We start from the raw sequence: 56,696 nt of genomic DNA, 5'->3' as shown, positions 1-56,696 counted from the left end.
GAGCGCGCCGGGATAGCGCGCGCCATGCGCCGGCGTCAGCTCGACCGCGCGCAGCAATTCGCGAACGCGCTCCTCGCGCTCCACGAGCGTGCCGATGCCGTGAATGTCGAGCGGCTCGCGGATCTGCGTTGCAACCGGCAGCCGCCGGTCGAGTGCGCCGAGCGGATCCTGGAAGATCATCTGCATCCGCGCGCGCTGCGCACGCCAGACCGTCGTCCCGGGCGCTGCCATCGCCTTGCCGCCAAACCGCACCTCGCCGCTATCAGGCGGCTCGAGGCCAAGCACGATGCGGCCTGTGGTGGATTTGCCCGAACCGGATTCGCCGACGAGACCCAGCGTCTGGCCCCTGGGAATCGTCAGCGACACGCCGTCGACGGCATGCACGGCCGCAGCTCGCCCGAACATTCCAGAGCGCATCGCATAGGTGCGCGAGATCGCGGAGACCTCGACGAGCGGCGGACTCATTCGGCGGCAATCCCGAGCAGCGCGCGGCGCGAGGTCTCGGCACGTACGCAGGCGACGCTGCGATCATCGGCGATCGGCGCGAGGGTCGGCGCCGCAAGGCCGCATGCTTCCGCGACCAGCGCGCAGCGCGGCGCGAAGGCGCAGCCCCCGGGCATGTGCGCGGGATCGGGCACCGTGCCGGGAATGGCGGTGAGGCGCCGCCGCGGACCGTCGAGCGGCGGCAGCGCGCCGATTAACCCTTGCGCGTAGGGATGTACGGGATCGGCGAACAGCTGATTGCTCGGCGCCTGCTCGACGATGCGGCCGGCATACATCACCGCGACGCGGTCGCAATTCTCCGCGACGACGCCGAGGTCGTGGCTGATCAGCACCATGGCCATGCCGAGCTCGCGGCGGACCGTGGAGAGCAGCTCCAGGATCTGTGCCTGAATGGTGGCATCGAGCGCAGTGGTCGGCTCGTCCGCGATCAAGAGATCGGGATTCCCGGCCAGCGCCATCGCGATCATGATGCGCTGGACCTGGCCGCCGGAGAATTCGTGCGGATAGGCCTCGAGCCGGCGGCCAGCGTCGGGAATGCCGACGAGATCGAGCAGCCGCCGCGCCTCCGCCTTCACGGCGTTGCCTTGGAGATCGCGATGCAGCGCCAGCGCTTCGCACAGCTGCTTGCGGATAGTCAGCACCGGGTTGAGCGCGCTCGCCGGATCCTGGAAGATCATGGCGATGCGCCCGCCCCTGACCTGGTAGAGCTCGGTGGCGGGCGCGCCGAGAATCTGGCGCCCGTCGAGCCGCACCGAGCCAGAGACTTGCGCATGGCGCGGCAACAGGCCGAGCGCGGCGAGCCACGTCACCGATTTGCCGGAGCCGGACTCGCCGACGAGGCCGATGGCCTCGCCCTTCTGCAAGGCAATGTCGACGCCGCGCAGGACCGGCACGCCATTGAAGGCGACACGCAAGTCCTCGATGCTGACCAGCGGCTTCACCTTCAGACCTCGAAATTGCCGGCGCGGAAATCCATCGCGAAGGCGGGCGCTGCCTTCCACTTGATCGATTTCGGCTTGGCCGTGAAGGTCGCGTTCTGGTGCAGCACCGTGTAGGCGGGATCTTCGCGCTCGGCGATCTCCAGCATGCGGTGGAACGCCTTCCTGCGCGCGGCGCGGTCGGTCGACGTTTCCAGGAACTCCGAGAGCTTGTTCAGCTCGGCATTGGTCCATTCGCCGATCTGCTGCTGCTGGCCGTTGGGACCGTGCTGGGCCACCAGCGAGGACACCGGATCGTTGAAGGCGGCCGAGTTCGACCAGTCGCGCACCGCGCGGGTCGGGCTACGCTCCATGATCTGCGACCAGTTCTCCTTGGTCTCGATCTGCACGTTGAGGCCGACCGACTTCCACATCTCGACCAGGATCTGCGCGGTCGCGACCTGGTTGGTGTAGTAGTTGTTGAGCAGGCGATACGGGATCGGTTCGCCCTTGTAATTGGCCTGCTTGAGCAGATCCTGCGCAAGCTTGGGATCGTAGGCCGGCACGTTCCAATCGGCGTTGAACATGTCGCCGTAGAACTCCCATTGCAGACCCTTCGGCACGCGGGTGCGGCCGGACCACAGGCTGTCGACGATCGCCTGGCGATCGATCGCGTGGGTGAAGGCGCGCCGCACCAGCGGATTGGCGAGCACGGCATGGTTCTTGTCGAACACGGTGAGGCGGTGATTCTGAATCGTGCCGCCCTGCACTTCAAAGGCGGAATTCTTCTCGATGCCGGCGATCTGGTCCGGCGGGATGTCGCAGGCGAACTGGTATTCGCCCGAGAGCAGTCCGTTGATGCGGCTCGCGACCTCAGGCACTTCGAGGAAGCGGATGCGCTTGAGCGGCGGCCGGCCGCCCCAATATTCGTCGTGGGCTTCCAGCGTCAGCGAGACGTCGGGCTTGAGCTCGACGACCTTGTAGGGGCCGGTCGTCACCGGCTTGCGGGCCCAGTCGAGATAGCTCGCCGCCTCTTCCCAGGCGCGGCGGTTCATGATGTCGGAGCCGTAGCGCGACAGCCGGCCCTCGATCGTGACGTCGGGTGTCGCGTTGTAGAAGCGCACCGTGTACTTGTCGACGGCATCGACGCGCACCAGGTCCGGCCAGATGCGGCGGGCGACCGCGGGGACATCAGGCGGCAGCTCCTTGCCCGGGCGCGGCGTCGGGATCTTCTCGAACGCCTTGATGGTGGAGCGGTTCTTGGCCTCGGTCTCGCCGAACATGCGCTCGCGGCTGAAGGTGAAGACGACGTCTTCCGCCGTGAGCTCGTCGCCGTTGTGGAACTTGACGCCCTGGCGCAGCTTCACCTCGACGATCTGGTCGTCGATGCGGCGCCATTCGGTGGCAAGGCCCGGCACGGCCTCGAGCTTGCCGCGCCAGTTCTTCGAGATCAGGCCTTCCCAGATCGAGGAGAAGAACACGCGCTCGCCGACATTGGACTGCTCGCGCAGCACGTCGAGCACGTTCGAATTGGTGACCTTCTGCACGGCGACCGTCACCGACGGTCGATTGTCGCCTTGCGCGATGGCAAAGCGCGGCAGCAGCAAGGTGCTTGCGGCAGCGCCGCCGGATTTCAGGATGGTGCGACGGGTGAGCTTGCTCATGATGTGACCCTGCCCTTTGTGATTGCGGTTATTCGGCGAGACCGAGCGCGGCGAGATGCGCCGCGCCCTTGCGGACATCGTCGTGGTTGCGGAGTTCGAGGATCAGCCGCGGATTCGACGTCAGCCGTCCCAGCGCGCGGAATACGGCGACCCAGGGAATATTGCCCTCGCCCGGCGCCCAGTGCCGGTCGGCAAAGCCGTCGGTGTCCTGCAGGTGCACATGCGTCAGCATGTCGCCGGCGGTCTCGACGTAGTAGTCGACCGGCGGCGCGCCGGTGGAGATGTGCGCGTAATTGGCGTGCCCGGTGTCGAGCGAGACGCGGACCTTGCTGCTTTCCAGCGCCTTGGCGAGGCGCACGCGGTCGCGTGGATCCTTGTCCTCGATGTTCTCGATGACGATCTCGCAGCCGATCGTCTCGGCACGCGCAATCACCTCGGCGAGCGTCGCCTTGACTCGCTCAACGATATTGGCCCGGTTGTCGGGATAGAGATCGAGATTGTTGTGGTCCCAGGTCGTGAACGGCGAGTGGATCACCATCTGCGTCGCGCCGAGGAACTCGGCTGCCTCGAGGCCCTGCAGCAGGCGCTTAGTTACGGCCTGGCGGATCATCGGATCGTGGCTGTCGACCTTGAAGCCCCAGAACGGACCATGGATGCCGAGCCGGCCGGTGTGACCGGTGAGCATCTGCTTGATCTCGCCTGCCGTTGCGCGCCAGTCGCTATCGAGCAGATCGGCGCGGAAGAAGTCCTGGATTTCCAGATCGCGCTGCTTTTCGAGAAGCCAGTCACGATGCGCGGGGATCGATTTGATGGACAATGCGGCGCCCAGCACCGGCTTCGACATGGCATGCTCCTTCGTCGTCAGCGATGACGGGAGCAGCGCTAGACCAGTTCAATGACAGGCCGGTGAAATGCGCCTTTCGCAGCGTGGACGAGATGTGGACATCCCGCCCGCGCGTGCTGCGATCGCTGGCACCGATGCAGAACGGGCACATCGCAAGCGCTATCGTGTCCGTAGTGATCCGGAATGGAATCCTAGCGGTCCTTCGCGTACATCGCGGGACATCGATCGGCGGCCACTTCCACGGGCATCACCCTCTGATCGCGCTACATGGGGTTGGGGGACCACATGGGGCGGGGGATTGAAGGCTGGGGCAAGGTGACGAGGTCCGGACTCCTAGGCACTCCGGACCTCGAAACTTTTTAGATTGAACGCAGCAACGCGCCGTCCGGTGGGCATCCGGGCGGCGCGTTGTCGTTTCAGAGCCTCTTTGTTTCGGCGCTTAGCGCGTCTGCGTCTGCGGCTCCAGCGTCACCGTGCAATCGCCCTGCCCTTGCGTCGCGACCACGATGTTGCCCGCGGGAGCGCCGAGAGCGATCGGCGCGGACGAGCCGCCGCCAGGCATCTGGACGACCACGCTGAGGGAATCGGTGCGCGCAGTCGAGCCCACGGTGGTCGGCTCCGCCTGGGCGACGTTGCCGGAGGCATCACGTCGCATGATCTGGCAGTTCACCATGTTGTTTCCGCCGGCCGCCGCCATGCTTGACGACGAGGAGGCGCTGCCACCCATTTGGGCCCGGGCCCGCGACGGATCGCGGGGTACCTGGCTGACGATGCGATGCGAGCGCGGCTCCACGATAATGACCTCGTCTTCCGTCGTGAAATATTCGTAGCCCCGATATGCAGGCTCGATCGAGACGATCTGCGGGCGGAAGCCGATGCAGACGCACGCGCGAGGGAATCGTTTCGCCAACCCGGATCGAGATGTTCAGATTGCGCTCCGGCTGCGCCAGGCGTGCGCGGCTCACAGTTTCGGAGATCCGCACCTGCCTCTCGGTCGTCACCTGGGCCTGCTGGTTGACCTGCGTGTTGGTCTGCGTGGTCTGATTGGCCTGGTTGGTCTGCGTGCCCGTGGAGCCGGGCGCGGTCTGTGCGTTGTTAGTCGGAGCCGCGCGGCTGGTATCCGTCGCAGTGGCCGGCTGGTTGCTCTGTTGCGCCGGCGGCTGCTGCTCGGCGGCACTGCGCGGCGGCTGGGCCTGGTTGCGCTCGTTCTGGTTGGCTGTAGCTCCCGTGCGCTCGTTCTGCTGGCCAGCCGGGCCAGTCGTCGGGCCAGTCTTGGATCTCTCGGATTCGGCGGTTGATTTCTGCGGCGCAGCCTTGTCCTGCTTGGTTTCCGCACCGCTCTTGCCCGCATCGCGTCCGGGCTTGGCGCTCTCGGCCTCCCGGTTGCGATCGCGCGAAGGCTCGCGAGAGTCTTGTGCCTGGTCCCTTGCCTTCGGTTGATTGCGCTCCGAGGCCGTCGCCGGCTGGCGCTTGTCGTCACTTGCCTCGCTCTTGGCAGCGCCGCCTCGATCCTCGCGGCCTGCGCCCTGAAGCCGCTCCTGGGCGCCTTGCGCGCGCTCTTGAACGCGTTCTTGAGCCGCACCACCGCGCTGCGGAGAAGCGCCCTTGGCCGGCTCCTCGGTCCGTTTCGGCTCGTCCCTGCGCTCACCGGGCGCCTGGGCATAGGCAAGGCCGGATGCGAGCATGAGCCCGACGGCCGCAGTCGATAACATCAAACGTTGACGCATGGTCCCTCTCCTCGACAATTCGCAACAATAAACGCGAACGTTCTGTTCGTACGAAGGTTCCTGAACAGGAACGCAGTCGTGGAGGTGAGCCAATCAAATCGCCATCACATCGCGTCCTTCAGCGTCAGCCGCGCCGTGAACGTCACGCTGGTCTTGCCGACCAGCGCCATGCCTTCGACTTCCGCACCGCCGGGGAAATAGTCGCCGGAAAAGCCACAGGTGACCTCCCTGCCGCCGAATGCGAGCGTCCTGCCGACCGCCTCGGTGTGCTGATTGACGATCATGTCGCCCCGCCACTTGCCGTTCCGGAAGGTGTAGCTGCCGGTGTAGTAGAAGTAGCTGTCGCCGCCCATGATGCGGCCGTCGCTGAGCACGACCACGCCCCTGGCCTGCCCACGCTTGCCGTCCCGCATCTCGATGTCGAAGATGTAGAGGCCGTTGACGACCCTGGCCTCCTCACCCGCTTCCGCTTCATCGCCAGCTGACATCCGATCATCCCCACCGATCCGCTGCCCCGATCAGTTCGGCACGTTCCGCTCGAGATCCTCGAGCCATGCCGCTGCACTGGAATCCGAGGGCGCGCGCCAATCGCCACGCGGCGACAATGAACCGCCGGCCGAGACCTTCGGCCCGTTCGGCATGGCCGAGCGCTTGAACTGGCTGAAGGCGAAGAAGCGGCGCAGGAACACTTCGAGCCAGCGGCGGATCTCCGGCAGATCATAGGCCCGGCGCCGGTCGCTCGGGAAGGCCGGTGGCCATTCGCCCTTGGCAACGTCCTTCCATGCCTGAAGCGCCATGAAGGCGATCTTGGACGGCCGCATGCCGAAGCGCAGCGTATAGAACAGGTTGAAGTCCTGCAGCTCGTAAGGTCCGACGGACGCTTCCGTGCTCTGCGGCTTCTGGCCGGCCTCGACCGGCACGAGCTCAGGCGAGATCTCGGCCACAAGGATCGAGCCGAGCGTCCGGTTGACGTCGTCGCTGAACTGCTTGGAGGAGATCACCCAGCGGATCAGATGCTGGATCAGCGTCTTCGGCACGCCGGCGTTGACGTTGTAGTGCGCCATCTGGTCGCCGACACCATAGGTGCACCAGCCGAGCGCGAGCTCGGAGAGATCGCCGGTTCCGATCACGATGCCGCCGTGATGGTTGGCGAGCCGAAACAGATAATCCGTGCGCAGGCCGGCCTGCACGTTCTCGAAGGTAACGTCGTAGACCTTCTCGCCCTTGCCGAAGGGATGGCCGATATCCTTCAGCATCTGCGTCGCCGTGGTGCGGATGTCGAGCTCCTGCCAGCTCGTCTGCAACGCCTTCATCAGCGCGAGCGCGTTGGTCTTGCTCTCGCTGCCGGTGGCAAAGCCCGGCATGGTGTAGGCCAGGATGTTCTCGCGCGGCAGGCCGAGCAGGTCGACCGCCTTGGCGGCGACGATCAGGGCGTGGGTGGAATCGAGGCCGCCCGACACGCCGATCACCACGCGCTTGGTGCCGGTGGCGCGCATGCGCTGCACCAGCCCCGCGACCTGGATGTTGTAGGCCTCGTAGCAGTCCTGCTCGAGCAGGCTCTCGTCGCTCGGCACGAATGGAAAGCGCTCGACCTTGCGCAGGAAGCCGATATCGGCGGCCGGCGGCTTCAGGGCAAATGTCACCTTGCGGAAAAACGCCTCGCGCTGCCGCCGGTTGTCTTCGAACGTTCCCATCAGCGCGCGCTCCTGCCTAAGCAGGTCGAGGTCGACGTCAGCCAGCGTGATCTGGCCGGCCTGGCGGAACCGCTCGCCCTCGGCCAGCAGCACCCCGTTCTCGTAGATCGAGGTCTGGCCATCCCAGGCAAGATCGGTGGTGGATTCCCCGGCCCCGGCCGCGGAATAGACGTAAGCCGCGAGGCAGCGCGCCGAGGTCGATTGGCACAGCAACGCGCGCGAGCGCGCCCGGCCGATCGTGATCGGACTGCCCGAGAGGTTGATCAGCACGCTCGCGCCCGCAAGCGCGAGCTCCGAGGCCGGCGTCACCGGGATCCACATGTCCTCGCAGATCTCGACGCCGATGGTGAGGCCCGGAACGTCCTCGGCCGCGAACAGGAGGTCCACCCCGAACGGCGCGTGCAGGCCGCCAAAGGCGATGGTCTCGCCGGCCATGCCGGCGCCGGAGGCGAAATGCCGTCCCTCGTAGAACTCGCGATAGGTCGGCAAGTAAGATTTCGGCACGACGCCGAGGACGTTGCCGCGATGAATGACGACGGCGCAGTTGTAGATGCGATTGCCAAAGCGCAGCGGCGCCCCGACGATCAGGACCGTCATTAGCCCCGCGGAAGCTTCAACGACGCTTGCGAGCCCGCGCTCGACCGCATCGAGCAGCGGATCCTGCTTCACCAGGTCCTCGATCGCATAACCGGACAGGCACAGCTCGGGAAACACCGCGACCGCGACCGATTGCTCATGACAGGCATTGGCCGCCGCCAGCACGGCCTTCACGTTGGCGCTGGGATCGGCGACGTGGGAGGTGGTCACGCAGGCTGCCACGCGCGCAAATCCGTGGGCGTAAATCGAGTGGAAAGTCATCGAGCGCCGTACCCTCAAATCTCTCGCCGGCGGCCAAAGCCGTCAGCTCCGGTCATATTTAGCCCATCGGTCTGGCCCCGTGCAGGCCATCCGCCATCATGCATAACGGATTTGCGCCCCATCCGGTCCAGTGCCGGCGAGCTCAGGCGCTGCGGGCCAGCACGCCGGGCAGATCGCCGCGCAGCCACCCGGCGATCCGGGGCCAGGCATGCGCATGGGTGCGCGCGCCCATGAACAGGCCGAGATGGTTGCTGGGCTCGGATGCCGCTGCAACGAAGGCAGGTGGCGTACCGACGAGCCCCGCGGTGGCCAGCGCTTGCGTCGCCGGCACGACATCGTCGTCGAGGCCGGCGAGCAGGAAGATCGGCGCCTTGACGTCCTTCAGATCGATCGGGCGGCCGAGCGCGACGAAACGGCCCTCGGCGATGCGGTTCTCCCGGAAGATCGCGTTGACGATCTCGAGATAATAAGTGCCCGGCAGGTTGAGCGTCTCGGCGTTCCAGCGGTCGAACCGCGCCAGCAGCTCGGCGCCCTGCTCGTCCGAGAGATCCCGCTGCAATGCCGTCCTGATATCGTCGTTGTCAGGCGTTTTGGACCAGAGGCGCAGCATCTCCTCGCCGCTGACATTGCCGCCACCGCGCGCGACCAGCTGATCATAGACCAGCTCGGGCGCGTTGCGGGCAAGCCGGGACAGCGAGGACTCGATTGACAGGTCCACGGGAGCACCGACCAGAACCAGCCGCCGCACCTTGGCTGGAAAGCGCGCGGCATAGAGCAGCGACAGCCATCCGCCCTGGCACAGCCCGACGAGATCGACCGGCGCGCCGATCTCGTCGATGGCGACGTTGAGATCGCCGAGATAGCTGTCGATCGAGAGATAGCGCATGTCCGGCGTCGCCGACCGCCAGTCGGTGAGATAGACCCGGTCGATGCCGCCATTCTGCAGCGACTGCACCACGCTGTGTCCCGGGGCGAAATCGGCGATCAGGGCCCGGTGCAGCGCATAGGGCGCGCAGACCAGCGCCGGCTGGCCCGACCGGGCTTGCGAGCAATCGCGCAAGCCCATCGTCGCGAGCTCCAGCGCAACGCGGCTCGGCGTCGTCCATGGCAGGCTGCTGTCACCCTGTTGCTCGGGTGCCCGCTCCAGCCACCAGAAGCAGGCATCCATGGCGAGCTGCGCTGCCGCAAACGGCCAGAGCCGTGGATCATCATGAGCCTGGACTGGCCCGCGTGGCGGTTTGGCGGTCTTGTCCACCATGGCTACCTCGACATCCTCACAGAAACGCCTCGAGGCTCACGACGGCAATGCCGAGGTCCCGAAAACTGCGATGGGTCGCCGCGACCGAGCCGTCCAGATCGATGCCGCGACAGGCATCCTCGATGACGGCCACCTCCAACCCTGCCTTGCGCGCATCTTCCGCCGAGAAGCGGACGCAGAAGTCCAGCGCCAGACCAGCGACAAAGACGGTCTTCAGCTCGCGTTCGCGCAAATAACCAAGCAATCCAGTCGGTGTCCGATGGTCGTTCTCGAACAATGCCGAGTAGGAATCGATGCCGCGGCGAAAGCCCTTGCGCACCACGAGGCTCGCTCGTGTCACGTGGAGATCGCGATGAAATTCCGCGCCGGCCGTGCCTTGCACGCAATGCGTCGGCCACAGCACCTGCCGGCCATAGTCGAGCTCGATGGTCTCGAACGGCTGCTTGCCGGCATGGTTTGGCGCGAACGAGACGTGGTCGCTCGGATGCCAGTCCTGGGTCAGCACCAGATTGGCGAATTTTTGGGCGATCCTGTTGATGGCGGGCACGACCTTCTCGCCCCCTGGTACCGCCAGCGCCCCGCCGGTGCAGAAGTCGTTCTGCACGTCGATCACCAGCAACACGTCGCGGTCGGAAATCTTCATCGCCGTCCCATTTCGATCTGCCGGGCGCGACGGCGCCGGGCGACCACCTCAGTGTCGGCCTTCCCGCGCGGCTTCGCAACCACTGGCACGCGCGGCAGCTGCGCGAATTGGTCACCGTAGCCGCCACGATGCAACGGTTTGACCTTGTCCGTGTTGACTAGGCGCACCCAAGGGCAGATTCTCGCACCGCCCGCGCCAGGCGGATCGGGTCGAAGCAGCGGAGGACAGGGCTGCCAGGGCCTGAAGGTCGTGGCGGCGATGAGGCCATGAATATCGGCAAGACCGGAAAAATTCTTCTCGCCGATATCGGCGGCACCAATGCGCGCTTCGCGCTGAGCCCGAGCGGTCAGACCGGACCGATCGACTATGTCAAGGTCGCCGACTTCCCGACCGTGCGCGAAGCCATCGCGGACGTTTTGGCGCGCCGGTCCAACGGCGAGCAGCCCCATCGCGCGGTGCTGGCTGTGGCCGGTCCCGTCACCAACAATCGCTGCGTCATGACCAACAGTCCCTGGGTCATCGACGGCAACGAGCTGCAGTCCGCGCTCGGCTTCGACAGCGTCCATGTGCTGAACGATTTCGAGGTCGTGGCCTGGTCCCTGCCTGCCTTGGAGCCTTCAGACCTGGTCCCACTCGGCGGCGGCGACGGCCTGGCCGGCGAGCCGTTGCTTGTCGTGGGGCCTGGAACCGGATTTGGTGTGTCCTGCCTGGTCGACCGGCATGGTTCGCGCCTGGCCGTCGTTACTGAGGCTGGACATGCGACCCTGCCGGCGGAGAACGAGCGCGAGGAGCGCGTGATCGCCTGCTTGCGCCGGCGCCTCGGCCATGTCTCGATCGAGCGCGGCGCCCTCTCGGGCTCCGGGCTGCAAAACTTGTATGAAGCGTTGGCTGAGATCGACGGCGTCCAGGTGCCGCATCGCGATGCCGCAGGGATCACCAAGGCCGCGCTGGAGAACAGCTGTCCCGTCAGCCGCGCGACGCTCGATATGTTTTGCGCCATCCTCGGCTCGGTCGCCGGCAATCTCGCGGTGACCTTCGGCGCCCGCGGCGGCGTCTATGTCGCCGGTGGAATCGTGCCGCGCTTCCGCGAGTTCCTCGCGGCCTCTGCGTTCCGGGCACGCTTCGAAGCCAAGGGACGGTTCCAGGATTACCTGCGCAACATCCCGACCAGGCTCGTGATCAAGCCAGATGCGAGCTTCCTCGGCCTGACGACGTTTGCCGAGCACAATTCCGGCTGAGTAGCGGTTTCAGGCGGCGAGTTCCCGTCATGCACAGCTGATTGCGGCGCACCTGCGGTTCCACGCAGGTTCTGCTTGCCTGCGTGTTCCCGATGAGAAACAATCTAGCCGTGTGTGGCGTAGTTGCGGGGGCGTGACATGCGTAAGCAGGATTCGGGTTTCGACTATCACCGCTATCATCGCCTGTTGCGCGAAGCGGACAGCGAAGACAAGCGGCTGGCGCTCATCGAGCTCCTGATCGAGGAAAAGGCCCGCGACCAGCTGGCGGCCCAGCGCGCTTCGGACCGCGCGGCCATGACGGCGCATACCATTGCCAGGGTGCTGAGGAACGGCCGCAGCCCTGGCGGTTGAGTTCTTCCCGCCAGGCGGCAAAAGCGCGATCGGTCAGCTCGGGATGGTGGCTGACGGCTCGGGAAACATCGAATCGATCATCGCCTTGAGCTGATCCATCGCGATCGGCTTGCGCAGGATCGGCCTGCGCCGGAGCAAGGACGGCAGCAGCTCAGGACCGTAGCCTGTGGCGAAGAGAAACGGTTTTCCGCGACGTTCGATCAAATCGGCGACGGGGTCGACATAGACGCCCATCAGATTGATGTCGAGGATGGCCAGATCGTACTGCGCGGTCATGGCAAAGGCGCTGGCGTCGCGCACATTGTCTGCCTCCGCAACGACGTGGTGGCCGAGTTCCTCCACCATGTCGGCGATCATCATCCGGATCAACGCCTCGTCTTCGACCAGGAAAACGGAGAGTCCGTCCGCCATATCAACCCCGCAATCAGCCGTGCGAAGCTAAGCATAACCGAATTGCGCTGTAGATACACGAATTCGTGGCGGGCGCCGTTAATTCACACGCGCCCGAACCGATTCAACTTGATCAATCCAGTCCGCGCTCGTGGCTGAGGCGCACCATTGCCTGGATGAACACCTGCTTCTGCTTGTCGTCGAGGCTGGAAAAGAGCGGCTCGGCGGCATCGGCGACGTTGCGCTGATCGCCGGCGCGATCGATCAGGAACTGGGCCTCGTTGCGCATCTGCTCGATGATGTCGTCGGGCGGATCGCGCTTGGCGCGCGCAATCCGCAGGTTGAGCCGCTCTGCGCCATTATGCCCGAGGTAGTGCATCGCGCTCGAGAATCCGTACCAGTGCTTCTCCTGATCCGGCGTGAGATTCAGCTCGCTCTTGATCCGCTCGATGTAGGAATCGCTGTTGGCGACGATCTGCTCGGCAGTCAGCTGCGGCGCACCGGGCTGGGTCAGAACCGTGACTTCCTTGTTGTCTTTACCCTTGTTGTCCTGCGGCGCGTTCTTCGCCTCCTTGGTCGCCTTGGCGCTCTTGCCCTTGGCGCTCTTGGCATCCTTGTCCTTGGCCCCGCCCTGCTGCTTGGAATCTTTCGTCGCCTCCTTGCCGGCCTCCTTTGGCGGCGGCGCCTGATTGCCGGTGTTGGTGTTGCCGACACCGAGCACGCCGGTGAAAACGCCAACCACGCCACCGATGGCGCCACCGAGCACACCACCGACCGGACCTGCCGCCTTGTTGCCGGCCGCGGCGCCTTCCTGAACGCCCTTGACCAGACCTTGAGCATTCGCCACCGCGGCGGCCCCGAGCAACAGCGCGAGCACAGACGCCAGCGCAAGACATCGCCGCAGATGAAGCCGCGCGGGTGCCGCCGGTTTGATCATTCTCGTCTCCATCATCGATCGGACCTGTCAGCGGGGATCAGCCGCCAGGCGCAACTCTATCGTTTCCACCGCTCCGAGGTCCAGACGCGGCCGATTGCTGTCCACGCTCGAAAAGTCTTTCACGCGAAGCGCTTATCCAGGCTTATGCGAAACTGCGGCGTAAATGCGCACGCAGCGTTCAGACCGTTTGGCGCGCGAAGTGTGCGTCGCAAAAAAATACCGTGTCCCGCACCTGAGGCGCTTCGACTCGACACGCGTTGTGGCGTTTCCAGGCACACCATTAGTTTTAGACGCAGAGTCCTTCGGCTTTCTCGACAGACGCGATCAATCATGATCTGATCGCGCTACCAATTTGCTGCGACAGGCGTGAATTGCAAACGCAGGCCGACGGCACCAACAAGAAAATCGACCAACAACAACTCAAGAAACAAGAGTTCAAGAAAGAAGTCTCAGAGGAAACTCCAACAACAACACCCAAGCGAGGAAACGAGATGTCACGCAAGAAACTGACGCGACGTCAATTTGTGGCTGCCACTGCAATGTCCTCCGCGGCGCTGATCTCGGCGCCCTATGTCCGGGGCGCTTACGCCGCCGGCAAGCTCTCGATCGGCTTCTGGGACCATTGGGTGCCAGGCGCCAACAAGGCCTCGACCGAGCTCGTCAACGAATGGGCGGCGAAGGAAAAGGTCGAAGTCACGATCGACTACATCCCCAGCCAGGGCAACAAGAACCTGCTCACCATTGCTGCCGAAGCGCAGGCAAAGTCGGGCCATGATATTTTTGCCATGCCGACGTGGTGGGCCCACGCCAATGCCGACCAATTGGAGAACGTCAGCGACATCATGGGGCCGATCATCGCCGAGAATGGCGACGTGAACGGCACGGCCAAGTATCTGGGCACGGCCGGGAGCAAATGGCTTGGAGTTCCGGCCTCCGTCGGCAGCCAGATCAAGGGTCCCTGCTCCCGCATCGACCTGATGAAGAAGCATGCTGGCATCGACGTGCAGGCGATGTATCCGGTCGGTTCTGAACCAAAAGCTGATAACTGGACGCTGGAAACATTCCTGAAGGCTGCCGAAGCCTGTCACAAGGCTGGCGTCCCGTTCGGCATCGGCCTCGGCGAGACCACCGACAACGTCGATACAGCGGGCGCGATCTTCCTGTCGTTCGGCGCCCAGCTCGTTGACGCCAAGGGCAATCTCACCGTCAAGACCGATGCGGTTCGTCAGGCACTCGAATTCTACAAGAAGCTGATCAGCTTCCTGCCGCCCGACGCCGCAGCCTGGGATGACGCGTCCAACAATAAATGGCTGGTCTCCGGAAGGGGGGCGATGATCATGAACCCGCCGAGCGCCTGGGCCGTCGCCAGGCGCGACGCGCCGCAGGTTGCGGAGCAATGCTGGACTCACGGGTTCCCGGCTGGACCCAAGGGACGTTTTGCCCCCTACCTGCCGTACTTCTGGAGCATCTGGAATTTCTCGAAGAACAAGGACGCGGCGAAGAGCCTCCTGGTCCAACTCTCGAAGCCCGCGTCGATCGAAAAGATGGTGGTCGCAAGCGGCGGTTACGATCTACCGGCCTACGAGAAGCTGACGACGTTGAAGGTGTGGCAGGAGGAAGGGCCGCCGAAGGGTACGCTCTATCACTATCCCAACCCCTACAAGCATCAGACGCTGTCGATTGCAGCCTCTCCCGCGCCGCCGAAGATCGCACAGCAAATCTACGCGCAGGCCACGCTGACCAAGATGTGTTTGCGTTATCATCAAGGTGAAGCGATGGAGAAGACTCTCGCCTGGGCCGAAGGCGAGTGTGAAGGCTTCATGCGGAGCTGAGACGGACAGGGTGTCGCCGCAAGCGGCCGCAGGTCGTCTTGCGGCGAAGCCCCTTCCCGCCGCGGCACGAAGCGAGAACGGCTAGGCTCTCGCACGTGCCGACATCGAATTCTCTGAACTGAACCGCGCGAGGAATATGCATCATGGCGGATGTGGCATTGCGGCCGGACGGGATTGGCGCCACGCAACCGGCGCGAAAACGCTCCGGTTTGCAAAAGGCGCTCAAGCGCAGATCGACCGCGGCGTTCCTGATGACGCTACCGCTGATCATCCTCATCGCACTTCTGGTGATTTATCCCGCGTTCTATTCGCTTCACCTGGCGACCCTCAACAAGTCGATGCAGAAATTCGTCGGCCTCGGCAACTTCGAGTTCCTGTTCAGGCGCGACACATTCTGGTTGGTGGTCAAGCAATCCTGCATCTTTGCCATCACCGCCGTGGTCTTCAAGGCGCTGATCGGGTTCATCGTCGCACACTTCGTCCACAACATTCCGGCCAAGGGCCAGCGCAAATGGCGCGGCATGCTGCTGGTCCCATGGGTGATCCCGCCCGCCATGAGCACACTTGCATGGCTCTGGCTGTTCGATCCCTCCTACAGTGCGTTCAACTATACGCTGTCGTTCTTCGGGATAGGCCCGATCCCGTGGACCGGCGACGCAGCTTGGGCGCGCTTCTCCGTCATTCTGGTCAATGTCTGGTACGGCGCGCCGTTCTTCATGATCATGTATCTGGCGGCCCTCAAATCGGTGCCCGACCAGCTCTATGAAGCCGCAGCAATCGATGGCGCCAATTGGTGGCAGCGGATCTGGTACGTGACGCTGCCGATGATGCGCAACATCATCGCGATCACGACGCTGTTTTCGCTGATCGTCACCTTCGCCAATTTCGACATCGTGCGAATCCTGACCGCCGGCGGCCCGCTCGACCACACCCACATCTTCGCCACCTGGGCGTTCAGGATCGGCATCGAGGGAAGCGACATTCCGCTCGGTGCCAGCGTCTCCCTATTCATGGTGCCAATCCTGGCGATCGCAGCGATCTTCATCCTGCGGGACGTCAACAAGCGCGGGAATGAAGCCTGATGAGCTCAGTCACGATCGACAAGGCCGCGCCGACACGCTCGGTCAAATATGGTAGCATGAGCCGCGACCGCAAATGGGCGCTGAGATGGTCGTATTTCTTTCTGACGCTGTTTGCCATCTTCTCGCTGCTGCCGCCCATCTACATGCTGATCACCTCGCTCAAGAGCAGCGCCGAAATCTCGGCGGCGACCAATCCGTGGTGGGTCTTTCATCCGACTCTCGAGAACTATATCGGCCTGCTGACGTCGAACCAATTCCTGCGGTTCTTCTGGAATTCGGCGCTGGTCTCGATTTTCGTGGTCACCATCACGATGCTGATCAGCGTGCCCGCGGCGTTCGCTCTTGCTCGGATGCGGTTCTGGGGTTCGGCCACGCTGGCGACCGGCGTGTTCCTGACCTACCTCATTCCGGACAGCCTGTTGTTCATTCCACTGTTCAAGGTGTTCGCCCTGTTCGGCGACTGGACCGGCATCCAGCTCATCAACCGCTGGTACGTGCTGCTCTTCATCTATCCGACGCTGACGGTCCCGTTCTGCACCTGGATCATGATCGGCTATTTCGCCTCGATCCCAAAAGAACTCGACGAGGCCGCCATCATCGATGGAGCGTCCTGGTTCCAGACTCTGACCCGGATCTTCATTCCGGTCGCGCTGCCCGGGCTGATCGCCGCGACCATCTTCGCTTTCACCGTGTCCTGGGCGCAATTCCTCTATCCACTCGTGTTCACGACGTCCACGGACCAGCTCGTTCTGCCCGTCGGCATCATCACCACGCTGATCAAGGGCGACGTCTTCAATTGGGGACAGATCATGACCGGCGCGCTGCTCGGCGCGGCACCGCCGCTGATCATCTATGCCTTCCTGATGGACTACTACATTGCCGGCCTGACTGCCGGTGCGACAAAGGGTTGAAAGCGGAGGGTTGAACTGAAATGGCCGACGTTTCCTTGCGTAAGGTGGTGAAGCGTTACGACGATGTCGAAGCCGTGCGCGGCATCGACCTCGACATCGCCGACCACGAGTTCATCGTGCTGGTCGGCCCCTCCGGCTGCGGCAAGTCGACCACGCTGCGCATGATCGCAGGCCTCGAGGACATCAGCGATGGCGACATCATGATCGGCGGCGACATCGTCAACGACGTGCCGCCGAAGGACCGCGACATCGCCATGGTGTTCCAGAACTACGCGCTCTACCCGCACATGACGGTCGCGGAGAACATGTCGTTCGGGCTGCGGCTGAAGCACTATCCCAAGGCCGAGATCAAGGCGCGGGTGACCGAAGCCGCCCGCCTCCTCGACATCACCGACCTGATCGACCGCAAGCCGAAGCAGCTCTCCGGCGGCCAGCGCCAGCGCGTCGCCATGGGCCGCGCCATCGTGCGCAATCCCAAGGTCTTCCTGTTCGACGAGCCGCTGTCCAATCTCGACGCCAAGCTCCGCGTGCAGATGCGGATCGAGATCAAGAAGGTGCACCAGAAGGTGCGCACCACGACGGTCTACGTCACCCACGACCAGGTCGAGGCGATGACGCTGGCCGACCGCGTCGTTGTCATGAACAAGGGCAAGATCGAGCAGATCGGCACGCCGAACGAGCTCTACCACAAGCCAGCGACGCGCTTCGTTGCGGGCTTCATCGGCTCGCCCGCGATGAACTTCATCCCGTGCCGGCTCGAGGATGTCGGCGGCACGCTCCAGCTTCGCCTCACAGACCGCATCGCCTTCCCGCTGCCGCCGGCCCGCGCCGCGCGCTACAACGCGCTGCCGCGCACCGACAAGCTGCTGCTCGGCATCCGTCCCGAGCATCTTACCGAGTCGCACGCGCATCTGGCGCCCGGCGTCGAGACCTTCGACACCGTGCTCGACGTCACCGAACCGATGGGGATGGAGACGCTGGTCTATTTCGGGCTCGAGGGCACGCCGATCTGCGGCCGGGTCGATCCCAATGCCGGCGCCAAGGACGGGGCACCCATGCGCCTGGCGATGGACCTCAACAACATGCACCTGCTAAATGAGGAGACCGGCGTCGTGTTGTGACGCCGCCTCAAAAAGCGCAGGCAGGGGAGCGATGGCGACCAACAAGAAGAAGATTTTCGTTACGCAAACTTTGTCGCAAGGGGCACGTGCACTCCTCAACCAGCGGGACGATATCGAGCTCGTCGAGTTTCCGAACCTGATCTCGGCGAAGGATTTCGAGGCCTTGTTGAAGAGCCATGCGCCGGTCCATGGCGTGGCGCTGGGCGCCACCGCTTTCGGCGAGACCGAGCTCGAGGCCGCGCGTGACATGAAGGTGGTAACCCGCATCGGTGTCGGCTACGACGCCGTCGACGTGCCCGCCCTCTCCCGCCGCAAGGTGCCGCTGATGGTCGCCGGCAGCGCCAACTCGCCCTCGGTTGCGGAAGCGGCGCTGTTCATGATGCTGACGCTGGCCAAGCGCGCGCAGGAGCTGCATTCCTGCGTCAAGGAGGGCACCTGGGCCGACCGGCTCGGCATGCTGCCGTTCGATCTCTACGGCAAGACCGTGCTGATCGTCGGCTTCGGCCGCATCGGCAGCCGCACAGCGAAGCGCTGCCTGGCGTTCGAGATGAAGGTGCAGGTCTACGATCCCTACAAGGATGCCGCCAACATCAAGGCGGCCGGATGCGAGCCGGTCACCGACCTCGACGCCGCGCTGCCTCACGCCGACTTCGTCACCATCCACTGCCCGAAGACGCCGGAGACCGTCGGCCTGTTCGATGCCGACAGGATCGGCCGCATGAAGGATAGATCCTACCTCATCAATACCGCGCGCGGCGGCATCGTGAAGGAAGCGGCGCTCTATGACGCACTGACGTCCGGAAAGCTCGCCGGCGCCGGCATCGACGTGTTCGAGGTGGAGCCGCCGCCGGTCAGCAACGCGCTGTTCGCGCTGCCCAACGTCATCATGGCCCCGCATGTCGCCGGCGTCACGGTCGAGGCGGTGAGCCGCATGAGCGAGCAGACCGCGCGCAACATTTTGAGCGTGCTGGACGGGGATCCCATCAGGCAAAACGTCATCAACCAGGACGTGCTGGGCTGAGATCGCGAAGGTCGGCGGCTCCCCCGGCCTTCGGAAGGCCAGAAAGCGTCCCATTTTGGTGCAGATCGGGCCCCAACTCAGCCTTAATCAAACGCGCGTAATGGAGGCGGAAGCGCGGCGGCAGTGGGACAGACTGGCCGGCGTGCCGAGCTGGAGGATGGACCCTTGACCGAGATCGACCCGACCGACCAGACACTGGCCACCATCGCCAGCATCCTGGAGAACCCCGAGCCCGTCCTCGTCATTCGCAAGACCGAGACCGAGATCGTGGTTGCAGGCGAGCGCGAGCACATCGCGTCTGACGAGCCGCCGATCGTGGACGAGCATCCGGCGATCGACGAGCATCAATTGCTCGAAGAGCATCCCGTGGTCGAAGAGCAGCCGCTGGCGCCGGAGCACACCGATGCCGACGGCTACAGCAAGGTCGGTCCGGGACCCATGGTCGCGATCCGTCTGAAATGGACGGTCCACCGCGGCGATGACGGCCAGTACTATGTCCACGAGACCATCGGCGAGCAGTCCGCGCCCGTGGTCAGCGGTCCCATGACGAGCGAAGCCGCGGTGCGTTTCGTCGACACCCAGCAGGATGAGGCGAACAGGCGCTTCGAGCTGCTGCGCAGCGAGATCGCCGGCCGCAGCTCGCTCGCCGATTACGAGCGCAAGGGCGAAGCGTAGGCTCTCGCATTTGAACATCTAGTAGTCGTCGTCATGCCCGGGCTTGTCCCGGGCATCCACGTTTTTTGTGCTGCGAGCACATTCGTGGATACCCGGGACAGCCCGGCCATGACGCTGTGGAGACAAGCGTGCCCCACGGCCCACGCCTCATCTGCGATTAACCGTCGTTGGACAGAGTCGAGCCTGCCGGCCTGCGCTGGGCCGCGTCCTCCTGTCGCTTTGCCTCGCCAAACTTTGGACCGGCTCCGAGCCTATTGAACCCGGAACCGCCGGAAGACGACTCACAGCAACGACAGTGATCTAGATCACTTTTTGCAAGCGAGCCGGCGCGTAAGCGTCGGTGCGGGGACCACCTGTTCAGGAGACGGAAATGAGGAAGCTGTTGGCCACGGCCGCATTCCTTTTGGCGAGCACTGCCGCGCAGGCGCAGTACACGTTTGAATATGGCGGGCGCACCATCCGCATCGATCCGGACCGCGGCACGGTGCAGATCCCCGGCGTCTACGACAACACAGGCCAGAATAAGCCCAAGAAGGCCAAGAAGAACGAGACGGCGCCGCAGCAGGCCACGGTCGATCCGCAAGCGCCGGCTGCTCCGGCCCCACCCCCCGCTCCTGCTGCGCCCGCCCGCAGCCGTGCAGGCGCCCGCGGCCGCCGTCGCGCCGCCTCCTGCGCCAGCTCCGCCGACGGCCGCGACTGCGGCCAATACGCCGGCCCAAACGGCCGTTGCGCCGCCGCCTGCACCACCTCCGGCCCCTGCGCCGGTCGAGCAGCAAGCCGCGCCCGCCGTGGCCCCGCCGCCCGCCCCGGCCGTGGCTGCGGCTCCGCCAGCCCCGCCTCCGCCACCTGCGCCTGCTCCCGCTCGCGTTGAAGCGGCCGCAGTGCCGCCTGCACCTGCAACTGCGCCGACGCGCGATCTCAATTCGCCGGTCGGCGTCTGGCTCACCGAGGAGAAGGAAGGCAAGGTCCGCATCGAGCAATGCGGCACCAATCTCTGCGGCTATTCGGTCGACAGCAAGTCGAACCAGAACGGCGAGCAGGTGCTGATCAACATGAAGGCGGGCAAGGACCAGAAATGGTCGGGCCGCATCCTCGACCCCAACTCGGGCTCCACCTACGATTCCACCATCGCCATGAAGGGCACCGACCGGCTACGTGTGCAGGGCTGCGCCTTCGGCGGAATGTTTTGCGGCGGCCAGACCTGGACGCGGGTGAATTGAGATCCGCCTGATCGTTCTTACGCAGACAAGGGGCCCGCGATGCGGGTCCTTTGCTTTTGCGCCCTGGCGTGCCGGCGTGCGCAGGCTCACACAGCCTCCTGCGCACGTGACAGCCCTCACATCGCCGGTTCCGCGCACGTGTCACGGTCCCCCGCATGGTCAACCACAGGGGCGTGTCATGAACGTGTTTCGCAAGGCTCTATTCGCCACCGCCGTCGTCATTGCTGTCCCGCTCGCGCAAGCCGACGCTGCGACAAGCACGTTCGATGGCGCGTGGAACGTCCGCATTGCTTCATCAAGCCAGGCCTGCGGCAACGGCGCGACTGTCTCTATCGGCATCAATAATGGTCAGATCGCCTCGAGCAGCGCCGCAGTGACGGCGTCGGGGCGCGTCGCCGAGGCCGGCAAGGTCAACGTCACCCTGAGCACCGGCATCAAGCGTGCCGTCGGCTTCGGCCGGCTCAGCGGCGCGTCCGGCTCCGGCACTTGGCGCGGCGCCATGTGCACGGGCACGTGGACGGCGGAGAAGATTTAGGTGCCGTGTCCCGGACAAGCGGCAGCGCGAAGCGTTGCCGCGCAGAGCCGGGACCCAGTGCTCTCAGTGGGTCGAAGGTCTGGGTCCCGGATCGGCGACGCATCGCCTTGGGCGATGCGTCTTGTCCGGGACACGAGAGTCAGCCCACCGCCGCGCCATACTCCGCGTCAGTGACCGGCTCCAGCCAGGTCGAGTAGACGCCGTCGAGCGCTTCCTGCATGGCGATGTGGCACATGCCGTTGGTCGGCGATGCGCCGTGCCAGTGCACTTCACCCGGTGGAATCCAGACGGTGTCGCCGGGACGGATTTCCTGGACCGGGCCGCCCTTGGTCTGAACGCGGCCGACGCCCGAGATCACGTAAAGCGTCTGGCCGAGCGGATGATGATGCCAGTTGGTGCGCGCGCCGGGCTCGAATGCGACGCGCGAGACGTTCAGCCGTGCAGGCTCAGGGGCCATGTTGATGGGGTCCTGCCACACGGTGCCGGTGAAGTGTTCCTTCGGCGCGCGGCGGGTCGGCCGCGTGCCGGCGAGCGTGATATCCATGAGGGTCCTCGTTCCTTGTCCGTTACTTCTTGCTGGCGGCGTAGCGCGCCTTGGTTTCGGCGTTCATGGGATAGAGGCCCGGCAGCACCGCGCCGTTGTTCACCTCGTTGACGATCCAGGCTTCCATCCGCTCCTGCTCGACGCCCTCATTGAGGACGTGATCGAGCATCGCCTGCGGGATCAGCACGCAGCCGTCCTGGTCGGCGACCACGATGTCGTTCGGGAGGACGGCAACGCCGCCGCAGCCGATCGGCTCGCCCCAGCCGACGAAAGTGAGGCCTGCAACCGACGGCGGCGCGGCATAGCCGTCGCACCAAACCGGCAAATTGGTGCCGAGCACGCCCTCGACGTCACGCACCACGCCGTCGGTGACAAGCGCGGTGACGCCGCGCTTGACCATGCGCGCGCAAAGGATGTCGCCGAAGATGCCGGCATCGGTGATGCCCATGGCATCGACCACGGCGATGCAGCCCTCCGGCATCGCCTCGATCGCGGTGCGGGTCGAGATCGGCGACGACCAGGATTCCGGTGTCGCCAGATCCTCGCGCGCCGGCACGAAGCGCAGCGTGAAGGCCGGTCCCACCAGCCGCGGCAGGCCCGGCCGCAACGGACGCGCGCCGCGCATCCACACATTGCGCAGGCCCTTCTTCAGCAGGACCGTGGTGATGGTGGCGGTGGTGATGCCGGCGAGGGTCTTGCGGGCTTCGGGGGACAGCGACATGGACGAGAACGAGCTCCAAGGTGCGGGAAAGAACGCGCGCATCTTGCGAGCCGCGAGCTTTGCGTCAAGGGCCAAGAGGCTAGCAATTACGCAGGGCCGCAGCGCCGTTATGCGATGCGATAACAAGGCTTTATCGCTTCCCCTTGCATTAATTTATTGGACTTGCGGGCACATTTACGCGAAGCAGGGACAAGCGGAACTCAAGGTCGAGCCCGCGTTCCCGAGAAGCCCGATTCCGACAGCGCTCTGACAGCTCAATGGCCGCGACGCTTCCCCCGCCCCGCCTTCTGCCCAGTGGCGACAGTGCCGTCACGGTCGAGTTCAGCCGCACCATCGACGACGATGCCAACCAGCGCGTGCTGGCGCTCGACAAGGCGCTGCTAGCTGCGCCCATCGACGGCATCACCGAAACCGTGCCGACCTATCGCTCGCTGCTGGTCCATTACGATCCCGGCAAGATCGGCTTCGATGCGCTGGGCGAAAAGATCCTCCCGATCGCCACCCGGCCGCTGCCGCCGGTCACGAAAGCGCGCCGCTGGCGCGTTCCCGTCGCCTATGGCGGCGAGCACGGCATCGACCTCGAGGACGTCGCCAAGACGTTGGGCACCACGCCGGATGACATCGTCATCAGGCATTCGGGCGGCGATTACAAGGTCGCCATGATCGGCTTCACGCCGGGCTGGTCCTATCTCAGCGGCCTCGACAAATTCCTGCACATGTCGCGGCGGCAATCGCCGCGACTGTTGACGCCGGCCGGCACGATCTCGATCGGCGGCGTCCAGGCCGGCATCCAGTGCCTGGCCGCCCCAAGCGGCTGGCACCTGCTCGGCCGCACCCCGGTGCGAACCTATCAGCTCCACCGCAATCCGACCTTCCTCACCGAGCCCGGTGACCGCGTCACGTTCTACCCGATCGACCACAAGACATTCGAGGACATGGACCGCGCTGCGGAAGCCGGCGAGATCGTCGCTGAGCAGGTGGACGCATGAGCCGGCTCGTCGTTGCCAGCATCGGCCCTGCCAGCTCGGTCCAGGACGGCGGCCGCCACGGCGCGCAGCGCTACGGCTTGACCGTGAGCGGAGCGATGGACCGGCTGTCGCTTGCGGCGGCGAACACTCTGGTCGGCAACGAGCCGTTCGCGGCCGCCATCGAGATCGGCCCGTTCGGTGCCTCCTTCACCGCCCGCGACGGCGCCGTGCGCGTGGCGATATCGGGCGCGCCGCGCAATGCGGACATCGCCGGCAGCGCGGTCGCGATGGACACCTCGGTGACGCTCAAGGATGGCGAGACGCTGACGCTCGGCTTTGCCCGCGGCGGCGCCTTCACCTATCTCGCGATCGAAGGCGCCATCAAGGGCGAGGCCGTGTTCGGCAGCCTTGCCGTGAACGCCCGCGCCGGCCTCGGCAGCCCCTACCCGCGCCCGCTCCAGGCCGACGACGAATTCACGGTCGATGCCGCGAGCGGCGCACCGGAGCTGCGCATCGAGCTGCCGAAGCCGGCGAGCGGCCCGATCCGCGTGCTGCTAGGGCCTCAGGACGACGAATTCGACGACGCCAACAAGGCGCTGTTCTTGGATAGTGAGTGGAAGATCTCGGCGACCTCGGACCGCATGGGGTACCGGCTCGAAGGCCCTGCGATCAAGCATCTCCACGGCCACAACATCGTCTCCGACGGCACGGTCAACGGCAGCATCCAGGTGCCCGGTAACGGCGCGCCGATCGCGCTGATGATGGATCGCGGCACCTCCGGCGGCTATCCGAAGATCGCAACCGTGATCACGGCCGATATCGGCCGCCTCGCCCAGACCTCGGCAGGAACCGCGTTCCGCTTCAAGGCGGTCAGCATGGCCGAAGCGCAGGACGAGGCGCGCAAGTTCGCGCAAGCGATCCGCAGCCTGCCCGATCGCCTGCGCTCCTCCGACATCGTCGCGCTCAACATCGAGGCGCTCAGCGATGCTAACGTGGCGGGCTATGCGGTCAGCGCGGTCGATGCCGGGACGTGGCAGGTCACGGCGGAGCCAGAAGCGACAACAAGACCAGAGGCGGAGAGCAACCCATGAAAACAGTCGATCTGAATTGCGACCTCGGCGAAGGTTTTGGCGCGTGGGAGATGGGCAACGACGCCGCGATGATCGAGCTGGCAAGCTCGGTCAACGTCGCCTGCGGCTTCCATGCCGGCGACCCCGACATCATGCGCCGGACGGTGGAGCTTGCGAAGGCGCGCGGCGTCTCGGTCGGCGCGCATCCCGGTTATCGCGACCTGCACGGCTTCGGCCGGCATCCGATCGCAGGGCTCAAGGCCTCCGAGATCGAGAACCTCGTCGCCTACCAGATCGGCGCGTTGCAGGCGATCGCGACTGCGGCCGGCCACAAGGTCACCCATGTGAAGGCGCACGGCGCGCTCTCCAACGTCGCCTGCGAGGACGACATGACGGCGAAGGCGATCGCTGCCGGCATCAAGGCGGTGGATCCCAGCCTGATCTTCGTCGTGCTCGCCAATTCGAAGCTGGTGAAGGCCGGCGAAGAGGCCAACCTGCCGATGGTGCACGAGGTGTTCGCCGACCGGGCCTATGAGGATGACGGCAACCTCGTCTCGCGCAAGAAGCCCGGCGCGGTGCTGCACGATGCCAAGGCGATCGCCGAGCGCGTGGTGCGCATGGTGCAGGACGGCGCGGTGGTGTCCGTCACGGGCAAGGTCATCAAGATGCGTACGGATACGGTCTGCATCCATGGCGACACGCCCGGCGCGGTCGAGATCGCGCGCGGCGTGCGGCAGGCGTTGAAAGCTGCGGGGATCGATGTGGCGCCGTTCAAGCGCGGAGCGTGAGCAGGGTTCGGTGTCGTAGGGTGGATTAGCGAAGCGTAATCCACCTCTTCTGCTGCATCCATACAAGTGGTGGGTTACGCCTTCGGCTAACCCACCCTACGCAGACACATCAGAACGGATGCACCGACAGCGTCCCGAACACGATCGCCGCGATCACCGCAAACGCGCTGTACATCGCAACGTGGTGCATGCTCGCCCCGGTCCGGCGCGAGAGCGAGCGCGCGTAGAAGTGCAGCCTGGCTTCCGCCGATAGTTCGCGCATGGTCGATCTCCAACGCCCCATTTGCGGGAGTATGAAGGATCAACCAGGACGGGAGGCAAGACGGTGGCGGAAATAGCGATGAGGGTTCTCTGGAGACCCCCCATCGCAGACGCAAATTCTCTTGACCAGCAGGTTCCGAGAATCTTATTCGTTAAAGTCCGAGCCAGTTGGAACCGACTCGGATGACAATCGGATGACACCGAAGGCCGAAGCGCGATGATCCGACGCTTCAACCGCTAATACACGTCAGCCTGGAAGCGGCCGGTCTTCTTGAGCTCGGCGACGAAGCTGACGGCTTCATCCGTCGAACGTGCCCCGAACTGGGCGACGATGTCGACCAGCGCGCGCTCGACGTCCTTGGCCATGCGCTTGGCATCGCCGCAGATGTAGAGATGCGCTCCCTCGGCGAGCCAGGTCCACAATTCGCGGCCGACCTCGCGCATGCGGTCCTGCACGTAAAACTTCTTCTCGCCGTCGCGCGACCAGGCCAGCGACAGGCGCGTCAGAAGCCCGGAGGTCTTCATGGCGTTGAGCTCGTCCTGATAGAAGAAATCGCAATCGCTGCGCTGATGGCCGAAGAACAGCCAGTTCTTGCCGGGCGCGCCGGTCGCCTTGCGGTCGAACAGGAAGGCGCGGAACGGCGCGATGCCGGTGCCGGGACCGACCATGATGATCGGCGTCTTCGGGTCCTGCGGCAGGCCGAAATTGTGCGCCTTCTGCACATAGACCTTGAGCTTCTCGCCTTCGTTGATCCGCTCGCCGAGGAAGGTCGAGGCGACGCCGAGCCGCCTGCGCTTGCCGATGACGTAGCGCACCGAGTCCACCGTCAGTGACAGCTTTCCCGGCGTCGCATTGTGCGAGGACGAGATCGAGTAGAGCCGCGGCTGCAGCGGCTCCAGCGCCTCGACGAAGGCCTCGGGATGCGGCCGCGTGCCGGAAAACTTCTGCAGTGCCGCCATCACGTCGAGCGTCGCGGCATCGCCATCGGGATCCTCCCCCTGCGCCAGCGCCCGCGCCTTCTCGCGCTGCGCGCCGCCGGTGATGAAGGAGATCAGCTCGAACAGCGTGTCGGGCGCCGGCGACAGCGAGACGTCGTCGATCAGCACCTCGCGCAGCGTCTTGCCGTTGACCTTGGTCGTGTGGGAGGCGCCGAGCAGCGCGATGATCTGGTCGACGAGGCCGACGTCGTTGCGCGGGAAAACGCCGAAGGAATCGCCAACGACATAGTCGAGCTTGCCCTCGGAGAGATCGAACTCGATGTGATAGGTCTCCTTCTCCGACTTGCCCTTGTTGAGAAGACGGCGCGACAGGAAGGTCGCCTGGATCGGATTATCCCGCGAGCGGCCGGGCTCTGCGATCGTCACGGTCACGGCCGGCGCCGGAGCGCCGGCCTTGTCAGCGGTCTTGTCCGTGATCTTGGCCGCGGGCGCCTTGTCGAGCTCCTCGTACAGCGACTTCAGCATCCGCGCAGTTTCCTTGCCGCCGGGGACGCACAGATTGAGCCGCGCTTCGCTGCGGGACGCGATCGCTTCCGAATAATCGTGGCAATTGTAGCCGCACTGGCCGCAATCCTGCTGTGCCATCGCCGCCATCATCTTGCGGCGCAGGGGACGGCCTTCGGCAAGCTTCATCCGCTCGGCGATCGGCATGGTCTGATCGTGCCACGGCGCTTCGCCGTCGTCGCCGTCACCGGCCGGCATGACCGCGGCGCCCTGCTCTGGCGACAGCGGCGTTGCGACATCAGGCGAGAGCAGTCCGGCAAAGAAGCCGTTTAGCCAGGAGCGCTGCGCGTCGGAGAATGGCGCGCTGGCGGGGATGATATCGAGTTTCGGCGGAGGCGTGATCTGGTTCATGCGGACACCTGTGCATCGGCAAGCTTGCGCAGCGTTTCGCCGTCATGGCGGCGCGCGAAGGAGAGGAAGGTTTCGTCGGGCGAGGCGCGATTGGCGAGATAGGCCTTGAGCAGCGCCTCGACCGTCTTCGGTGCGTCCTCGGCCTTGAGGTCGTGATAGACTTCCTGCCCGACATCGGCGTCGGGGCCGAACCCGCCGCCGGTGAAGAGGTGATAGCCCTCGACGGTGTCCTCCTCATTGACCGGCACGCGCGCGCCGATCAGTCCGATGTCGCTGATGTAATGCTGCGCGCAGGAATGATGGCAGCCGGTCAGGTGGATGTTCACCGGCTTGTCCATCGCGACGCGCGGTTCGCACCAGTCACCGATCTCCGCGGCATTGCGCTTGGTATTGGACGCCGCGAAGCGGCAGCCGGCATTGCCGGTGCAGGCGATCAGGCCGGCGCGGATGTGCGAGGCCTCGACCGCGAGCCCGATCTGCTTGATGGCGGCAATGGCAAGCTCGACATTCGCGTCGCGCACGCCCGAGATCAAGAGGTTCTGCCAGACCGTGAGGCGGATCTCGCCGTCGCCGAGGTCGCGCGCGACCTTGGCGAGGCCCCGCATCTGATCGGAAGTGAGCTTGCCGAGCGTGAGCGATACGCCGATCCAGTTGAGGCCATCCTGCTTCTGCTTGTGCACGCCGATATGCGCCATGCGATCCGCCGCGGCCCGCGGCGCGAACGCCTCTTCCGGCACGCGCGTGAACGGCGTCTTCAACTGCTCCTCGACCAGCTTGAGGAAGCCGTCATGGCCCATCGCGTCGAGCACGTATTTCAGCCGTGCCTTGTTGCGGTTGGTGCGGTCGCCATGCTCGATGAACACGCGCACGATGGCGTCGGCGACGGCGGTCGCCTGCTCCGGCCTGACGATGATGCCGGAATATTTCGCAAAATCCTTGTGGCCGGTGATACCGCCGAGGCCGAGCCGGAACCAGACCCCCGGCTCGACGCCGAAACCGTCCTTTACCTCATAGGCCGTGAAGGCGATGTCGTTGGTCTCTTCCAGCACCGCGATCCGGCCGGCGCCGTCGAAGGCGACGTTGAACTTGCGCGGCAAGCCGTAGAGCGAGCGGTCGTTGAGGATGTGGTAGTGCCACTCGCGAGCATAGGGCCGCGTGTCGATGATTTCCTGCGGATCGATGCCGGCGGTCGGCGTCCCCGTCACGTTGCGGATGTTGTCGGCGCCGGAGCCGCGCGAGCACAGGCCGAGATCCTGGATGCCCTCGATCATTCTGATCGCGTGCTTCGGCGGGATCTCGCGCAGCTGGAGATTGGCGCGCGTGGTCACGTGGCTGTAGGGGCCGCAGAGCTCGTCGGCGAGATCGGCAAGGCCTGACAGCTGCCAATGCTTCATGATGCCGTTCGGGATGCGCAGGCGGCACATGTAGGAGTCCTGCGTCGGCGCGACATAGAAGATGCCGTAGTAGCGCCAGCGGAAATTGTCCGCCGGGCTCGGCGGGGTGTTGTCGAGCGCCTGCTGGCGCAGCCGCGGATAGGCGTCGAAGGGATGCTCGTCGCGCTTGAACTTCTCCTGATCGGCGAGCTTCTTGCCCGACGCGATCACCTTGTCCTGCGCCTTGATGTGCACGGCATCGGGACCCACAGGCTCGGCATTCGCCTTGCCGCTGCCGCCACCGAGGCCGCGGCCGACGCGGCTGATCTGCAGGCCGGTCGTGAAGCCTTCGAGATAGCGTTTCTGCTCGTCGGTAAAGTCGACTGAGAGCGTATCGATTTTCATGGTCGGTAACGAAGCTCCTGCGGCCACCAAAGTGGCTTCGACGGATTGGCGCGACCCGCGAGGAACTGAAGGCTGGCTCAGGAGCCGGCTTCGTCACCCACGGTCCGATCAGCTTCGTTGCTGCGGGACTTGGCTCAGCAGGCACCTATGACAAGCTGGCCGCAGCGCAACATTCAAGTTGCGTGCCAGCTTGGTCGAAATAAAAACCAATGAAGTTTCAGATGATTAGGACGTGTCCCGGAAACTGCTGACCTGGGAACTCTCCCGAAATACGAGCAACCAGCTCAAACATTAGCCAAGGATCTTAGATGCTCAAAAGCGAAGCAACCGCGAATCACGCCTTCCAGCGCCCGACTCCGAAGGCCTTGAGATGCCCGCGGATATCGGCGGGGTCGAAGGCCGGACCGGCAAAGGCGCCGAACGCTGCGGGAGCCTCAAGCGGCGCCCTGTTGCCGAGCGCCGCGTCGTAGAGATCGGGCCTGAACACCGCCATCGCCGTCTTGACCCCGTCAGGGGTGAGCGCCGTCTGGCCCCAGCGCACCATCTGCGCATAGAGCCAGGCGGCCTGGACCGGATCGGGCCGCCCTGCCCCTTCGCGTCCGACCAGCAGGTAGCGGCCGCTTTCGCGGAAGGTGCCATCGGGCGAGATCTTCAGGCGCCCCGTGAGGGTGCGTTGGATGACCTCGGCGTCGACGCCGATCCGTTCGGGTTGCGCCAGGATCTGCGCCGCCTCGGTCCGGTTCTCGGGATGCTCGATGAACTCGGCGGCCTTCACGGCTGCCCGCACCAGGGCTGCGACCACGTCCGGATTCTTGTCGGCCCAGGTCTGGCGGATCGCCAGCACCTTCTCCGCCGCACGGACCAGAATGTCGGCGACGAAATGCAGGATATGGCCGACGCCGAGATCGACCGCGACCGAGTTCCAGGGCGCGCCGACGCAGAACGCATCGACATGGCCGTTCTTGAGACTGTCGACCATATAGGGCGGCGGCAGCACCACGAGGCGCACGTCCTCGTCGGGATCGACGCCCGCCGCGGCCATCCAGAACCGCAATTGATAATTGTGGGTGGAGAACGGGAAGGTCATGCCGAAGGTGAGCGGCTCGGCCCCCGCCTTGCGGCGCTTGGCAACCACCTTCGCCAGCGCTTTCGCCGTCGCCATCGGGTCGAAGCGATCGCCGTCGATCTCCTCCATCAGCGCGGCATGGAGCGCCGGCGACACCGTGATGGCATTGCCGTTGATGCCGAGATTGAAGGCCGCGGCGATCGGCACCTTGACGTGACCGAGGCCGAGCGAGGACGCGATCGCCACGGGCGCGAGCAGATGCGCCGCGTCGAACAGGCCGATATTGAGCTTGTCGCGGACGTTGGACCAGGAGACCTCGCGCACCAGCTCGACCTCGAGCCCCTCGGCGGCGGCAAAGCCTTTGTCGACCGCGACGATCAGCGCGGCGGCATCGACCAGCGGAATGAACCCGATGCGGAGGGGAACGGTCATTTCAGCATCTCCGACGCGGTGATGATCGACTGCGCGATCTCGCCGATTTTCTTCTTCTCGCGCATCGCGGTGGAGCGCAGCAGCACATAGGCCTCGTCCTCGGTCAGGCCCTTCACCTTCATCAGAATGCCCTTGGCGCGCTCGATGATCTTGCGGTCCTCGAGCTGCGACTTGGTGCGCTCCAGCTCCTCTTGGAGCTTGGCGAAGGCGTTGAAACGGGACACGCAAAGGTCGAGGATCGGCTTGATGCGCTCCTTCTTCAGCCCGTCGACGATATAGGCCGACACTCCCGCCTCGACCGAGGCCTGGATCGAGGCTGAATCGCTCTGGTCGACGAACATGGCGACCGGCCGCTTCACCGCGCGGCTGACCTGGAACATCGCCTCCAGCACGTCGCGGCTGGGGTTTTCGAGATCGATCACGATGATGTCGGGGTCCGCCGCATAAATACGGGCCAGCAGGCTCTGCATCTCGCTGATATGGACGACTTGGGTAAACCCGGCCTCGCGCAATCCCTCCTCCAGGATCGCGGCCCGGATCGGGCTTTCGTCGACGATCACGATTTTGGGCGACTGTTCGGCGCTCATGGCTCACTCACGGCAGCTGATTCATCCATAGCACGCCGGATCGCCCTGCAAAGGGTTGTAATTATGCGCAATTGGAACTAGCTCAGGCCAGTCGATCAGGCAGATCAGACATGGATCAGACGGCTGCGCCCAAGGTCAGCTTCGGGTCGCTCGGATGTCCCTGACACGACGAATGTAAACTTTCGATGCCACCCACCCGCAAGAAACGCTCGCGCAGGTCAGCCTTCAGCTGCGAAGCAGAACTCATGCTCTCACGGAATCTTCGCGCCAACGATCATCTTGTCGAGAAGTGGCACCGCGGCTAGCACCGCCGCCTCAGTGCGCCCGGAGACCGCTAGCCGCACGACGTAGGAATTGCCGTCTTTGTCGCGGTCGGCGTAATGCGCGATGACTTCGATCGGCTGGTCCTTCAAGGATGGATTGTCGTAGCGGTTGATGATGACCTTCGGGCTGACCGAGGGAAGCGTGGTGATCTTGGCATGGTCGCCGGATGTCGTCGCCCAATCCTTATCACTCGTTGCGATCCATTGAACCAGTTCGGTCCGGTCCTCGTTATAGCGGCCTTCGGCATAGATGATTGCTTCTGCTTTACCGAATGTCTTCCCTTTAGGAACGAACATCGATGCGCCGTATTTGAGACTCGCGGCCTCGTCCCTCGCCCAACCATGAGGTGCTTTCACGCGTGGCCTGAATTCCGGGCACAATCGTTCCTGCCGATCGCAGACATGGATGATCTTGTCGACTTCAGCGCGCGCCGGAAACATGGCGCCATAGGAAACGGTGACGAAAGCCAAGCCGAAGATGAAGCGGCGCATCGTGGTTAAGCTCCGTGAAATCAAGCAAGAAACCGAATAACAACCAAAACGGGCATGTTCGAGCAATTCACCTCGGATCTTCCACTCGCTCGATCCGAATGAGCTTCCAGACCAGGAACCGTCAGTCAGTAATATCGTCGCTGGTGACTGGCCGATCACGCCAACTACGCGCGCGTACTGCTTTAGCCGCGCGCCGCATACGTTAGTTGTTGAATTTCGCCATCGGTTCAATTACTTGGATCGCAAATCCAGACAATTCAGATAGGCTCCAGGCGATTACATGGACAGAGCGCCGCGCATTTCATTCACGTCACTCGGCTGCCCCAAGGCCTTGGTGGATTCCGAGCGCATCATCACGCGCCTGCGCGCGGAGGGCTATGAGCTCGCCCGCAAGCATGACGGGGCGGACATCGTCATCGTCAACACCTGTGGCTTCCTCGACAGCGCCAAGCAGGAATCGCTGTCGGCGATCGGCGAGGCCATGGCCGAGAACGGCAAGGTGATCGTGACCGGCTGCATGGGCGCGGAACCGGAAGCGATCGAGCAGGCCTATCCGGGCGTGCTGTCCATCACCGGCCCGCAGCAATATGAGAGCGTGCTGGACGCCGTGCACCGCGCGCTGCCGCCGGCGCACAATCCGCATCTCGACCTGGTGCCGCCGCAGGGCATCAAGCTGACCCCGCGCCACTACGCCTATCTGAAGATTTCCGAGGGCTGCAACAACCGCTGCACCTTCTGCATCATTCCGAAGCTGCGCGGCGACCTCGTCTCGCGTCCCGCCGATGACGTGCTGCGCGAGGCCGAGCGCCTCGTCGGCGCCGGCGTCAAAGAGCTCCTGGTGATCTCGCAGGACACTTCAGCCTACGGCGTCGATCTCAAATATGCCGAGAGCCCGTGGAAGAACCGCCAGGTCCGCGCAAAATTCCTCGACCTCGCGCGCGAGCTCGGCGAGTTGGGAGCCTGGATCCGGCTGCAATATGTCTACCCCTACCCGCATGTCGACGAGGTCATTGCGCTGATGACCGAGGGCAAGGTGCTGCCCTATCTGGACATCCCGTTCCAGCATGCGAGCCCCGAGGTGCTGAGGGCGATGAAGCGTCCGGCGGCGCAGGACAAGACGCTGGCGCGGATCAAGCGCTGGCGCGAGGAATGCCCCGATCTCGCCTTGCGCTCGACCTTCATCGTCGGCTTCCCCGGCGAGACCGATGCCGACTTCGCCTATCTGCTCGACTGGCTCGAGGAGGCCGAGATCGATCGCCTCGGCTGCTTCAAATACGAGCCGGTCGCCGGCGCCACCTCGAACGCGATCGAGAACCCCGTCCCTGAAGAGGTCAAGCAGGAGCGCTACAACGCGCTGATGGCCCGGCAGCAGAAGATCTCGGCGCGGCGGCTGAAGCGCAAGGTCGGCACGCGGCAGCAGGTCATCATCGACGAGGTCGGCCCAACCGTGGCGAAGGGCCGCTCCAAGGCCGATGCGCCGGAGATCGACGGCGCGGTCTATCTCTCCAGCCGCCGCCCCTTGCGTGTCGGCGAGATCGTCACCGCCAAGATCGAGCGCGCCGACGCATACGATCTGCACGGCAGCGTCGCCGGGTTCTGACCGCGTTCAGTCATTGCGAGCGTAGCGAAGCAATCCAGAATCCCTCCGCGGGAACCGTCTCGATTGCTTCGCTGCGCTCGCAAAGACAGTGTGGAGACAATCACGCCAGCCATTTCGGCACCCAGCGCTCCGGCCTTGGTCCGCGGGCGAGATCGGCCTGAGCCTCGGATAACTTCGCCGGTTCGCCGTCGATGGTCGGGCGCGCATCGTATTCGAAGCTCGGCATGACGCGGCCGTCGGCGTAGAGGCCGAACCTCATCGCATACCATAACCCTAGCTCAGGCTGAGCCTTCCACATCTGTTCGCGCAGATCGCGCAGCAGGGATTCGATCGAAGCGGCTTCCTCGAACGGCTGCGGTCCGCGCGTCAGCACGCGCGCTTGGTATTGCTTGCCGACGATCGCGACCTCGAAACGCGTCTTATCCCAGGCATTCTTGCCCTTGGGCAGATGCGCGGCCAGCCGCCAGCCGAGTTCGGCCATCATGCGATGGTTGGCCCAATAGTCCTCGCGGTCCCGACTCCATTTTTCCATGAAGCCGCGGAAATCAGGCAGCTCCGGCGCTCCGTCGTCACACGTCGCCTTGTCGCCAATGGGCTGGCCAGCGAGCCATTGCGCAAGTTCGACGGTCTGAGGCTCGACGTCGTCACGCGGCTTCAGATCGCTCCAGGCCCTGTCGAATTGCTGCGACGTCAGCCTCGTCAGCAGCGCATCGAGGCTCGGCGCCAGCAGCTCGTAATCACCCTCGGAGCCCAGACCGACGATCGGCGGATTGTCTCGATCAAGACCCGCGCCATACCAGCCGCCGACGGCCGAGCCGTCAGGCAGGCGCATGAACAGCGAGAACCTGTCGCGCAAGGGACTGCCGTCGACGATCGGCGCGGAGTCCGAGAATTGGCCCTGCAGCGAGAAGCAGCCGACGCTGCCCCACGGGCGCCCTTTCAGCCAGGCCGCAAAGTCGACCAGCAGCGGCGGCGCCTCGATGCCGGGCGGAAACGCACCGCGGACGCTGTCGAGATCGATCGGATAGGGCGTATCGGACAAGGCTTTGCGCTATCTGGTTGGTCCCGCCTTCTTGGTCTGGGCGGTGGTGCATTCGGTTCGAACCAAGTCGCGTCCTTCGATCACAAACACGCTAGAGGCGCAATGGTTTCGACGCGGAAACAATGAAACACGATGAAACGTCAGGGATTCTCCTCAAGCTGTCCGCAATCGGCCTGACGATGACCCTGCTCGCGCTGCCGGCCCCCGCCAACGCGCGATCACCATCCGCCGCGCAGGCCCGCCAGTGGTGCTTCGCAAACGACGGCGGAGGCAGTGACGGCCGGCGCTTCGCCGGCTGCTCGGCCCTGCTCAAGGCCAATCCCGACGATGTGCACGCGCTCGCCAATCGCGGCGAAATGTTTCGGCGACGTGGCGAGGCCGAGCGCGCCGTGGCGGATTTCAGCCGTGCCATCGATCTTGGTGCCAGGGATCCCGACCTCCTGTACAATCGCGGCATCGCCTATGACGATCTCGGCGATGCCGATCGCGCCATTGCCGACTACACGCGCGCCATTCGGCTGAACGCCCGCGACCCGCTCTATTTCAACAACCGCGGCAACTCCTACATTCACAAGAAAGCGTACGAGCTCGCGATGGCCGACTACGATCGGGCCATCAAGCTCGATCCGAAATTCGCGCTCGCCTATTTCAATCGCGGCACCGCCTTCAGCAACCACGGCGACGATGCGCGCGCACTTGCGGACTTTAATCTGTCGATCAAGTTCGACCCGAACTACGGGCCGGCTTACGGCAACCGCGCCCGCATCTATCGCGACCGCGGCGACCGCCCCCGAGCGCTGGCCGATTTCGCCAGATCGGTCGATCTCAGTCCGAACAACGACCGCGACTACTATGCGCGCGCGAACATGTATTTTGATACGCACGATTATGCGCTGGCGCTCGACGATTACGACCGCTCCATCAGAGCGAATGCGAACCGCGCGGACGTGTTCAATTCGCGCTGCTTCACCCGCGCGATCGTCGGCCGCCTGCAGGAGGCGCTGGCCGATTGCGAGCAGTCGCTCAAGATGACTCCCAACGAGGCCTACACGCTGGACAGCCGCGCCCTCGCCCATCTCAAGCTGGGCAACCTCGACGCGGCGATCGCCGATTACGATGCCGCGCTGAGCATCAAGCCGGGGCTCGACGGCTCGCTCTACGGCCGCGGACTGGCGAAGCGCAAGAAGGGTGACAGCGAAGGCGCCGAGCGCGACATCGCGGCCGCAAAGGCGATCAACGCCGGCATCGCCGATGTGTTCTCGCACTATGGCGTGGAGTAAGCGTCACGTTAGGAATGTGACACTATAATGCATTCACGCAGCGGTCACGGACTCGGCCTAACTCTGCCCGCGCTGTCCGGAATTCGCCGCTCAAGCTGCTGCGCGTCGGGCTGATGACACGGATTGGGGCGACGAAGAAGCCGAGGAAGCCGCGCACCCGACCTGACCGATGCACGCTCGGCGAGCATCTTGCGAAATGCCTGCTTGACAAGTCCTGCCATTCGGCTGTACGGACGCGCCCCATGATCAACGCTCGGACCAACCAGCGCACCGAAATGCTCCGCCGTCGCTCGCGCGACGACGAGAGGGTGCGCCATGTCCGAGGACGCCGCTGAACCACTGAATTCAGCCAGTTTTTCGAGAAAGGCCGCACCCGCAAGGTGCGGCCTTTCTGCTTTTTGCGCCCTTTTTCCACCCCGCCTCCAGAGGAGTACGACATGACCACGCATCCGTATGACGCGCTGATGGACATCACCGCACGGCCGAAGACCGTGTTCGTCCGCGGCGCCGGCTCCTACCTCTGGGACGACAGCCGCAAGCGCTATCTCGACTTCGTGCAGGGCTGGGCCGTGAACTGCCTCGGCCATTCCCCGCCCGCGATCGCCGACGCGCTCGCAGCTCAAGCCAGGCGGCTGCTGACGCCGAGCCCGGCCTTCTACAACGAGCCGAGCCTGAAGCTGGCGCAGGCGCTGGTCGAGAACAGCGCCTTCGATCAGGTGTTCTTTGCCAATTCGGGCGCGGAAGCCAATGAGGGGGCGATCAAGCTCGCGCGCAAATATGGCAGCCTGCACAAAGGCGGCGCGTTCGAGATCATCAGCTTCGAAGGCGGCTTCCACGGCCGGACGCTGGCGACGATGTCGGCTTCGGGCAAGAAGGCGTTCGAGCCGCTGTTCGAGCCGAAGGTCGCGGGCTTCAAGAAGGCCAAGCTCAACGACATCGGCTCGGTGGAAAAGCTGATCAACGCCAATACCGTCGCCGTGATGCTCGAGCCGATCCAGGGTGAATCCGGCGTGTGGCCTGCGACCGATCAGTTCCTGCAGCAGCTGCGCGCGCTGACCGAAGCGCATGGCCTCTTGCTTATTTTCGACGAGATCCAGACCGGCATGGGACGGACCGGAAAGCTCTTCCATTATGAGCACACGGCGATTGCGCCCGACATCATGACGCTCGGCAAGGGCATCGGCGGCGGCGTGCCGCTCGCGGCCCTGCTCGCGAGCGAACGCGCCTCATGCTTCGAGCACGGCGATCAGGGCGGCACGTTCAACGGCAACCCGATCATGTGCGCGGCGGGCCTCGCGGTGCTCGAGGAGGTCAAGAAGCCCGACTTCCTGAAGGCGGTCACCGAGACCGGCCTCCTGCTCGAAAGCGAGCTGCAGAAGGTCTCGGCCCGGCATGGCCTCGGTGGCGTGCGCGGGCGCGGCCTGTTGCTCGCGCTCGATCTCAAGCTGCCGATCGCACCCGGCATCGTCGCGCAGGCGTTCGAAGCCGGCGTGCTGCTGAACGCGCCGCAGGTCGACAGCTTGCGCTTCATGCCGGCATTGAACGTCACGAAGGAAGAGATCGCCGAGATGATCGAATGTCTCGACGCGATCTTGACCAAGGCCGGCGCGGCGAGACGCGTCGCATAGTGCTGTAGGGTGGGCAAAGCGAAGCGTGCCCACCATTTTTCACCGCAATGAAGATGGTGGGCACGGCGCTCCGCGCCTTTGCCCACCTTACGAAACCGCCGATGCCGAAAGAGTTACGGCTTCAAGATCGAAGCCCCCGTCGTCTTGCGGCTTTCGAGATCGGTGTGCGCCTTGGCGGCGTCCTTCAGCGCGTAGGCGTGGTTGATCGGCACGTGCAGCTTGCCGTTGATGACCGCGGCGAACAGGGTGTCGGCGCCTTCGAGCAGTTCCTTGCGCGTGCCGACATAATCGTTGAGCTTCGGTCGCGTCGCGAACAGCGAGCCGTGATTGTTGAGCTCGGCAATCGCGAATGGCGGCACGGGGCCCGAAGCATTGCCGAACGAGACGAACATGCCGCGCGGCTTCAGGCAGGACAGCGAGCCCGGGAACGTCGCCTTGCCGACGCCGTCATAGACGACGTCGCAGCCCTCGTTGCGGCTGATCTGCTTCACGCGCGCAACGAAATCCTCCTCGTTGTAGAGGATGACGTGATCGCAGCCATTGGCCTCCGCAAGCTCGGCCTTCTCGCGCGAGCCGACGGTGCCGATGACATGCGCGCCAAGCGCCCTCGCCCATTGGCAGGCGAGCAGGCCGATGCCGCCGGCGGCGGCGTGGACCAGAACGCGATGATGCGGCTCGACCTTGAAGGTCTTGTGCAGCAGATACCAGACCGTCAGCCCCTTCAACATCAGCACGGCGCCCTGCTCGTAGGTGATGTGATCGGGCAGCTTGACCAGCTTCTCCCAAGGGATGTTGCGCTCGCCGGTATAGGCGCCGAGATTGTGGTAATACGCAACGCGATCGCCGGGGTGAAAATTCGTTACGCCTGGCCCGACCGCTGTGACCTCGCCCGAAGCCTCATTGCCGGCGATGAAGGGAAGCCCCGGCGCCTTGTAGAGGCCGGTGCGGTAATAGACGTCGATGAAATTGAGGCCGACCGCGTGCTGGCGGATGCGCACCTCGCCGGGCCCGGGCGCCGGCACGTCGACGCTCTCATAGACCAGGGCTTCGGGGCCTCCGACCTTGTGCACACGGATGGCTTTCGTCATCACCTGACCTCCTCTTCTTGCGGCTGAGCGAAAGCCATCGCGCCCGCCTTGTCAACTCGACGCCGACTGGAACGACCCAACGCGACTACTTGGCGGCTTTCCGGCGGTTGCGCCTCGCCAGCACGTTGAAGAACTCCACCGCCGCCGAGAACGCTATTGCGAAATAGATGTAGCCGCGCGGAATGTGGAAGTGGAATCCGTCCGCAACCAGCGCGACGCCGATCAGCACCAGGAAGGCCAGTGCAAGCATCTTGGTGGTCGGATGCTCCGCGACGAATCGCGCCACCGGGCCCGCCGAAACGTACATGACCGCGCATGCGATCACGACCGCCGCGATCATGATCTTGATGTCCTCGGCCATGCCGATCGCGGTGATGATCGAGTCCAGCGAGAACACGATGTCGATGATCACGATCTGGACGATCACCCAGAAGAAGGCGCTGCCTGTGGAGTCCTTCTCGCTCGCGTCGTGATCGGATTCGACCTCGCCGTGAATCTCATGTGTGGCCTTGGCGATCAGGAAGAGGCCGCCGCCGATCAGGATGAGGTCGCGCCAGGAAAAAGCATAGCCCTGAATCGAGAGCACCGGAGCGGTCAGGCCGATCAGCCAGACCAGGAGACTGAGCAAGATGAGGCGAAAGACCAGTGCCAGCGCAAGCCCGATCTGGCGAGCGCGCTGCGCCGGTTTCTCGGGAAGACGCGAGACGAGCACCGAGATGAAGATGACGTTGTCGATGCCGAGCACGATCTCGAGCGCCGTCAAGGTGAGCAGCGCGGCCCAGGCTTCCGGGCTGGTCAGCAGCTCCATCACGCCGATAATCTCGCCAGGGATTTCGCCAACCGGATCAAGGCATCGCTGAAGCTGATCCAGAGCGCGATGGCGCAGAGCACGATGGTCACCCCGGTGCCGACGCGAAAATCCATTTGCAGTGTGTAGAAGGCGAGCACCGCCCAGATCGCGATCAGCGACATCGTCAACCAGCGCAGCCGCACGACCCTGACAGGGTGCAGCACATGGAACGGCACGAACGTCAGCACGACCAGCGCGGCGACCAGCAGCGTCGCCCACAGCGGCGGCCAATGCAGCAGGAACAGATAGAACGCGGCCGCGTTCCACAGCGCCGGGAAGCCGCGGAAATGATTGTCGTCGGCCTTCATGCGCTGGTCGGCGAAGTACAGTGCACTGGTGACGATGATGGCGATGCCCAGCAAGGGAGCCGCCACCGGCAGCAGCATGCCGCTCGCGACGATCGCATAGGCCGGCACGAAGACATAGGTGCAGAAGTCGACCACGAGATCGAGCACGTCGCCCGACCAGTTCGGCTGCACGTTCTTGACGTCGAGTCGGCGCGCGATCGGCCCATCGATCGCGTCGATGATCAGGGCGACGCCCAGCCATTGAAACATCGCCGCCCAGTGCTCGCGCACGGCCTCCAGCATCGCCAGGAGCGCGAGCGCCGCGCCGAACGCGGTGAAGATGTGCACCGAGAAGGCTGCGGCGCGGATCGCCGGTCTCGGCTTCAGGGAATCCTGCTGCGTATCCATGGCTTCTGCTATCAGAATGCGACCGGTTTGCACATCCGCCATTGCGGCGCACGATCGCAAAATTCGCCATAAAATCAGGGAAATATAGGTGGGCTTGAATTTGCCGCCCGGCGTGTCAAATGTCGTTCCATGATAGACGCATCGACACTCCATGACGCGGCCGTGATTGGCGGCGGACCTGCCGGCCTTGCCGCGGCGATCGCCCTGGCGCAGGCGGGTGCCCGGACCGCACTGGTGGCGCGCCGCGTTCCCTATGCCGACAATCGCACCACCGCATTGCTCGGCGCCTCCATCGATCTATTGGAAGGCCTCGACGTCTGGTCGCGCTGCAGAGACAAGGCGGCTGCGCTGGAAGTCATGCGCCTCGTCGACGACACCGGCCGGCTGTTTCGTGCGCCGGAGGTGCGCTTCTCCTGTCACGAAATCGGCCTCGATGCGTTCGGCTATAACATCGACAATCGCTCGCTGATGCTGGCGCTGGAAGCGCGCGCGGCCGAGCTGCCCAATCTCGTCCGCTTCGACGACGAGGCCGAAAGCGTCGTCATCGAAGCCGTCGACGTCGCGCTGCGCACGGCGTCCGGACAGTTTCTCTCGGCCCGCCTGGTGGTGGGCGCCGACGGCCGGCACTCGCTGTGCCGCGAGGCTGCTGGCATCGAGGTGACGCGGCGCGAGTTGAACCAGACCGCGTTGACCTTCAACGTCAGCCATGCCCGGCCGCATCGCAACGTCTCGACCGAGTTCCACACGCCGCACGGGCCTTGCGTGTTCGTGCCCCTGCCCGGCGACCGCTCCAGCATCGTCTGGGTCGCAGCGCCTGCGCAGGCTGAACGGCTGCGCGGCTTGAGCGACGAGGAGCTGTCGGGGGCGATCGAGAAGCAGTCGCATTCGATCCTGGGCCGGATGAATGTGGAGCCTGGGCGCAACCTGTTCCCGCTCGCGATCGAGCGGCCGAAATGCTTCGGCCGCGACCGTATCGCGCTGGTCGGCGAAGCCGCCCATGTGGTGCCGCCGATCGGCGCCCAGGGCCTGAATCTCGGCCTGCGCGATGCCGCCGACATTGCCCGGCTCGCGGGCGAGGCCATCGCCGCGGGACAGGATCCGGGCGCGGACGATGTGCTCAAGCGTTATGACCGCGCCCGCCGGCCGGACATCTTGAGCCGCACCTTTGCGATCGACATCGCCAACCGCTCTTTGCTCAACGACTTCCTGCCGCTCCAGCCCGTCCGCGCCGTCGGCATGCACCTCCTCGGCGCCATCGGCCCGCTCCGGCGCTTCGCCATGCGCGAAGGCCTGACGCCGACCTGGCGGCGGTAGCCTTATAGCCTTTAGGTTGAACAGACATGCCGCGGGCTCGGTGCAACCTCTCCCGCTTGCGGGGGAGGTCGGCGCGAAGCGCCGGGTGGAGGCTCTCTCCGCGACGGGATTTTTTCTGCACTCTCGACAATCCCGACGCGGAGAGAGCCCTCTCCCCGACCCTCTCCCGCAAGCGGGAGAGGGAGCGCACCGGCCCCGCGGAAGAGATCAAGCCAATCTCATCACCTTCAAGGAAACGCCAACCTTCCCGTCTGGATCGCCCACATCACGCTGGTCAGCGTGACCACGGAGGCGAAGGTGCCAAGCAGCACTGCGACGGAGGCGGACTCGATCCAGGCATCGTTCTGCCGGGCGATGACGAACACGTTGAGTGCCGGCGGCAGCGCGGCCATCAGCACGGCGGTGGCGGCCCAGGGCTGCGCGAACGGGCCGAACGCCAGCATCAGGGCGAACGCCGCGAGCGGATGGATCAGCAGCTTGACCGCGATCACGCCCGGCACCTCCCACGGCACCCGATCGAACGGGCGGAGCGCCACGGTGACGCCGAGCACGAACAGCGCGGTCGGCGCGGCCGCGTTCTGCAGGAAGGTGATGGTGCGGTCGAGGGCGACCGGCAGCTCGATATGCAGCGCCGCCACCGCCGCGCCGAAGCAAGCCGACATGATCAGCGGATTGAGCACGATCTGCTTCAGCACGACGCCGAAAGCGTGGACGAGCGAGGGATGGTCGCGGTCGGAAAGCTCGATCAAGAGCGGCACGATCGTGAACAGGAAGATGCTGTCGCAGCAGAAGATCAGCGCGGTCGGCGCAGCCGCCTTCGGCCCCAGCACCGCGAGCGCAAGGCCAGGGCCCATATAGCCGATATTGCCATAGCCGCCGGAGAGGCCCGCGAGCGTCGCCTCGCGCAGCGTCAGCCGTCCGAGCAGCTTGCCGACCACGAGCGCTAGCGTGAACGCCGCGACCGTCGACAGCGTCGTCGCCACCAGGAACGGCGGGTTATTCAATTCCGAAAACGGCGTCTTCGACATGATCGCGAACAGCAGCGCCGGCAGCGACACGTAGAGCAGGAAGAAGTTCATCCAGGCGAGCCCCGATTCCGGGATGGACTTGACCTTGCCGCAGGCAAAACCGACGAAGATCAAGCCGAAATAAGGCAGCGCCAGATTGAGGATATCGACCATTGCTGAAGTTTTTTCTGAAGGCTTGGGGGCTATCCGCCCCGGAGACGAAGGTTAATTCCAGCTGAGGGCACTAGCATCGGCCACAATCCTGGTCTATCGACGGGGGATGATTAAAGCGCGGACCGCCAAATTCCAGATCGGACAGGTCGTTCGCCACCGGATCTTCTCGTTCCGGGGGGTGATTTTCGACATCGATCCGGAATTCAACAACACCGAGGAATGGTGGTTATCGATTCCCGAGGAAGTGCGGCCCCACAAGGACCAGCCGTTCTATCACCTGCTCGCGGAGAACGCGGAATCCGAATACGTCGCCTATGTCTCGGAGCAGAACCTATTGCCGGACGATTCCGGCGAGCCGGTCCGGCATTCCCAGGTCGCCGAGATCTTTATCAAGGACAAGGCCGGCGGCTATCGCCCGCGCAATCCCTCGCTGAACTAAAGCTTCAGAAACCGGGCCGGCGCCTCGGCTCCACCTCTCCCCGACGGGGAGAGGTCGGATTGCTATGGCGCGCATTGCGCGCCTGAGCAATCCGGGTGAGGAGCCGCAGCGCCCAGTGAGACTGTAACCCCTCACCCGGATCGCATCTTGCGATGCGATCCGACCTCTCCCTTCGGGAGAGTTGAACGGAGCCCGATAGTCGGCACCGCGTCCGTTGAGAATTGCGCACCATCGAGCGGCCAGCAAAAAAGGCGCTCCAACCGAGCGCCTTTTTCACGTCCGGGATTTTATCCCGATTACTTCTGACCGGTCGGAGCCGCGCCGGGCGCGCCACCACCCTGCTGCTCGAGCTTCTTGCGTTGCTCTTCGGCCTTCTTCTGCAGCTCTTCCTGCAGCTTCTTCTGGGTCTCCTCGAACACCTTCGGATCGGTCGGCGGACCGTCATAGGCCTTCTGGAATTCGCCGGTGAGCGGCAGCGGCAGGGTCAGCGGCGCGCCGTTGGCATTGATCGCCTGGACAACGAGATTCTGGCCCTTCTTCATGTTGTTGATGAGCTCGGGCGTGGCCTCGTAGTCGGACATGCAGCCGTTCTGGAAGCAGATCACATAGGGCTGCTGCAGCGGCGCGTTGCTGTCGACGATGATGCGGGTGCCGTGCACCAGCTGCATGCCGAGCGGCAGCGTCACGCGCAGGATCTTCTTCGGTTCGCCTTCCGGCTCGATGATCACGGCCGCGATGACCGGCTGGCCCGATTCGATACGGCCGTCCTTGCCGGTGAAGCAGACTTGCTTGGCATTGGCGTCCTGGCCCTTGAGGCAGAACTTGGTCCAGGGCGCATAGATCAGCTGGATCTGCTGGTCGGCGGGCTGGGCTCCGCCCTGCTGCGGGGCGCCTTGCGCCGGAGCCTGCTGGGCCTGCGGGGATGCTGCGGGCGCCGGAGCCTTGGGAGCTGCCTTGGGAGCAGCCGCCTTCGGAGCCGGGGCCGGGGAGGCCTTGGGCGCGGCGGGGGCGCCTGGGGCCGGCGCAGGGGTCTGGGCCTCGGCGGCAAACGGAACGGCCAACGCCGTCGCCGTCAACAGGGCGAGAAGTCGCCCGCGCGGCCGGACGGACGCGGCCAAGTAACGGAAATTCATTGCGGAAAACCCTTTCTGAACGGGAAGTGCCCGAACCGCTCCGAAGCGCCGAACCTGGCCGCCTTGGGCGCGGCTCTCTCCCCGTCAATTGAGGCGGATAAGTGACGGGCTCGACGCTCTTGCGCGATTGGGTGCCTTCTTAACGTGGCCGACGAAAAGATCAATGCCGACAAGCGTCTTTGGCCGGTCTGGTGCGAAAGCCCCATCAAATTCCCTGTGATAAGATTCGCCCGACGGTCCTCGAATCACCTTGTGCCGATGTTCATGTTCCAGCGCCTCTTCGAGGGCCCCGGCCTCCGCCTCTATACGCTTGCCCTTGCGCTTGCCGGGATGCTGTCGGCGGGCACCGCCGCGGCCGAGGAGGCCCATGCAATCGCCATGCACGGCAAGCCGGCGATGCCCGCCGACTTCAGCCACATGCCCTACGCCGACCCCGATGCCGCCAAGGGCGGTCGCCTGACCTGGGGCATTCTCGGCACCTTCGACAGCCTCAATCCCTTCATCGTGAGGGGATTGGCGGTGCAGCCGGTCCGCAACTACGTGGTCGAGAGCCTACTGGCGCGCGGACAGGACGAGCCATTCACGCTGTACGGCCTGCTCGCCAGGACCGTCGAAACCAATGACGAGCGAAGCTTCGTCACCTTCCGTCTTGATCCCCGCGCTCGCTTCTCCGACGGCAAGCAGGTCACGGCCGAGGACGTGCTGTTCTCCTGGCAGCTGCTGCGCGACCACGGCCGCCCCAATCACCGGCAGTACTACGGCAAGGTCGCCAAGGCCGAAGCGCCCGATCCCCTCACCGTCCGATTCGACCTGACAGGCGCCAACGACCGCGAGCTGCCGCTGATTCTCGGCCTGATGCCGATCCTGCCGAAGCACGCCATCGACGTCGCGACCTTCGAGGAGACGACGCTGACCGCGCCGATTGGCTCAGGCCCCTATCGCGTCACGGCGGTGAAGCCCGGCGCCAGCGTGACACTCACGCGCAATCCCGATTATTGGGGCCGCGACCTCGCCATCAATCGCGGGCTCTACAATTTCGACGAGATCCGGCTCGACTATTTTCGCGAGGCCAACGGGCAGTTCGAGGCGTTCAAGCGCGGCCTCTACGATTTCCGCGTCGAGCACGAGCCGCTGCGCTGGCACGACGGCTATGACTTTCCGGCAGCCAAAAGCGGCGAGGTGATCCGCGACACCGTCAAGCCCGGCCTGCCGCAGCCGTCCGAATTCCTGGTGTTCAACACCCGCCGTCCTGTCTTCGCCGACATCCGCGTGCGGCAGGCTCTGACGCTGCTTTTCGACTTCGAGCTGGTCAACCGCAGCTATTTCTTCGCCCTCTATTCGCGCGTGGCCGGCTATTTCGCCGGCTCGGAGCTGTCGGCCTATGGCAGGCCTGCGGATGCGCGCGAGCGTGAGCTGCTCAAGCCGTTCGCCGCAAAGATTCCGCCCGACATCCTGGACGGCAGCTACCGCCTGCCGGTCACTGACGGATCAGGCCGCGACCGCACCACGCTGCGCGCCGCGCTGAAGCTGCTGTCGGAGGCCGGCTACGATCTCGACGGCACCGTGCTGCGCAATCGCGCGACCAAGAGCCCCTTCACCTTCGAGATCATGGTCACGACGCGCGACCAGGAGCGCATCGCGCTCGCCTTCCAGCGCGACCTCAGACGCGCCGGCATTGAGGCCAGCGTGCGCTCGGTCGATCCCGTGCAATTCGACCAGCGCCGGCTCGCCTACGAGTTCGACATGATCCAGAACCGCTGGGACCAATCGCTGTCGCCCGGCAACGAGCAATATTTCTATTGGGGCAGCGCGGCCGCGGACAATCCGGGCACCCGCAACTACATGGGCGCCAGGGATCCCGCCGTCGATGCCATGATCGCCGCCCTGCTCGAGGCCCGTGAACATACGGATTTCGTTTCGGCGGTGCGCGCGCTCGACCGCGCCCTGATCGCGGGCTTCTACACAATCCCGCTGTTTAACGTGTCGGAGCAATGGATCGCGCGCTGGAATCGGATAGAACGGCCCAAGACCACCTCGCTCTCGGGCTATTTGCCGGAGACCTGGTGGTCGAAGGGGCAGCCGCAAGCTCATCAAGCGAAGTGACGCCGTGAACCAGCCAGCAATATCGCCGACGCTCGACACATTGTTTCAGCGCACGCTGATGCGGCAGCCACACGCGACCGCCCTGCTCGATCCGCTCAACAAGGCGCGCATCACCGGGCACCAGCCGCGGCGGATGAGCTATACCGAGGCCGATACCGCCATCGAGGCGCTGTCGGCGCATTTCGTCGAATCGGGCCTGCCGGCCAATTCCGTGATCGCGATCCAGTTGCCGAACACTGTCGAGTTCGTGCTGACCGTGCTCGCCGCCCATCGCGCCGGCCTCGTCGTCGCCGTGCTGCCGCTGCTCTGGCGCCATGCGGAACTGACCGCCGCGCTCAACCGCACCGCCGCGCGCGCCATCGTTACCATGAGCACGGTCGACGGCGTCAGCTATGCCGATCTGGCCATGCACGCCGCGGCCGAGGCGTTCTCGATCCGGCACGTCTACGGCTTCGGAAGCGACCTGCCCGAAGGCATGGCTTCGCTCGACGACGTCCTGGCACGCCCGCCCGGCACCACGCGCGCCGTGATCCAGGACGGCCGCAAGGCGGCCATGATCTCTTTCGACGTCACGGCGGAGGGCTTTCGCCCGGTGCCGCGGCCGCATTTCAGCCTGATCGCGGGCGGCCTTGCGATGTCGCTCGAAGCGGACATCAAGCAGGGCGCGACGGTGATGGCGGCGTTCACGCCGATGTCGTTCGCAGGGCTCGCCTCCTCGCTCGCGGTGTGGCTGCTCTCGGGCGGCACGATGGCGCTGCATCATCCGTTCGAGAACGATGTGCTGGAGCAGCAGATCAACGAGCACGAATGCGAGGTGCTGATCGCGCCGGCGCAGCTCGCGCTGCGGCTCGGCGATGCCGACCTCGCGGCGCGGATGCCCACTTTGCGCAACGTCATCGGCCTGTGGCGCGCGCCCGAGCAGGTCGCGGCGAGCGATGCCTGGATCGCGCCGCATGCGCCGCTGACCGACGTCTATCTGTTCGGCGAGGCCGGATTGTTCGGCGCCCGCCGCGGCGAGGACGGCATGCCGGTGCCTGTCATGCCCGGGCCGCACGGCGCTCCGCGCGAGCAGTCCGGCTCCTCCATCGCCGGCGAGATCCTGCTGACGCCGAAGGGCACGCTTGGCCTGCGCGGTGCGATGGTGCCGATCGCGGCCTATGCCCCGCCGCAGCCGGTCGGCGAGATGCTGACGGCGCAGCCGCCGCGTGACTATGTCGACACCGGCTATGCCGCGCGGCTCGATCGCCCGAGCGGCGCGATCTGCATCACCGCGCCGCCCTCCGGCATCATGGCGGTCGGCGGCTATCGCTTCCTCTCCAACGATTTGCAGGAATGGGCGCGCCGGCTCGGCCAGGGCGCCCTGCTCACGGCGCTGCCCGACCGCCTCTCCGGTCACCGGCTCGCCGGGCGAGCCCAGGACAATGCCCGCGCCCGCGAGGCGCTCAGCGAGCTCGGGCTTAACCCCCTGATGGTCGAGGCTTTTCGCGACCGCTCCGGGCCGGTCTAGGCGCGGTTTCAGCGCCTGCGTTGACGCAGCATTAAGGCGGCCAAACTAGATTGCGGCGGCAAATTGTTGCGCGATCAGAGTTTTTACATGTCCCAGGCGGGCCCGATCCTGTTTGTGTCCGATGCCGAACGCCCCGCCTTCGTGGCGGCGCTGGACGAGGCCCGGCTCTTTCCCGTCGTCGACACCGACTGGACCAGCGCGCCGCGCGCGGTCGAAGAGGTGCAGCCGGCCGCGGTTCTCGCTGCGGTCCATGCCGGGCACGAGCCGCATGTGACGCGGCTCGCAAAGACGATCGCCGCTCAATCGCTTTACCTGCCCTTCGTGGCCCTGGATGCGGCGGGCACGCTGCCGCACAACGCCCTGCCCTTCTCCTCGCGCGGCGGCAGTCCCGACCGGCTGATCGCGCGGCTCCGGGCGGCGCTGCGCGTGCGGACATTGCACGCAACGGTTCTGCGCCGGCTGCCCGAAGTGAAAATCGCGCTGCCGCAGGGCGATCCCGCACGCGATGCCACCGTGCTCCTGATCGGCCGCGGCGCGGCTTACCCTGCGCTCTCCGTCGCGTTCGGCGAACGCGTCGGCGTGGTCGGTGCGCTCTCGATCGAGGCTGCCGCAAAACACCTCAATACCCGCGACCTCGACGGCGTCGTGCTCGCCGAAGGTTTTACCGCGCGCGTGACCGATGCGTTTCTGACCGTGCTCGCCGAGGACACCCGCTTCCGCAGCCTGCCCGTGGTCGTCACCGCCCACCACCTCACCCAGAGCTACGACCTGCCCAATCTCGAGCTGATCACCGGCGAGCCGCCGAGGATCGCGGCCAACGCGCTGCCCTTGATCCGCCAGCACGCCATGGAAGCGCAGCTGAGCCGCACGCTACGCTCGATCGATGCCGGCGGCTGGCTCGATCCACGCAGCGGCCTGCTCACGGTGGAAGCCTTCGCCCGCGATTTCGCCAAGGCTGTCGAGCAGACGCTGGCCCGCGGCGGCGGCCTCTCGGTCGCGCGCTTCGCCTTCGATCCCAACAATCCCCGCGCCCAGCTCGACGCCGCCCGCATCCTCAGCCGCCTGATGCGGCAGATGGATTTTGGCGCCGCGCAGAAGGACGGCTCGGTCATCGTCGTGTTCGCCGAGACCGACTTCCGCACCGCGCATATGATCGCGCGCCGCCTGTCGGCGGTGATGCGGCACACCTCCAACGGCAAGCACGAGATGCGCAGCGATCCCGTCGTCAGCGTGGACTCGCTGTCGCCGTCGGACACGGCAAGGTCCTTGCTGGCGCGGCTGTCGGCGGACGCATCGAGGGCGGCGTCGTAGTTTTTCGCGAGCTGCAGCAACGAGCACCGTCATTGCGAGCGCAGCGAAGGAATCCAGATTCTCTGCGCGGAGAGACTCTGGATTGCTTCGTCGCAAGGGCTCCTCGCAATGACGTGGTGAGAGCCGGGCCTACGCCGCCTTCTTGCTCTCTGCGAGCTGCGCCAGCTGCCGCATGATCTCCGTCGTGCCCGCGAGCCGCTCTTCCGGCGTCTCCCAATCCTGCAGGAACACCACCTTCATATCGGGGCGCACCTTGGCAGCCTGGCCGTAGCTGCGGATGAAGGTCACGAGGCGTTCCGGATAGGCGAAGGAATTGTCGCGGAAGACGATGACGGCGCCCTTTGGACCCGCGTCGATCTTCTCGACATTGGCCCTGCGGCAGAACGCCTTGATCGCGGCGACCTTGAACAGATAGCGCACCTCGTCCGGCAGCACGCCGAAGCGGTCGCGCATCTCGGCGCCGAAATTCTCGATCTCCTCCTCGGTGTCGAGATCGGCCAGGCGCCGGTACAGCGACAGCCGCACCGAGAGGTCGCTGACATAGTCCTCCGGAATCAGCACGGGCATGCCGATGGTGATCTGCGGCGACCAGCGATCGGCGGCGGGCTCTGAGACGCCGGCCTTGAGGTTGACGATCGCCTCCTCCAGCATCGACTGATAGAGCTCGAAGCCGACCTCCTTGATGTGGCCGGACTGCTCCTCGCCGAGCAAATTGCCGGCGCCGCGGATGTCGAGGTCGTGGGACGCCAGCTGGAAGCCGGCGCCCAGCGTCTCCAGCGACTGCAGCACGGTGAGCCGGCGCTCGGCCTGCGCCGTGATCTTCTGCTGCGCCGGCAGCGTGAACAGCGCATAGGCCCGCAGCTTGGAGCGGCCGACGCGGCCGCGCAGCTGGTAGAGCTGGGCAAGGCCGAACATGTCGGCGCGGTGGACGATCAGCGTGTTGGCGTTGGGGATGTCGAGGCCGGACTCGACGATCGTGGTCGACAACAGAACGTCGAACTTGCCGTCGTAGAACGCGGTCATGATGTCCTCGATCACGGCCGGCGGCATCTGGCCATGCGCGACCGCGACCTTCATCTCGGGCACGTTCTTGTCGAGGAAGTCCTTGACCTCGGCGAGGTCGTCGATGCGCGGCACGACGTAGAACGCCTGGCCGCCGCGATAGCGCTCGCGCAAGAGCGCCTCGCGGATCATCAGGGGATCGTGCGGGGCGACGAAGGTGCGCACCGCGAGGCGATCGACCGGTGGTGAAGCGATGATCGAGAGCTCGCGGACGCCGGTCAGTGCCAATTGGAGCGTGCGCGGGATCGGGGTTGCCGACAGCGTCAGCACGTGCACCTCGGCGCGCAGCGCCTTCAGCCGCTCCTTGTGGCTGACGCCGAAATGCTGCTCCTCGTCGACGATAAGCAGGCCAAGGTCGCGGAACTTGATGGTCTTGCCGAGCAGCGCATGGGTGCCGACGACGATGTCGACCGAGCCGTCGGCGATACCCTTCTTGACCTCGTTGAGCTGCTTGGTCGGGATCAGGCGCGAGGCCTGTGCGACATTGACAGGAAAGCCTTTGAAGCGCTCGCTGAAGGTCCGGTAGTGCTGGCGCGCCAGCAGCGTGGTCGGCACCACGACCGCGACCTGCTTGCCGTCGAGCGCGACGGCAAAGGCGGCGCGGAGCGCCACCTCGGTCTTGCCGAAGCCGACGTCGCCGCAGATCAGGCGATCCATCGGGCGGCCCTTTTCGAGATCCTTCAGAGTGGACTCGATCGCGCCCAGCTGGTCCTCGGTCTCGTCATAGGGGAAACGTGCGCAGAACTCGTCATAGACGCCCTGCTGCACCGGCAGCTTCGGGGCCTCGTGCAGCATGCGCTCGGCCGCGATCTTGATCAGCTCGCCCGCGATCTCGCGGATGCGGTTCTTCAGTTTTGCTTTTCGGGTCTGCCAGCCCGAGCCACCGAGGCGGTCGAGCTCGACCGTGGTTTGATCAGAGCCGTAACGCGACAGCAGCTCGATGTTCTCGACCGGCAGGAACAGCTTGGTCTCGGCGGCATAATGCAGCTCGAGACAGTCATGCGGCGCGCCGGCGACGTCCAGCGTCTGCAGGCCGATGAATCGGCCGATGCCGTGATCGACGTGGACGACGATGTCGCCGGCGGTGAGGCTCGTCACCTCCGAGATGAAATTGTCGAGCTTGCGACTGGCCTTGCGCGGCCGCACCAGGCGGTCGCCGAGGATATCCTGCTCGCTGATGACGGCGATCTCGTCGGTCTCGAACCCGCTCTCGAGGCCGAGCACCGCGAGCATGGTCTCGTTGCGCGGCGTCGCCTGCACCGTCCGCCAGGAATTGACGCTGGTGGTGTGGGCGAGCTTGTGGTCTCGCAGCATCGAGGTCATGCGGTCGCGCGAGCCCTCCGTCCACAGCGCGATCACGACCTTCTTGCGCTGCGCCTGCAAGGCCATCACATGCGCGACGACGGATTCGAATACGTTGACCTTGCTGTCGTTGCGCTCCGGCGCGAAATCGCGGCCCTTGCGCGCACCTGCATCGACGACGCCGGTGCCGTCGGTCGGCACCGAGAACGGCGTCAGCCGCGCCAGCGGGATATCGCCGAGGCGCTTGGCCCATTCCTCCTCGGTCAGATACAGCCGGTCGGGCGGCAGCGGCTTGTAGATCGCGCCGCCGCCGGGATGCTCCATCGCCTCGCGCCTGGCCTCGTAATAGTCGAGGATCTGCTTGAATCGCTCGCGCACGGCGTCCTCGGCCTGCGGCTCGATCGCGATCGCAGCGCCTTGCAGATAATCGAACAGCGTGTCCATCCGGTCCTGGAACAGCGGCAGCCAGTGCTCCATGCCGGGATGGCGGCGGCCCTCGCTGACCGCTTCGTACAGCGCATCGTCGCGCTCGGGCGCGCCGAACTCGGCGACATAGCCCATGCGGAATCTGCGGATGGTGTCGGTGACGAGCTGGAACTCGGAGACCGGCACGAGGTCGAGCGAACGCATGTCGAGCAGCGTGCGCTGGGTCTCGGCGTCGAAGGAGCGGATTGATTCCAGGCTGTCGCCGAAGAAGTCGAAGCGCACCGGCTGCTCGAGGCCGGCCGGAAACAAATCCAAAATGCCGCCGCGCACCGCGTATTCGCCGGGCTCGCGCACGGTGGAGGAGCGGTTGTAGCCGTTGTGCTCGAGCCAGGCGACAACGGTGTCCATCGGCACGACGTTGCCCGGCGCGACCGACAGCGCCTGCGCCGCGACCAGCTCGCGCGCAGGCACGCGCTGCACCACCGCGTTCACCGTCGTCAGCACGATCAGCGGCTTGTCGCTGCCGGTGAGCGAGGCCAGCCGCGCCAGCGTGGTCAGGCGCTGGGCGAGAACGCCGCCATGCGGCGAGACGCGGTCATAGGGTTGGCAATCCCAGGCCGGAAAGGCCAGCACCGGCAGATCGGGCGCGAAGAACCGCAATCCGCGCTCGAGCGACTGCATGCGCCCGCCGTCGCGGCAGACGACCGCAAGGCTGACCGCCGGCTTCTTCGGCCGCCCCGCGATGGCACGGGCGAGATCGGAGACGATAAGGCCTTCGGCACCTTCCGCGACATTGGCGAGCGTCAGCGCGCGGCCGGGCGCGAGCAGCTCGGCCGGAGATTTCATTCCCTGCTTCATGCGTTGCCGTCCGCGATCGGAAACGCCTTGATGCGGGCAAACAGCGCGCCGGCGACGTCGGCCGGCAGCACCTTGTCGCCCGTGATGGCGGCATAGAGATCGGGATCGTTGACCTCGAGCAAGGTTTCGAGCTGGCTCAGCTCGTCATCGGACAGATTGCCGATCTCGGCATCCGCGAAGCGGCCGAGGATCAGGTCCATCTCGCGCGTGCCGCGGTGCCAGCAGCGGAACAGAAGCCGCTTGCGGCGCTCATCCAGCCCGCTGCTCGATCGTGTCGTTCCCGTCATGTCTCAGATCCAGTCAAACGCAGAAAGCCCGGACGTGCCGGGCGGGGGTGATATAGCCACTCGAAGAGGCCATGTCAGCCCTTTGTTGTTGCAATTGTTTATGCTCGTCATTGCCGGGCTTGACCCGGCAATCCATCCTCTTGAATAGATGGATGCGCGGGTCGAGCCCGCGCATGACGATTGCTGCACAAATGCGCCCCAGCCTGCTCAATCCGCTGTTTGCTCCCGTGACCAGCCTGTCCGGCGTCGGTCCGAAGCAGGACAAGCTGCTGCAGTACCTGCTCAGCCGGAGCGAGACGCCGCGGCTGGTCGATCTGCTGCTTCATCTGCCGAGCCAGGTGATCGACCGCCGGGCCCGACCGAAGATCCGCGACGCGGCCGTTGGAACCATGGTGACGCTGGAGGTCACCGTCGATCGCCACCGGCCGCCGCCGCCGCGCAATTCGCGCGCGCCGTACCTGGTCTACGCCAGCGACGACACCGGCGACGTGGTGCTGACCTTCTTCCGCGCCAAGCCGGGCTATGTCGAGAAGCTGCTGCCGGTCGGTGAGAAGCGCTACGTCTCCGGCACGCTGCAGATGTATGACGGCATCCCGCAGATCGTGCATCCCGATCGCGTGCTCGACGAGGAGGCGATCGCAAAGCTCTCCGGGATCGACCCCGTCTACCCGCTGACGGAAGGCCTCGCGCTCGGCTCGCTCCGCCGCGCGATCGCGCAGGCGCTGCAAAAGCTTCCCGCACTGCCGGAATGGATCAGCCCGGAGGTGCTGCGCCGCTGCGACTTCCCGCCGATTACGGAAGCGCTCAACCGCGTGCATCAGCCGGTCGAGCTGACCGACATCCTGCCCGACCGTCCCTTCTGGTCGCGCCTCGCCTTCGACGAGCTGTTGGCCGGCCAGCTCGCGCTTGCCCTGATCCGCGCGCAGCTGCGCCGCCCCGCCGGCGTGCGCAATGCCGGCGACGGACATCTGCGCAACAAGATCATCGACGCCCTGCCTTACGCGCTGACGCCGTCGCAGCGCAACGCTGCGGCGGCGATTGCCGAAGACCTCAAGCAGCCGCTGCGCATGCTGCGCCTGCTGCAGGGTGACGTCGGCTCAGGCAAGACCGTGGTGGCGCTGCTCGCGGCCGCCGCGGTTGCAGAGGTCGGCAAGCAGGCGGCGCTGATGGCCCCGACCGAGATCCTGGCGCGCCAGCACATCAAGACCATCGCGCCGCTCGCCGAGCGCGCGGGATTGCGGGTCGCGATCCTCACCGGCCGCGAGAAGGGCAAGGAGCGGCGCGAGATCATCACTGAGCTCGCCGAGGGCGGGATCGACCTGCTCGTCGGCACCCATGCGCTGATCCAGGACGATGTCGTGTTCAGGGATCTCGCGCTCGCCATCGTCGACGAGCAGCACCGTTTCGGCGTGCGCGAGCGCCTCGCGCTGACGTCCAAGGGCGAGGCTGTCGACGTGCTGGTGCTGAGCGCGACCCCGATCCCCCGCACGCTGGTGCTGACCTATTTCGGCGACATGGACATCTCCGAGCTGCGCGAAAAGCCGGCCGGCCGCCAGCCGATCGATACCCGCGCCGTGCCGATGAGCCGCATCGGCGAGGTCATGGAAGGCGTCGGCCGTGCGGTCGAAGCCGGCAAGCTGGTCTACTGGATCTGCCCCCTGGTCGAGGAGTCCGAGGCTGAGGGCACCGAGCATCTCACCAACGCCACCAAGCGTTTCGAGACCCTGCAAAAGCGCTTCGGCGATCGCGTCGGACTCGTCCACGGCCAGATGAAGGGCACCGAGAAGGACCGCGTTATGGCCCAGTTCGCCGCGCACGACATCGGCCTGCTGGTCGCGACCACCGTGGTCGAGGTCGGCGTCGACGTTCCGGCCGCCACCATCATGGTGATCGAGAACGCCGAGCGTTTCGGTCTTGCCCAGCTCCACCAGCTCCGCGGCCGCATCGGGCGCGGCTCCGAAGCATCGACCTGCATCCTGCTCTATGGCGAGCCGCTCGGCGAGATGTCGAAGGCGCGGCTGAAAGTGATCCGCGAGACCACCGACGGCTTCCGCATCGCCGAGGAAGATTTGAAGCTGCGCGGCGAAGGCGACGTGCTGGGCGTGCGCCAGAGCGGCCTGCCCGGCTACCGCATCGCGCGCCCGGAGGTGCATGGCCAGTTGATCGCCCAGGCAAGAGACGAGGCGCTGCGAATCCTTAAAGAGGATCCGAAGCTCAAAGGCGAGCGCGGTGAGGCGCTGCGGTGCCTGCTGTATCTCTATGAACGAGACGAAGCGATTCCGCTGATCGGAGCGGGTTAACTTTGAGGCAGTGCCGCAAGGTTCGTGACAGACGCAAAGGCACCGGATCCTCCACGTCATTGCGAGCGCAGCGAAGCAATCCAGACTGCCTCCGCTGAAAGATTCTGGATTGCTTCGCTGCGCTCGCAATGACGTGTTGAGGGAGCGAGAATGCGCGCGATCAGGCCTTCTTCCGCGCGATGCTCGCCGCGAATGCCTTCATCAGCTCCGCATCCACAGCCTCCCCCTTCGCATCCTCCGCCAGATGCTCGAACCACCTCGCAAAGCCCTCGTAGATCTGGCTGGCCGGATGATCGGGCCCGAGGAATCCTGAAATCTCCCGCATCTCGGCGACCCAGCGATAGGCCTTCGGAATCATGTCGGGCAGCGCTATCTCGAGCCGCGCCAGGATGGCGGGTTGGCTCAGCGCGAGCTCGTCGCGGAGCGCATCCACTGCGCCCGCCCTCGTGGCTGCGATCACCATCGCCGAGCCGATGCCGGCGAGGCCCTTGACGATGCCGGCATAGGACATTTTCAACGCGGACGCCGCGCCGACCGGGCCTTGGACGATCCGCACGTCGAGGCCGAGATCCCCAAGCACGGCAACGTCCTTGGCGTGCTCGCCCGACATGTAGAAGGCCGGGCTCTTGCCACCTGGCTGCGGCGGAAAGCCGATGATGCCGGCATCGACGAACGGCGCCTGCACCGAGCCGATGATCTCCTCGATTCTTTGCACGGTATCGACATTGACGGCATTGCAATCGACCACGACCGGCTTGTTCTCGCGCCTGACGATCAGCGCGGCCAGCCGTTCGGCCAGCGCGACGGCCTCGCCCGGCGGCACGATCGAGAGGATGATGTCGGCGTCCGCGATCGCGTCGTCCTCGGCGCCGACCATGCCGGCGTCCGCCGCACGTTTGCGCGTCGCCTCGCTCCGCCCCTGCAGCGACGTCAGCACGCGCGCACCGTTCTCGCTGAGGCGGCGGGCCACGGCGCTGCCCATCG

At 65.2% G+C, this 56,696-nt stretch carries 50 protein-coding genes and 1 pseudogene (2 of these 51 only partly in view); 22 read left to right on the top strand and 29 right to left on the bottom strand.

Annotated features, from left to right (window positions below; genetic code table 11):
- The 10 genes from ABIA45_RS08615 to pncA form a co-directional block, all read right to left on the bottom strand.
- On the bottom strand, positions 1–465 hold the beginning of the coding sequence (locus ABIA45_RS08615) for an ABC transporter ATP-binding protein (protein ID WP_271542254.1). The gene continues 522 nt to the left of window position 1, outside the view; the window shows 465 of its 987 coding nt (coding positions 1–465); it begins with the start codon at positions 463–465; its stop codon lies beyond the left edge, outside the window.
- The gene (locus tag ABIA45_RS08610; protein WP_404651708.1) at positions 462–1,445 is read right to left on the bottom strand and encodes an ABC transporter ATP-binding protein; all 984 of its coding nucleotides are present in this window, start codon (positions 1,443–1,445) and stop codon (positions 462–464) included. The genes ABIA45_RS08615 and ABIA45_RS08610 overlap by 4 nt, the downstream gene beginning before the upstream one ends.
- Before the next feature lie 2 nt (positions 1,446–1,447).
- Positions 1,448–3,085 carry an ABC transporter substrate-binding protein gene (locus ABIA45_RS08605; RefSeq protein WP_404651707.1) on the bottom strand — a complete coding sequence of 546 codons (1,638 nt, stop codon included), beginning with the start codon at positions 3,083–3,085 and terminating at the stop codon, positions 1,448–1,450.
- Between the two features lie 28 nt (positions 3,086–3,113).
- Positions 3,114–3,929 (bottom strand): sugar phosphate isomerase/epimerase, encoded by an 816-nt coding sequence (locus ABIA45_RS08600; protein ID WP_271542259.1) that lies wholly within the window; start codon positions 3,927–3,929, stop codon positions 3,114–3,116.
- A 439-nt stretch (positions 3,930–4,368) separates the two neighbouring features.
- The gene (locus ABIA45_RS08595; RefSeq protein ID WP_404651705.1) at positions 4,369–4,584 is read right to left on the bottom strand and encodes a hypothetical protein; all 216 of its coding nucleotides are present in this window, start codon (positions 4,582–4,584) and stop codon (positions 4,369–4,371) included.
- Positions 4,574–5,656, bottom strand: coding sequence for a hypothetical protein (locus ABIA45_RS08590; RefSeq protein ID WP_404651704.1), 1,083 nt, complete (start codon positions 5,654–5,656; stop codon positions 4,574–4,576). Before ABIA45_RS08590 ends, ABIA45_RS08595 begins: the two co-directional genes overlap by 11 nt.
- A 104-nt stretch (positions 5,657–5,760) precedes the next feature.
- The gene (locus ABIA45_RS08585) at positions 5,761–6,144 is read right to left on the bottom strand and encodes a GrlR family regulatory protein (RefSeq protein WP_036012369.1); all 384 of its coding nucleotides are present in this window, start codon (positions 6,142–6,144) and stop codon (positions 5,761–5,763) included.
- A 30-nt stretch (positions 6,145–6,174) separates the two neighbouring features.
- A complete protein-coding gene (locus ABIA45_RS08580; RefSeq protein ID WP_404651702.1) occupies positions 6,175–8,208 on the bottom strand; it encodes an NAD(+) synthase in 2,034 nt (677 codons plus the stop codon).
- Positions 8,209–8,350: 142 nt separating this feature from the next.
- On the bottom strand, positions 8,351–9,466 hold the full coding sequence (locus ABIA45_RS08575) for an alpha/beta fold hydrolase (RefSeq protein WP_404651701.1): 1,116 nt from the start codon (positions 9,464–9,466) through the stop codon (positions 8,351–8,353).
- Positions 9,467–9,482: 16 nt separating this feature from the next.
- On the bottom strand, positions 9,483–10,109 hold the full coding sequence (gene pncA, locus ABIA45_RS08570) for a bifunctional nicotinamidase/pyrazinamidase (protein ID WP_036028076.1): 627 nt from the start codon (positions 10,107–10,109) through the stop codon (positions 9,483–9,485).
- Between the two features lie 266 nt (positions 10,110–10,375).
- Between pncA and glk the strand changes: the two genes are divergently transcribed.
- Both glk and ABIA45_RS08560 read left to right on the top strand, forming a co-directional pair.
- On the top strand, positions 10,376–11,347 hold the full coding sequence (gene glk, locus ABIA45_RS08565) for a glucokinase (protein WP_271542269.1): 972 nt from the start codon (positions 10,376–10,378) through the stop codon (positions 11,345–11,347).
- Between the two features lie 138 nt (positions 11,348–11,485).
- Entirely contained in the window at positions 11,486–11,698 is a 213-nt protein-coding gene (locus ABIA45_RS08560; RefSeq protein WP_036012396.1) for a hypothetical protein, read from the top strand.
- Between the two features lie 33 nt (positions 11,699–11,731).
- Here ABIA45_RS08560 and ABIA45_RS08555 read toward each other — a convergent pair whose 3' ends face one another.
- Together ABIA45_RS08555 and ABIA45_RS08550 are read right to left on the bottom strand one after the other, a co-directional pair.
- The gene (locus tag ABIA45_RS08555) at positions 11,732–12,109 is read right to left on the bottom strand and encodes a response regulator (protein WP_036012398.1); all 378 of its coding nucleotides are present in this window, start codon (positions 12,107–12,109) and stop codon (positions 11,732–11,734) included.
- Between the two features lie 112 nt (positions 12,110–12,221).
- Positions 12,222–13,025 carry a Spy/CpxP family protein refolding chaperone gene (locus ABIA45_RS08550; protein ID WP_271542272.1) on the bottom strand — a complete coding sequence of 268 codons (804 nt, stop codon included), beginning with the start codon at positions 13,023–13,025 and terminating at the stop codon, positions 12,222–12,224.
- A 491-nt stretch (positions 13,026–13,516) separates the two neighbouring features.
- On the opposite strand from ABIA45_RS08550, the gene ABIA45_RS08545 reads away from it, so the two are divergent.
- The 8 genes and pseudogenes from ABIA45_RS08545 to ABIA45_RS08510 all read left to right on the top strand — a co-directional run bounded on the left by ABIA45_RS08545 (position 13,517) and on the right by ABIA45_RS08510 (position 21,422).
- Positions 13,517–14,857 (top strand): ABC transporter substrate-binding protein, encoded by a 1,341-nt coding sequence (locus ABIA45_RS08545; RefSeq protein ID WP_271542274.1) that lies wholly within the window; start codon positions 13,517–13,519, stop codon positions 14,855–14,857.
- A 143-nt stretch (positions 14,858–15,000) separates the two neighbouring features.
- Positions 15,001–15,939, top strand: a complete 939-nt coding sequence (locus ABIA45_RS08540; RefSeq protein ID WP_271542276.1) for a carbohydrate ABC transporter permease — start codon at positions 15,001–15,003, stop codon at positions 15,937–15,939.
- Positions 15,939–16,850, top strand: coding sequence for a carbohydrate ABC transporter permease (locus ABIA45_RS08535; RefSeq protein WP_271542278.1), 912 nt, complete (start codon positions 15,939–15,941; stop codon positions 16,848–16,850). Before ABIA45_RS08540 ends, ABIA45_RS08535 begins: the two co-directional genes overlap by 1 nt.
- A gap of 20 nt (positions 16,851–16,870) precedes the next feature.
- Positions 16,871–17,971, top strand: a complete 1,101-nt coding sequence (locus ABIA45_RS08530) for an ABC transporter ATP-binding protein (protein ID WP_404651697.1) — start codon at positions 16,871–16,873, stop codon at positions 17,969–17,971.
- A gap of 31 nt (positions 17,972–18,002) precedes the next feature.
- Positions 18,003–18,992, top strand: a complete 990-nt coding sequence (locus ABIA45_RS08525) for a hydroxyacid dehydrogenase (protein WP_404651696.1) — start codon at positions 18,003–18,005, stop codon at positions 18,990–18,992.
- Between the two features lie 165 nt (positions 18,993–19,157).
- Positions 19,158–19,667, top strand: coding sequence for a hypothetical protein (locus tag ABIA45_RS08520; RefSeq protein WP_198400025.1), 510 nt, complete (start codon positions 19,158–19,160; stop codon positions 19,665–19,667).
- A gap of 370 nt (positions 19,668–20,037) precedes the next feature.
- Positions 20,038–20,887, top strand: a pseudogene (locus ABIA45_RS08515) (DUF2147 domain-containing protein).
- A 178-nt stretch (positions 20,888–21,065) separates the two neighbouring features.
- Entirely contained in the window at positions 21,066–21,422 is a 357-nt protein-coding gene (locus tag ABIA45_RS08510) for a hypothetical protein (protein WP_275503515.1), read from the top strand.
- Between the two features lie 139 nt (positions 21,423–21,561).
- On the opposite strand, the gene ABIA45_RS08505 is transcribed toward ABIA45_RS08510, so the two are convergent.
- Complete coding sequence (locus ABIA45_RS08505; RefSeq protein ID WP_157287590.1) at positions 21,562–21,966, bottom strand: cupin domain-containing protein; 405 nt, start codon at positions 21,964–21,966, stop codon at positions 21,562–21,564.
- A 22-nt stretch (positions 21,967–21,988) separates the two neighbouring features.
- Positions 21,989–22,687 (bottom strand): ribonuclease activity regulator RraA, encoded by a 699-nt coding sequence (locus ABIA45_RS08500; protein WP_404651694.1) that lies wholly within the window; start codon positions 22,685–22,687, stop codon positions 21,989–21,991.
- 257 nt (positions 22,688–22,944) lie between these two features.
- Here ABIA45_RS08500 and pxpB point away from each other — a divergent pair, with 257 nt between their 5' ends.
- Genes pxpB through ABIA45_RS08485 form a run of 3 tightly spaced genes read left to right on the top strand, consistent with a single transcriptional unit; the run spans position 22,945 to position 25,513 of the window.
- Positions 22,945–23,676, top strand: a complete 732-nt coding sequence (gene pxpB / locus ABIA45_RS08495) for a 5-oxoprolinase subunit PxpB (RefSeq protein WP_157287589.1) — start codon at positions 22,945–22,947, stop codon at positions 23,674–23,676.
- Positions 23,673–24,746, top strand: a complete 1,074-nt coding sequence (locus ABIA45_RS08490) for a biotin-dependent carboxyltransferase family protein (protein WP_404651692.1) — start codon at positions 23,673–23,675, stop codon at positions 24,744–24,746. Before pxpB ends, ABIA45_RS08490 begins: the two co-directional genes overlap by 4 nt.
- On the top strand, positions 24,743–25,513 hold the full coding sequence (locus ABIA45_RS08485) for a LamB/YcsF family protein (RefSeq protein WP_157287587.1): 771 nt from the start codon (positions 24,743–24,745) through the stop codon (positions 25,511–25,513). Before ABIA45_RS08490 ends, ABIA45_RS08485 begins: the two co-directional genes overlap by 4 nt.
- Positions 25,514–25,622: 109 nt before the next feature.
- On the opposite strand, the gene ABIA45_RS08480 is transcribed toward ABIA45_RS08485, so the two are convergent.
- The 6 genes from ABIA45_RS08480 to ABIA45_RS08455 form a co-directional block, all read right to left on the bottom strand.
- Positions 25,623–25,775 (bottom strand): hypothetical protein, encoded by a 153-nt coding sequence (locus ABIA45_RS08480; protein ID WP_036028094.1) that lies wholly within the window; start codon positions 25,773–25,775, stop codon positions 25,623–25,625.
- A 236-nt stretch (positions 25,776–26,011) separates the two neighbouring features.
- Entirely contained in the window at positions 26,012–27,628 is a 1,617-nt protein-coding gene (locus tag ABIA45_RS08475) for a sulfite reductase subunit alpha (protein WP_271537981.1), read from the bottom strand.
- Positions 27,625–29,406: a NirA family protein gene (locus ABIA45_RS08470; RefSeq protein ID WP_404651690.1), complete on the bottom strand. Its 1,782-nt coding sequence runs from the start codon at positions 29,404–29,406 to the stop codon at positions 27,625–27,627. The genes ABIA45_RS08475 and ABIA45_RS08470 overlap by 4 nt, the downstream gene beginning before the upstream one ends.
- A 334-nt stretch (positions 29,407–29,740) precedes the next feature.
- The gene (locus ABIA45_RS08465; RefSeq protein WP_404651688.1) at positions 29,741–30,904 is read right to left on the bottom strand and encodes a CmpA/NrtA family ABC transporter substrate-binding protein; all 1,164 of its coding nucleotides are present in this window, start codon (positions 30,902–30,904) and stop codon (positions 29,741–29,743) included.
- Positions 30,901–31,491: an ANTAR domain-containing response regulator gene (locus ABIA45_RS08460; protein WP_036012463.1), complete on the bottom strand. Its 591-nt coding sequence runs from the start codon at positions 31,489–31,491 to the stop codon at positions 30,901–30,903. Before ABIA45_RS08460 ends, ABIA45_RS08465 begins: the two co-directional genes overlap by 4 nt.
- Positions 31,492–31,742: 251 nt before the next feature.
- Complete coding sequence (locus tag ABIA45_RS08455; RefSeq protein WP_271537978.1) at positions 31,743–32,306, bottom strand: hypothetical protein; 564 nt, start codon at positions 32,304–32,306, stop codon at positions 31,743–31,745.
- Positions 32,307–32,586: 280 nt separating this feature from the next.
- Here ABIA45_RS08455 and rimO point away from each other — a divergent pair, with 280 nt between their 5' ends.
- Entirely contained in the window at positions 32,587–33,906 is a 1,320-nt protein-coding gene (gene rimO / locus ABIA45_RS08450) for a 30S ribosomal protein S12 methylthiotransferase RimO (RefSeq protein WP_404651685.1), read from the top strand.
- Positions 33,907–34,006: 100 nt separating this feature from the next.
- Here rimO and ABIA45_RS08445 read toward each other — a convergent pair whose 3' ends face one another.
- Entirely contained in the window at positions 34,007–34,948 is a 942-nt protein-coding gene (locus ABIA45_RS08445; RefSeq protein WP_404651683.1) for a hypothetical protein, read from the bottom strand.
- 122 nt (positions 34,949–35,070) lie between these two features.
- Here ABIA45_RS08445 and ABIA45_RS08440 point away from each other — a divergent pair, with 122 nt between their 5' ends.
- A complete protein-coding gene (locus ABIA45_RS08440) occupies positions 35,071–36,228 on the top strand; it encodes a tetratricopeptide repeat protein (RefSeq protein ID WP_404651681.1) in 1,158 nt (385 codons plus the stop codon).
- A gap of 437 nt (positions 36,229–36,665) precedes the next feature.
- A complete protein-coding gene (locus tag ABIA45_RS08435) occupies positions 36,666–37,856 on the top strand; it encodes an acetylornithine transaminase (RefSeq protein WP_404651679.1) in 1,191 nt (396 codons plus the stop codon).
- A gap of 113 nt (positions 37,857–37,969) precedes the next feature.
- On the opposite strand, the gene ABIA45_RS08430 is transcribed toward ABIA45_RS08435, so the two are convergent.
- From ABIA45_RS08430 to pcsA, 3 genes are all read right to left on the bottom strand, one after another.
- The gene (locus ABIA45_RS08430; protein ID WP_404541030.1) at positions 37,970–38,944 is read right to left on the bottom strand and encodes a quinone oxidoreductase family protein; all 975 of its coding nucleotides are present in this window, start codon (positions 38,942–38,944) and stop codon (positions 37,970–37,972) included.
- Between the two features lie 85 nt (positions 38,945–39,029).
- The gene (locus ABIA45_RS08425; protein ID WP_036012482.1) at positions 39,030–39,755 is read right to left on the bottom strand and encodes a TerC family protein; all 726 of its coding nucleotides are present in this window, start codon (positions 39,753–39,755) and stop codon (positions 39,030–39,032) included.
- Entirely contained in the window at positions 39,752–40,531 is a 780-nt protein-coding gene (gene pcsA / locus ABIA45_RS08420) for a phosphatidylcholine synthase (protein ID WP_404541028.1), read from the bottom strand. The genes ABIA45_RS08425 and pcsA overlap by 4 nt, the downstream gene beginning before the upstream one ends.
- An 87-nt stretch (positions 40,532–40,618) precedes the next feature.
- Between pcsA and ABIA45_RS08415 the strand changes: the two genes are divergently transcribed.
- Positions 40,619–41,803 carry a UbiH/UbiF family hydroxylase gene (locus tag ABIA45_RS08415; protein ID WP_271537972.1) on the top strand — a complete coding sequence of 395 codons (1,185 nt, stop codon included), beginning with the start codon at positions 40,619–40,621 and terminating at the stop codon, positions 41,801–41,803.
- A 227-nt stretch (positions 41,804–42,030) separates the two neighbouring features.
- Here ABIA45_RS08415 and ABIA45_RS08410 read toward each other — a convergent pair whose 3' ends face one another.
- A complete protein-coding gene (locus ABIA45_RS08410) occupies positions 42,031–42,984 on the bottom strand; it encodes an AEC family transporter (RefSeq protein ID WP_157288139.1) in 954 nt (317 codons plus the stop codon).
- A gap of 106 nt (positions 42,985–43,090) precedes the next feature.
- Between ABIA45_RS08410 and hspQ the strand changes: the two genes are divergently transcribed.
- Entirely contained in the window at positions 43,091–43,423 is a 333-nt protein-coding gene (hspQ, locus tag ABIA45_RS08405) for a heat shock protein HspQ (protein WP_008564941.1), read from the top strand.
- 296 nt (positions 43,424–43,719) lie between these two features.
- Here the strand turns inward: hspQ and ABIA45_RS08400 are convergent, their stop codons facing one another.
- Positions 43,720–44,556, bottom strand: coding sequence for an invasion associated locus B family protein (locus tag ABIA45_RS08400; RefSeq protein ID WP_271537971.1), 837 nt, complete (start codon positions 44,554–44,556; stop codon positions 43,720–43,722).
- 258 nt (positions 44,557–44,814) lie between these two features.
- Here ABIA45_RS08400 and ABIA45_RS08395 point away from each other — a divergent pair, with 258 nt between their 5' ends.
- From ABIA45_RS08395 to ABIA45_RS08385, 3 genes are all read left to right on the top strand, one after another.
- Positions 44,815–46,659, top strand: coding sequence for an extracellular solute-binding protein (locus ABIA45_RS08395; protein WP_404655632.1), 1,845 nt, complete (start codon positions 44,815–44,817; stop codon positions 46,657–46,659).
- Positions 46,660–46,663: 4 nt separating this feature from the next.
- Positions 46,664–48,166, top strand: coding sequence for an AMP-binding protein (locus ABIA45_RS08390; protein WP_404651676.1), 1,503 nt, complete (start codon positions 46,664–46,666; stop codon positions 48,164–48,166).
- Between the two features lie 87 nt (positions 48,167–48,253).
- On the top strand, positions 48,254–49,477 hold the full coding sequence (locus ABIA45_RS08385; RefSeq protein ID WP_271537969.1) for a GGDEF domain-containing protein: 1,224 nt from the start codon (positions 48,254–48,256) through the stop codon (positions 49,475–49,477).
- A gap of 129 nt (positions 49,478–49,606) precedes the next feature.
- Here ABIA45_RS08385 and mfd read toward each other — a convergent pair whose 3' ends face one another.
- Both mfd and ABIA45_RS08375 read right to left on the bottom strand, forming a co-directional pair.
- Entirely contained in the window at positions 49,607–53,125 is a 3,519-nt protein-coding gene (gene mfd, locus ABIA45_RS08380; protein ID WP_404651674.1) for a transcription-repair coupling factor, read from the bottom strand.
- A complete protein-coding gene (locus ABIA45_RS08375) occupies positions 53,122–53,412 on the bottom strand; it encodes a succinate dehydrogenase assembly factor 2 (RefSeq protein WP_271537967.1) in 291 nt (96 codons plus the stop codon). The genes mfd and ABIA45_RS08375 overlap by 4 nt, the downstream gene beginning before the upstream one ends.
- Before the next feature lie 191 nt (positions 53,413–53,603).
- Between ABIA45_RS08375 and recG the strand changes: the two genes are divergently transcribed.
- The gene (gene recG / locus ABIA45_RS08370) at positions 53,604–55,712 is read left to right on the top strand and encodes an ATP-dependent DNA helicase RecG (protein WP_404655630.1); all 2,109 of its coding nucleotides are present in this window, start codon (positions 53,604–53,606) and stop codon (positions 55,710–55,712) included.
- A 160-nt stretch (positions 55,713–55,872) separates the two neighbouring features.
- Here the strand turns inward: recG and ABIA45_RS08365 are convergent, their stop codons facing one another.
- Positions 55,873–56,696 carry the 3' portion of an NAD(P)-dependent oxidoreductase gene (locus ABIA45_RS08365; protein WP_271537966.1) on the bottom strand. Its footprint extends 34 nt past the window's final position, so only the last 824 of its 858 coding nucleotides appear in the window; the start codon falls outside the window, past its right edge; the stop codon is at positions 55,873–55,875.

The sequence above is a fragment of the Bradyrhizobium sp. USDA 336 genome (assembly GCF_044908355.1).
GTDB classification, from domain to species: Bacteria; Pseudomonadota; Alphaproteobacteria; order Rhizobiales; family Xanthobacteraceae; genus Bradyrhizobium; species Bradyrhizobium yuanmingense.
The sequence above is the reverse complement of the archived record's forward strand: the minus strand, read 5'-3'. Positions and strand labels throughout refer to the sequence as shown.

Coding starts and splice junctions, on each gene's coding strand:
- ABIA45_RS08605 (WP_404651707.1), bottom strand. CDS start 3,085: ATGAGCAAGCTCACCCGTCGCACCATCCTGAAATCCGGCGGCGCTGCC.
- ABIA45_RS08600 (WP_271542259.1), bottom strand. CDS start 3,929: ATGTCGAAGCCGGTGCTGGGCGCCGCATTGTCCATCAAATCGATCCCC.
- ABIA45_RS08510 (WP_275503515.1), top strand. CDS start 21,066: ATGAACGTGTTTCGCAAGGCTCTATTCGCCACCGCCGTCGTCATTGCT.
- ABIA45_RS08590 (WP_404651704.1), bottom strand. CDS start 5,656: ATGCGTCAACGTTTGATGTTATCGACTGCGGCCGTCGGGCTCATGCTC.
- ABIA45_RS08530 (WP_404651697.1), top strand. CDS start 16,871: ATGGCCGACGTTTCCTTGCGTAAGGTGGTGAAGCGTTACGACGATGTC.
- ABIA45_RS08465 (WP_404651688.1), bottom strand. CDS start 30,904: ATGACCGTTCCCCTCCGCATCGGGTTCATTCCGCTGGTCGATGCCGCC.
- mfd (WP_404651674.1), bottom strand. CDS start 53,125: ATGAAGCAGGGAATGAAATCTCCGGCCGAGCTGCTCGCGCCCGGCCGC.
- ABIA45_RS08580 (WP_404651702.1), bottom strand. CDS start 8,208: ATGACTTTCCACTCGATTTACGCCCACGGATTTGCGCGCGTGGCAGCC.
- ABIA45_RS08435 (WP_404651679.1), top strand. CDS start 36,666: ATGACCACGCATCCGTATGACGCGCTGATGGACATCACCGCACGGCCG.
- ABIA45_RS08500 (WP_404651694.1), bottom strand. CDS start 22,687: ATGTCGCTGTCCCCCGAAGCCCGCAAGACCCTCGCCGGCATCACCACC.
- ABIA45_RS08575 (WP_404651701.1), bottom strand. CDS start 9,466: ATGGTGGACAAGACCGCCAAACCGCCACGCGGGCCAGTCCAGGCTCAT.
- ABIA45_RS08410 (WP_157288139.1), bottom strand. CDS start 42,984: ATGGTCGATATCCTCAATCTGGCGCTGCCTTATTTCGGCTTGATCTTC.
- ABIA45_RS08490 (WP_404651692.1), top strand. CDS start 23,673: ATGAGCCGGCTCGTCGTTGCCAGCATCGGCCCTGCCAGCTCGGTCCAG.
- ABIA45_RS08460 (WP_036012463.1), bottom strand. CDS start 31,491: ATGAGCGCCGAACAGTCGCCCAAAATCGTGATCGTCGACGAAAGCCCG.
- glk (WP_271542269.1), top strand. CDS start 10,376: ATGAATATCGGCAAGACCGGAAAAATTCTTCTCGCCGATATCGGCGGC.
- ABIA45_RS08555 (WP_036012398.1), bottom strand. CDS start 12,109: ATGGCGGACGGACTCTCCGTTTTCCTGGTCGAAGACGAGGCGTTGATC.
- ABIA45_RS08550 (WP_271542272.1), bottom strand. CDS start 13,025: ATGATCAAACCGGCGGCACCCGCGCGGCTTCATCTGCGGCGATGTCTT.
- pncA (WP_036028076.1), bottom strand. CDS start 10,109: ATGAAGATTTCCGACCGCGACGTGTTGCTGGTGATCGACGTGCAGAAC.
- ABIA45_RS08595 (WP_404651705.1), bottom strand. CDS start 4,584: ATGCGACGTGATGCCTCCGGCAACGTCGCCCAGGCGGAGCCGACCACC.
- ABIA45_RS08385 (WP_271537969.1), top strand. CDS start 48,254: ATGTCCCAGGCGGGCCCGATCCTGTTTGTGTCCGATGCCGAACGCCCC.
- ABIA45_RS08470 (WP_404651690.1), bottom strand. CDS start 29,406: ATGAAAATCGATACGCTCTCAGTCGACTTTACCGACGAGCAGAAACGC.
- ABIA45_RS08480 (WP_036028094.1), bottom strand. CDS start 25,775: ATGCGCGAACTATCGGCGGAAGCCAGGCTGCACTTCTACGCGCGCTCG.
- ABIA45_RS08440 (WP_404651681.1), top strand. CDS start 35,071: ATGAAACACGATGAAACGTCAGGGATTCTCCTCAAGCTGTCCGCAATC.
- ABIA45_RS08540 (WP_271542276.1), top strand. CDS start 15,001: ATGGCGGATGTGGCATTGCGGCCGGACGGGATTGGCGCCACGCAACCG.
- ABIA45_RS08505 (WP_157287590.1), bottom strand. CDS start 21,966: ATGGATATCACGCTCGCCGGCACGCGGCCGACCCGCCGCGCGCCGAAG.
- ABIA45_RS08560 (WP_036012396.1), top strand. CDS start 11,486: ATGCGTAAGCAGGATTCGGGTTTCGACTATCACCGCTATCATCGCCTG.
- ABIA45_RS08455 (WP_271537978.1), bottom strand. CDS start 32,306: ATGCGCCGCTTCATCTTCGGCTTGGCTTTCGTCACCGTTTCCTATGGC.
- ABIA45_RS08375 (WP_271537967.1), bottom strand. CDS start 53,412: ATGACGGGAACGACACGATCGAGCAGCGGGCTGGATGAGCGCCGCAAG.
- recG (WP_404655630.1), top strand. CDS start 53,604: ATGCGCCCCAGCCTGCTCAATCCGCTGTTTGCTCCCGTGACCAGCCTG.
- ABIA45_RS08525 (WP_404651696.1), top strand. CDS start 18,003: ATGGCGACCAACAAGAAGAAGATTTTCGTTACGCAAACTTTGTCGCAA.
- ABIA45_RS08415 (WP_271537972.1), top strand. CDS start 40,619: ATGATAGACGCATCGACACTCCATGACGCGGCCGTGATTGGCGGCGGA.
- ABIA45_RS08535 (WP_271542278.1), top strand. CDS start 15,939: ATGAGCTCAGTCACGATCGACAAGGCCGCGCCGACACGCTCGGTCAAA.
- pxpB (WP_157287589.1), top strand. CDS start 22,945: ATGGCCGCGACGCTTCCCCCGCCCCGCCTTCTGCCCAGTGGCGACAGT.
- pcsA (WP_404541028.1), bottom strand. CDS start 40,531: ATGGCGGATGTGCAAACCGGTCGCATTCTGATAGCAGAAGCCATGGAT.
- rimO (WP_404651685.1), top strand. CDS start 32,587: ATGGACAGAGCGCCGCGCATTTCATTCACGTCACTCGGCTGCCCCAAG.
- ABIA45_RS08395 (WP_404655632.1), top strand. CDS start 44,815: ATGTTCATGTTCCAGCGCCTCTTCGAGGGCCCCGGCCTCCGCCTCTAT.
- ABIA45_RS08430 (WP_404541030.1), bottom strand. CDS start 38,944: ATGACGAAAGCCATCCGTGTGCACAAGGTCGGAGGCCCCGAAGCCCTG.
- hspQ (WP_008564941.1), top strand. CDS start 43,091: ATGATTAAAGCGCGGACCGCCAAATTCCAGATCGGACAGGTCGTTCGC.
- ABIA45_RS08585 (WP_036012369.1), bottom strand. CDS start 6,144: ATGTCAGCTGGCGATGAAGCGGAAGCGGGTGAGGAGGCCAGGGTCGTC.
- ABIA45_RS08475 (WP_271537981.1), bottom strand. CDS start 27,628: ATGAACCAGATCACGCCTCCGCCGAAACTCGATATCATCCCCGCCAGC.
- ABIA45_RS08400 (WP_271537971.1), bottom strand. CDS start 44,556: ATGAATTTCCGTTACTTGGCCGCGTCCGTCCGGCCGCGCGGGCGACTT.
- ABIA45_RS08545 (WP_271542274.1), top strand. CDS start 13,517: ATGTCACGCAAGAAACTGACGCGACGTCAATTTGTGGCTGCCACTGCA.
- ABIA45_RS08485 (WP_157287587.1), top strand. CDS start 24,743: ATGAAAACAGTCGATCTGAATTGCGACCTCGGCGAAGGTTTTGGCGCG.